Genomic DNA, 56,568 nt, shown 5'->3' with positions numbered 1-56,568 from the left:
GGACGCCTATACACTTGAGGTTTCCAGCCCCGGCATCGATCGACCCCTGACGCGTCTGAAGGACTTTGAGATGTTCGAAGGGTATGAGGCCAAGGTCGAAACTGCCGAACTGATCGACGGTCGCCGCAGATTCAAAGGGGAACTGGCCGGTATCGAAGGGAATGAGGTTCTGATCAACATCCCCGAAGGGAGTGAGACGATAACCATCGGTCTGCAATTTGACTGGCTGAGCGACGCCAAACTGGTCCTGACCGATGACCTGATCAAGGAAATGCTGCGCCAGCGCAAAGATGCGGGTGCCCTGAACGAAAACGCTTTCGACGAGATTGAGACCGAAGGGTCCGAAGAGGAGACGAACTGATGGCAATCACCTCAGCCAACCAGCTGGAGCTGTTGCAGACCGCCGAGGCCGTGGCCCGCGAAAAGATGATCGACCCCGGATTGGTCGTCGAAGCGATGGAGGAATCGCTCGCCCGCGCCGCCAAGAGCCGCTACGGCGCGGAAATGGACATCCGCGTGTCGATCGACCGCAAGACCGGCAAAGCGACCTTCACCCGCGTTCGTACCGTGGTCGAGGATGAGGAGCTTGAGAACTACCAGGCCGAGATGACCGTCGAGCAGGCGCGCCAGTACATGGAAGCGCCCGAGGTTGGTGATGTCTTCGTCGAAGAGGTTCCGCCGGTTGAAATGGGCCGGATTGCTGCTCAGTCGGCCAAGCAGGTGATTCTGCAGAAGGTTCGCGAAGCGGAACGTGACCGCCAGTACGAAGAATTCAAAGACCGCGCTGGTACGATCATCAACGGTGCTGTCAAACGCGAAGAGTTTGGCAATGTTATCGTCGATCTGGGCGGGGCCGAAGCTGTTCTGCGTCGCAACGACAAGATCGGTCGCGAAAGCTATCGCCCGAATGATCGTGTGCGGGCGTATATCAAGGAAGTCCGCCGCGAGGTTCGTGGCCATCAGATCTTCCTGTCGCGCACCGCGCCCGAATTCATGGCCGAGCTGTTCAAGATGGAAGTGCCGGAAATCTATGACGGCATCATCGAGGTCAAGGCCGTGGCGCGTGACCCCGGTTCGCGCGCCAAGATTGCCGTGATTTCTTATGACGGCTCAATCGATCCCGTCGGTGCCTGCGTTGGTATGCGCGGCAGTCGTGTGCAGGCCGTTGTGAACGAGCTGCAAGGCGAGAAAATCGACATTATCCCGTGGAACGAGGATCAGCCGACATTCCTTGTGAACGCGCTGCAGCCTGCCGAGGTTTCCAAGGTGGTTTTGGACGAAGAAGCCGGCAAGATCGAAGTCGTGGTACCTGAGGAGCAGCTGAGCCTTGCCATCGGTCGCCGCGGTCAGAACGTACGTTTGGCCAGCCAGTTGACCGGTCTGGACATCGACATCATGACCGAAGCCGAAGAATCGGCGCGTCGTCAGAAAGAATTCGAGGCGCGCACCAAGCTGTTTATGGATAGCCTCGATCTGGACGAATTCTTCGCTCAGCTTTTGGTCTCTGAAGGCTTCACCAACCTCGAAGAGGTTGCCTATGTCGAAATCGACGAACTGCTGGTCATTGACGGTGTTGACGAAGGCACCGCGCAGGAGCTGCAGACCCGCGCCCGTGAATTCCTGGAAGCGCAGGCCAAGGCTGCTCTGGATGCGGCCCGTGCCCTGGGTGCAGAAGACAGCCTTATTGAATTCGAAGGCCTAACACCCCAGATGGTAGAAGCGCTGGCCAAAGACGACGTGAAGACGTTGGAAGACTTCGCAACCTGCGCCGACTGGGAACTGGCTGGCGGCTGGACGACCGTCGACGGTGAGCGGGTCAAAGATGACGGCGTTCTTGAAACTTTCGGTGTTTCTTTGGAAGAAGCGCAGGATTTGGTCATGACCGCACGCATCATGCTAGGCTGGGTTGACCCGGCCGAGTTGGCGCAGACCGAAGAAGATGGCGAGTCCGTAGATGAGGAGGCCGAGGCCTGATCTCAGGTCTCGGGGTAGGCGCATGGGTCGCGGTGGCGTCCATAAAGATCGGTCCGGAGGACCTGAGCGTAAGTGCATCGCCACGGGCGAGGTGCAACCCAAATACGGGTTGATCCGCTTTGTGACGGGGCCGGACGGTCAGGTCTATCCGGATGTCGCGGCGAAGTTGCCGGGGCGCGGGGTCTATGTGTCGGCAGATCGAACGGCCTTGGACAAGGCGGTGGGCAAAAAACTGTTCGCGCGCGGGTTCAAGTCTCAGGTAAATGTGCCTCAGGACTTGGTGGATGAGGTCGAAAAGCAGGTCTCACGCCGTGTGATCGAGTTGTTGAGCCTGGCACGCAAGTCCGGCGATGCGGTCGCCGGATACGAAAAAGTCAAGACGTGGCTGGACCGGGAAGAGGCCCAGGTACTGATTCAGGCCGCTGATGGGTCGGGGCGCGGAAAGTCGAAACTCAGCACGCCGCACTTCGGAAAATACATCGGCTGGCTGACGGCGGACGAGTTAGGACAGGCTTTTGGGCGCCAAACGGTGATTCATGCGGCCTTGGCCTCTGGTGGACTCGCCAAACGTGTTGTAGAGGAAGCGCAGCGCCTGCGTGGCTTGCGCGAAACGGATGACGGCGGCAGGGGCCGCGCGGAAGGGTAAGAAGCTTTATGAGCGATAATGACGGCAAAAAGACATTGGGTCTTCGTGGCGGGGCACGCCCCGGAAATGTGAAACAGAGTTTCAGCCACGGACGCACTAAGAATGTCGTGGTGGAAACCAAACGCAAACGCGTGGTGGTCCCCAAGCCGGGTGCTGGAAAGCCGGGCGGCGGAGCAACGCCCTCGGGTGATCCGTCGCGCCGCCCTGCCGGGATTTCCGACGCAGAGATGGCCCGTCGGATGAAGGCGTTGCAGGCTGCCAAAGCGCGCGAGGCTGAAGAAGCCGCCGAGCGTGAAGCGGCAGAGAAAGCGCGTGAAGAAGAACGCGCCCGTCGGCGTGCGGAACAGGAAGCCAAGGAACGCGAACAGCGTGAGGCCGAAGAACGCGCACGCCAAAAGGCCGAAGATGAAGAGCGCAAGCGCAAGGAAGCGGAAGAAGCTGCCCAACGCGCTGCTGCTGCCCCGGCTCCGGAAGAGCCCAAGGCCGCACGCGCGCCAGCCAGCAAACCCGCGCCTGCTGCGGCTCCGCGCAAACAGGACCGCGAACGTGAACAGCGTGGCCGCGGCAAAGGGCGCGATGACAACCGTCGCTCCGGTAAGCTGACACTGGGTCAGGCCACTGGTGGCGAAGGGAACCGCCAGCGTTCGATGGCGTCAATGAAGCGCAAGCAGGAGCGTGCGCGCCAGAAAGCCATGGGCGGCCCGGTTGAGCGGGAAAAGGTGATCCGTGACGTTCAGTTGCCTGAGGCGATCATGGTTTCGGAACTGGCCAACCGTATGGCCGAGCGTGTGGCAGACGTGGTCAAGTCGCTGATGCAGATGGGTATGATGGTCACGCAGAACCAGACCATCGACGCCGATACCGCCGAACTGATCATCGAGGAATTCGGTCACAAGGTGACGCGCGTTTCCGATTCAGATGTCGAAGATGTCATCAAAGAGATCGAAGACGACGAAAAAGATCTGCAGCCGCGTCCGCCGGTCATTACCATCATGGGTCACGTGGACCACGGTAAGACCTCGTTGTTGGACGCGATCCGCGATGCACGTGTTGTGGCGGGTGAGGCCGGAGGTATTACCCAGCATATCGGTGCCTATCAGGTGAAAACCGATGGTGGTACGACGCTGACTTTCCTGGACACCCCTGGCCACGCGGCCTTTACGTCGATGCGGTCGCGCGGGGCTCAGGTCACGGATATCGTGGTACTTGTTGTGGCCGCGGACGATGCGGTGATGCCGCAGACGATCGAGGCGATCAACCACGCTAAAGCGGCCGAAGTGCCCATGATCGTGGCGATCAACAAGGTCGACAAACCCGATGCCAACCCGGACAAGGTGCGCACTGATCTGCTGCAGCACGAAGTGATCGTCGAGAAAATGTCGGGTGAGGTTCAGGACGTCGAAGTGTCCGCCATAACCGGTCAGGGTCTGGATGAGCTGCTGGAAGCCATTGCGCTGCAGGCCGAGATTCTGGAACTTAAAGCCAACCCCGATCGCGCCGCCCAAGGCGCAGTGATCGAGGCGCAGTTGGATGTGGGCCGTGGTCCCGTGGCCACCGTTCTGGTTCAGAACGGCACGCTGCATCAGGGCGACATCTTCGTTGTGGGTGAGCAATACGGTAAGGTTCGTGCGCTGATCAACGACAAGGGTGAACGCGTCAACGAAGCTGGCCCCTCGGTTCCAGTCGAGGTTCTGGGTCTGAACGGTACGCCCGAAGCGGGTGACGTTCTGAACGTCACCGAAACCGAGGCACAGGCCCGTGAAATCGCCGCCTACCGTGAGCAAGCCGCCAAGGACAAGCGCGCCGCAGCCGGGGCCGCGACCACGCTTGAGCAGCTGATGCAGAAGGCCAAGGAAGACGAAAACGTCACCGAGCTGCCGATTCTGATGAAAGCGGACGTACAAGGTTCGGCCGAAGCCATCGTTCAGGCGATGGAAAAGATCGGCAACGACGAAGTGCGTGTACGTGTCCTGCACTCGGGTGTTGGTGCGATCACCGAGACGGATGTCGGCCTGGCCGAAGCCTCCGGCGCGCCGATCTTCGGGTTCAACGTCCGTGCCAACGCATCGGCGCGGAACACCGCGAACCAGAAGGGCGTGGAAATCCGGTATTACTCGGTTATCTATGACCTCGTGGATGACGTGAAAGCAGCCGCTTCTGGCCTGCTGAGCGCCGAGATCCGCGAAAAGTTCATCGGTTACGCCGAGATTCGCGAAGTCTTCAAAGTTACCGGCGTCGGCAAGGTTGCTGGCTGTCTGGTCACCGAAGGCGTTGCCCGCCGCTCGGCTGGCGTCCGCCTGCTGCGCGACAACGTGGTGATCCACGAAGGCACTCTGAAGACACTCAAGCGCTTCAAGGACGAAGTGACTGAGGTTCAGTCAGGTCAGGAATGCGGTATGGCATTCGAAAATTACGACGATATCCGCGCAGGTGACGTGATCGAAATCTTCGAGCGCGAAGAAGTCACCCGTACGCTGGACTGATCCGAATTTACAAAGAAACAGAAAACAGCGGCTCAATCGAGCCGCTGTTTTTCTTTGGTGCTAGTGTCCTGCGGGCAAAAACGTTTCGGGATGCATGATGATATCGAAATGCTGCATCCCTTTTTTCAGATCGAAACTGACCGAATGGCCACCCTTCCTTAACAGTTCGGCATAGTCACGACTTTGACGGATGAATTCGGGGGTGTCCCGTTCGGCCACTGTTACGTGATAGCGCGGACCGGGGGCGGGCAGGTGCAGGATGGGGGACAGGTCATGCACCTCGACCGGGGTCAGTTGTAGCGGGTCGTTGATCGGGGTCAGGCTGATCGGCTCAAGATCATAAACACCGCTGATCAGAATCACATCGCGCACACGCAAACCGGCCCGGGCGAGCGCATCGGCAGAGGTTGCCATGACCATGGTCGCCAGTTGCGCGCCAGCGCTGTGCCCCGACAGTGTGATTCTGGATGGATCAAACCCCAAAGCACCCGCGTGTGAGGCCAGCCAAAGAAGGGCATCGCGACACTCGGCAATCATCTGATCCAGCCGTGCATCCGGGGCGAGCGTGTAATTCAGAGTGGCAAAAGACTGTTCGGCTTCGACCAGAGCCGGGGCCATCATGGCCGATTCACGCTGGCTGAGCGCCTGCCAATAGCCGCCGTGGATAAAGACATGCAGCGGCGCGCCGGTGCCTTTGGCTGGAAAGAAATCCAGAACCTGCGTTGGCGTATCGCCATAGGCCAGGTTCTCTTTCACCTCCATCTGCGCACGATGACGGGCGCTGAGCGCGGCGTAACTGTCCAGATATGGCGTCAGGTCCCCACCGATCATCGAACGGGGTGAATATTCCTGATCCAGTTCTTCCTGAGAGAACCCGCGGTACAGCATTACTTACTCCTGCTTGGTGTACATCAGTTCGGTGCGCATGTCGTAGAGATCATGGAAAAAGCGCAAATCCAAGGCCTTACGCAGGAACGAAACGCCGCTGGACCCGCCCGTGCCGGGTTGATTGCCGATCACGCGCTCGACCGCTGTCACGTGATCGAACCGCCATCGTTGGAATAGGGATTCCACATCCATCAGTTTTTCGGCAAGCGCATACAGGTCCCAATACTGCTTCGTATCGCGGAACACCTGCACCCATATTTTCACAACGCGCGGATCGCCGGAATAGGGTTGCGCATAATCGCGTTCCAGAACGTCCCTGGGTACGTCAAACCCTTGGCGGGCCAACATGAACAGCACCTCGTCGTAAAGCGACGGTTTGGTCAAGGCGTCGTTCAGCAACCTCATAACCTCGGCGTCATGCTTGTGAACTTTCAGGGTCGACGGGTCCTTATTGCCCAGAATGAATTCGATCTGACGATAGCCATAGCTTTGAAAACCGGATGAATTCCCCAAGGCGTGCCGAAAGGTCATGTAGTCTGCGGGCGTCATGGTCAATAGTGTTTCCCACGCCGCGATCAGCTGCCGCTGTATCGCCTTGACCCGGTCGAGATTCTTCATCGCGGGACCAAAATCGTCCTGTTGCAGGAACCTGCGCACCTCGACCAATTGATGATGCATCAGCTTCAACCAGAGCTCGCTGACCTGGTGGATGATGATGAACAGCATCTCATCTGGCTGTGCGGGGTCCTGAAAGGTTTTTTGAAGGTTCAGCAGCGTCTTGAGTTGCAGGAAATCGCCGTAACTCTTGCGATGGGTCTCAGTGAAATCAGTGACCAGAGTATCCTCGATCCCGCGTTCAAGAAAACGGTCATCCTTGTCGCTCATGTGGCCCTCCAAACGGCTGTGTCACCCATGTTTAGGGTCTGATTCTGCACAGCGCCAGAGGCTTAGGTCCAGTCCAAAACCACCTTGCCCGACCGGCCCGATTTCATCGCGGCAAAACCTTCGGCAAAATCGTCGACCTTCATCTGGTGGGTAATGACCCGGCTGACGTCCAGACCATTTTGCAACATGGCAATCATCTTGTACCAAGTCTCAAACATTTCACGGCCATAGACGCCCTTGATCGTGATTGCCTTGAACACGATACGGGACCAGTCCACCGGCGATTTTCCGGGCGGTATTCCCAGCAGAGCGATCTTTCCGCCCATGACCATCGCCTCGACCATCTGGTCCAGCGCGACCTGCGCGCCCGACATCTCAAGCCCGACATCGAACCCTTGTTTCATACCCAGTTCAGCGATGACGTCCTTCAGGTCTTCTTTGGACACGTCAACGGCGCGCACAGTGGGCACCACGTGTTCAGCCAGTTTCAGGCGATCGGGGTTGATATCGGTGATCACCACATGTCGCGCACCGGCGTGGCGCGCAACGGCGGCGGCCATGATACCGATAGGGCCCGCGCCGGTGATCAGGACATCCTCGCCAAGTAAATCAAAGCTGAGCGCGGTGTGAACAGCATTGCCAAGCGGGTCGAGGATTGCGCCTATTTCATCCGGTATGTCGTCCGGCAAGGGCACAACGTTGAAAGCAGGCAGTTTCAGATATTGCGCAAACGCGCCCTGTTCGTTCACCCCAATACCCCGCGTTCCGGGATCAAGGTGAAATTTGCCCGAACGGCTCTGGCGGCTGTCTTTACCGATCAGGTGCCCCTCGCCCGAGCAGCGTTGACCGATCTCAAGCCCGGTTACGTTGCGGCCCATTTCGACGATCTCACCGGCGAATTCGTGGCCGGTAATCATCGGGATGGGTACGGTGGCCGCGGCCCATTCATCCCAATTCCAAATGTGAATGTCGGTCCCGCAGATGCCTGTCTTGTTGATGCGGATCAGAACCTCGTCCGGGCCGATCTCAGGCACTGGGGTTTGCACCATCCAAAGGCCTTCTTCGGGCTTGGTCTTTTCCAAGGCTTTCATTGTGTTGGGTCGCATCAGATCACTCGCAAGTCCTTGCCGACCTTGCCGAACGCGACAAGTGCCCGGTCCAATTCGTCCTTTGTCAGAGCCGCATTCATCTGGGTTCTGATCCGCGCCTGACCCCGCGGAACGACGGGGAAGAAGAAGCCCGAGACATAGACCCCTTCATCAAACAACCTGGCGGCCATCTCTTGCGCCAGTGTCGCCTCACCCAGCATGACCGGGATGATCGGATGTTCGCCGGGCAGCAGGTCAAAGCCCAGCTTTTCCAGCCCCGCGCGCCAGTACTTGGCATTGCCGAACAATTGGGCGCGCAGCATTTCACCTTCTTCGACCAGTCGGATGGCTTCTAAACCCGCGGCAACGATGGCAGGCGGCAGGGAGTTTGAGAATAGATAGGGCCGCGCCCGCTGTCGCAGCAGGTCGATCACTGGTTGCGGTCCGGCGATATAGCCGCCAATAGCCCCCCCAAGCGCCTTGCCCAAGGTTCCTGTCAGAATGTCCACTTTTACGCCGAAGTGATCCGGTGTGCCAGCGCCGTTTGGTCCCATGAAGCCGGTGGCGTGGCAGTCGTCGACCATGACGATGGCGTCATATATGTCGGCCAACGCACGGATCTTCGGCAGGTTAGCCAGGTATCCGTCCATCGAAAACACGCCATCGGTGGCGATCATGATATGCCGCGCCCCGTCCTCGCGCGCCTGTTTCAACGACGCTTCAAGATCATTCATGTCGTTGTTCTGATAACGATAGCGTTTGGCCTTGCACAACCGCACCCCATCTATGATCGAGGCATGATTCAGACTGTCCGACACGATGGCATCTTCAGGCCCTAACAAAGGTTCAAAGAGCCCGCCGTTTGCATCGAAACAAGCGGCAAACAGGATCGCATCGTCCTGTTTCAGGAACTGCGCCAGCTTTTGCTCCAACTCGCGGTGGATGTCCTGCGTGCCGCAGATAAACCTGACCGAGGCCATGCCGAATCCTCTGGGTTCCATCGCGCCCTTCGCGGCGTCGATAAGGGCGGGGTGATCGGCCAGACCAAGGTAGTTATTGGCGCACAGGTTGATCACATTTTTCTCACCCACCGTAATTTCACCGCTTTGCGGCGAAGAGATCATCCGCTCGCGTTTGTAAAGCCCCTCGGATTCGATCTGTGCGAGTGTGTCCGTGATGTGGGACAAGAATGCATCTGCCATGGCGGTCTCCGTCTATATGAGTCGCATGTCTAACATAACGGATTTAATTCCCAAATGGGGGAATTCAGTATAAGGGAAAAAAATCCACTAAAACGGAATGTGACGGCTGTCAGGCGTTTTTTACAATCAGGAACACCCGGGCCGGCCCCTCGGCGACAATCGAATGCGTCACATCCGCAGCATACCGCGCCGTATCGCCCCTTTGAAGGTCGCGGGACGCGCTGCCAGAGGACACACGAACCGAACCCTCCAGAACTGTCAGTTGTTCCCTTGCGCCGCGCGCATGAGGTTGGCTTAACAAGGCACCATCCGCGTCAAATTGGATATCGTAAACCTCATGCCCACCGGCCTCTTCGGGTGGAGAGAGGATACGTATTCGGCAATTCCGACCCATGTTGTCGATGCTGGGCACTTCGGCGTTGCGCAGCACTTCGACCTGATCGGTGGTGTTGGCCTCGTCCAGCAGGCCCGCGAAATCCACCTGCAAGGCACGAGTCAGGTTCCACAGGGTCGAAATGGTCGGGCTGCTTTCGCCGCGTTCGATTTGGCTGACCATCGAGCGGGACACCCCGCTCAGGTTTGCTACGGCCTCAAGCGACAGGCCTTTTGACCGGCGTGCCTCTTTCAGGCGGGCAGGAAGGCGTGTCAGGATATCGTCGGTATTGTCCGTCATGACGGAATTTCTTGCGTCTTAAGCGGGTGAATGTCAATTCTGTGTGTTACGACACGTTTTGCGCGACAGCCCAATGCTGCAAGTGCATAATCCCGCCGAATCGACAAGGAGTGATCCATGAAAGACATCGTAATTCTAGATGGTGCCCGCACCGCGATTGGAACCTTTGGCGGGGCGTTGTCCTCGACCGCTCCCATCGACCTGGCGACGGTTGCGACCGAAGCCGCGCTGGAGCGTTCGGGCGTCGAAGGTGCCCAGATCGGACACGTCGTGTTCGGACATGTGATCAACACCGAACCGCGCGATATGTATCTATCCCGCGTTGCTGCAATGCAGGCGGGCATTCCCAACGGTACCCCTGCGATGAACGTGAACCGGCTATGTGGGTCGGGCGCACAGGCGATTGTCTCGGCGACACAGGCCCTGATGCTTGGGGACGCGGAATTTGCCGTTGCCGGTGGTGCGGAAAGCATGTCGCGCAGCCCGTATATCATGCCACAGGCACGGTGGGGGGCGAAAATGGGCGATGTCACCTCGCTCGACATGATGCTGGGCGCGCTGAGCTGTCCGTTTGGCACCGGTCATATGGGTGTTACAGCTGAAAACGTTGCGGACGAACATCAAATCAACCGCGAGCAGATGGATGAGTTCGCCCTGACCAGCCAAACCCGCGCGGCAGCGGCAATCGACGCCGGATATTTCGACAGCCAGATCACACCTGTTCAGGTAAAGGTCAAACGCGACATGGTCGACTTCAAGGTCGATGAACACCCCAAGGCTACCACGGTCGAAGCGCTCGCCGGCTTGCGTCCGGTCTTTAAAAAAGACGGCCGCGTCACTGCCGGGAACGCATCGGGCATCAACGACGGTGCTGCCGCGATGGTTCTTGCAACTGCGGAAGCCGCCGAAAAGGCAGGACTGAAAGCCAAGGCGCGTATTCTGGGATATGCGCATGCTGGCGTGCGCCCCGAAGTGATGGGCATCGGCCCGGTTCCGGCCGTGCGGAACCTGATGGACAGAACTGGATTGTCGGTAAGCGATTTTGATGTGATTGAAAGCAACGAAGCTTTTGCAGCACAGGCCCTGGCGGTGAACCAGGAGCTTGGGTTGGATGCAGCCAAGGTGAACCCCAATGGTGGTGCGATTGCCTTGGGTCACCCTGTGGGCGCAACTGGGGCGATCATCACGCTGAAGGCCCTTTACGAACTGGAGCGTACAGGTGGATCCAAGGGCTTGGTGACCATGTGTATTGGCGGCGGTCAGGGCATTGCCATCGCGATTGAGCGGCTCTGATCAGATACTGATCAAGGGGGCCGTTTGGCCCCCTTTTTTCGCGCAACGATTGCGCCGCGCCCAAAGTCACTGCAAGCTTGGTTGATCTTAGCTGAGCGCGTTCAGCAATAGGACCAGTGCTGCACCCGCCGCAGCACCGACAGCGGCTGGAAACACGGTGGACCAGAAGGCAGACTTCTGGGGTTGATCGTTTTGTGTCTGCGCGATCAGGGCGTTTTCGACCAGACCGGGCAGGCGCGGGCCGAACCGGGCAAGAACCCTTGCGGTTTTACCCAAGTCCTTCAGTGCCGCGCGGGGGCCGATGGATTGCTTGATGTAATCCTCGACCACCGGACGGGCGACCTCCCAGATGTTCATGCGTGGATCCAACGAACGCGCGACACCTTCGACCACAACCATTGTGCGTTGTAGCAGGATCAACTCGGTCCGGGTTTCCATGCCAAAGCGCTCAGTCACCTCGAACAGGTAGTTCAGCAGGCGTCCCATCGAGATATGAGAGGCATCCATGCCAAAGATCGGCTCGCCCACCGCGCGCAGGGCACGGGCAAATTCGTCGACATCCTGATTTGCGGGGACGTATCCGGCCTCAAAATGCACCTCGGCCACACGCTTATAGTCGCGGCGGATAAAGCCAAACAATATCTCGGCATAGACCCGACGCGTATATTCATCGATATGGCCCATGATGCCATAGTCATAAGCGATGATGTCGCCATTCGCGGCGACCTTCAGATTGCCCTGGTGCATGTCTGCATGGAAAAAGCCATCACGCAGCGCGTGCAGCAGGAACAGACGCAGGACGCGTTCAGCAAGATCGCGGCGATTGTGACCTGCGGCGTCCAGCGCGGCGTTGTCACCCAGCGGAATGCCGTCCGCCCAACTCAGCGTCATGACCCGTCGCGCCGAAAGCGACCACACGATCGGCGGAAGCCAGAACCCGGCATCGTCCTTGGTGTTGGCGGCATATTCCGAAGCGGCAGCGCTTTCCAGGCGAAGGTCAAGCTCGCCCCGCACCACGCCATCAAAATGCTCGATCACGTCCATGGGGCGCAAACGGCGGGCACCGGGCGCAAAAAGCTCGATGATCCGGGCAGCCAGGTAATAGGCGTCGACATCTTTTTTAAAAGCGCGCTCGATCCCGGGGCGCAGCACTTTGACGGCGACATATTCCCCGGTGCTGACCAGCCGCGCCTTATGGACCTGCGCAATCGAGGCCGCCGCGATTGGGTCGCTGAATTCTTCAAACATACTTTCGACAGGCTGGCCAAGTTCCTTTTGCACCTCGGCCATGGCTTCGGCGCGCGAAAAGGGCGGCAGTTTGTCCTGCAAAACGCGCAATTGCGCTGCCAGTTCCGCACCAACTACGTCGGGGCGGGTCGAAAGAATCTGGCCGAATTTGATGTATGCCGGGCCAAGTGCGGTCAGCGCCCGCGTGGCGGGCGGCATTTTCGGATCGCCTTTGTAGCCCAGAAATTGAAAGGGTTTGCCCAGTGCATGCGCCACAATGCGCAAGGCGCGCGGGGCTTCGAAAGCATCCAGAACCACATTCATCGCGCCTGTGCGCTCTAACGTGGCGCCTGTCCGGATCAGGCGGATAATGTTGTGGGGGCCGCGCATGCGTCAGATCTTCCAGGCGGAATGCAGCGCGGCGATACCCATGCTGAGGTTGCGGTATTTGGCGTTTTCGAAACCAGCGGTGCGGACCATATCCAGAAACGTCTCCTGATCCGGGAACTTGCGGATCGACTCAACAAGATATTGATAACTGTCGTAGTCATTGGCGATCAGCTTGCCCATCCGGGGGATGACGTTGAAACTGTAAAGATCATAGAGCTTTTGCAGCCCGTCATTCGGCAACTGGCTGAACTCGAGCACCATCAGGCGACCACCGGGTTTAAGAACACGGAACGCTTCGTTCAGCGCCTCTTGCGGGCGGGTTACATTCCGAATGCCGAAAGAGATCGTGTAGACGTCAAAGCTGTTGTCATCAAACGGCAACGCCATGGCATCGCCAACCACCCAGTTCAGGCTGTCGGCCATCTGATCCGCCTCGGCGCGCTGTCGGCCTTCGACCAGCATCGGTTCGGTCAGGTCCAGCACTGTTGCATGCCCATATCCCGCACGTTTCAGGAAGCGGAACGAGATATCGCCAGTGCCACCCGCCACATCCAAAAGCCGTTGACCGGGGCGCGGAGCCAGCCAATCCATCATCGCGTCTTTCCAGACGCGATGAATGCCCATCGACATGACATCGTTCATCACGTCGTATTTCGAGGCGACCGAGTTGAAAACGCCCTGTACGCGCCCGGCTTTTTCAGCCTCACGCACGGTTTCGAACCCGAAATGAGTGGTCTTGTCGCTGTTGTCGGACATTTGCCTTGCCGTTTGTCGAATTTCGCCTCTGTTATAGGGCCATACGAACCGGGCACAATGCGGCCCTTTGGATTAGGAGCCATCTAATGCCCGAATTGCCCGAGGTCGAGACAGTAAGACGCGGCCTGAGCCCTGCAATGGAGGGTGTGGTGATCGAACGCGCGGATGTGAATCGCCCAGACCTGCGCTGGCCTTTCCCGCACCGGATGGCCGAGCGGCTGACCGGGCAGCGCGTAGACCGCTTGCGGCGGCGGTCCAAGTACATTCTCGCGGATCTCAGCAGCGGTGAAACCCTGCTGATACATTTGGGCATGTCTGGAAGAATGACGGTATCGGGCGACCCGCTTGGGCAGTTTGCTTTGAAACATCCGATGGCGCAAAAGCATGATCACGTCGTGTTTCACATGGCCAATGGCGCCCGCGTGACCTTTAATGATCCGCGCCGGTTCGGAGCGATGGACCTGCTGCCGACGGCCACTTCCGACGAACACAAACTGCTGTCGGTTCTGGGACCCGAGCCATTGGGCAATGATTTTCACGAACAACACCTGATCGAGTCGTTCAAGGGAAAGAACGCTCCGGTCAAATCTGCACTGCTGGATCAGGGAATCGTTGCCGGATTGGGCAATATCTACGTTTGCGAGGCGCTTTATCGCGCCGGTGTGTCGCCACGTCGCAAAGCTGGTCAGATTTCTGCAGCCCGCGTGGCATCGCTGGTTCCGATCATCCGTCAGGTCTTGCAGGACGCCATCGAGGCGGGGGGCTCATCCCTGCGTGATTTCCGTCAAGCTGATGGAGAGCTTGGATATTTTCAACACCGCTTTGACGTCTACGGGCGCGAAGGCCAGCCGTGCCGAACCGACGGTTGCGATGCGGTAATCAGAAGAATCACCCAGTCCGGTCGCTCATCCTTCTATTGCGCGCAATGCCAAAGATAGCTTGATCCAGCGAAATCGCGTGATAAGGAATTGTATCTGAACAGAACAACCGGAAGCTTACATCTCATGGCTTTTGAGACGATCATCGTCGAAATCGAAGACCACGTCGCCCTTATCAAGCTCAACCGCCCAGACGCGCTGAATGCGCTGAACACCCAGCTATTGGCTGAGTTGTGCGATGCGCTTGAAGACGCCGACAAGAACGACAAGGTGCGCTGCATCGTAATCACTGGCTCGGAAAAGGCATTTGCCGCCGGTGCGGACATCAAAGAGATGTCCGAAATGAGCTTTGTTGATGTTTTCAACATCAATTTGTTTGCTGACGCCAATGACCGTGTGTCCGCGATCCGCAAGCCGATTATTGCTGCAGTAGCAGGGTATGCCCTGGGTGGCGGGTGCGAGTTGGCCATGCTGTGTGACTTTATCATCGCGGCCGATACCGCCAAGTTCGGGCAGCCCGAGATCAATCTGGGCGTTATTGCCGGGCTGGGCGGATCGCAACGCCTGACGCGCTTTGTCGGCAAATCCAAATCGATGGACATGAACCTGACCGGCCGTTTCATGGATGCCGAAGAAGCCGAACGCGCCGGACTTGTCAGCCGTGTCGTTCCTGCAAAAAAGCTGATGGAAGAGGCTATCGGCGCCGCGCAGAAAATCGCGGAGAAATCGCAGCTAAGCACCATGGCCGCGAAAGAGGCCGTGAACCGCAGCTACGAAGTGACGCTAAGCGAAGGTCTGCTGTTTGAACGCCGTGTTTTCCATTCGATGTTCGCGACAGAAGATCAGAAAGAAGGCATGGCCGCGTTCCTGGAAAAACGCGCGGCACAGTTCCGCGATAAGTAAACGCGCAACGGATTAATCCAAGGCGGGTCTGACCCGCCTTTTTTCTTGGCTGCTATTCGCAAAAGAAGAATCGGCTTGGCAAAGCCAGAAAACTTGAGTAGTTAGCGCCGCTATACATGCGCGTGCGGCCCGCTTGGCCCGACTCACACTCGTGATTTCTGATCCGGTGCGGATATTCCGTGGCGCGCAACCCTAGATAACCGTACCGAACGAAGGTCAGAAACACATGGCAAACTCACCTCAGGCCAAAAAGCGCGCTCGTCAGAACGAGAAGCGTTTTGCAATCAACAAAGCACGCCGGTCGCGCATCCGCACCTACTTGCGCAAGGTCGAAGAAGCGATTGCATCCGGCGACAAAGAGGCCGCAACCGCAGCCCTGCGCGCAGCCCAGCCCGAACTGATGCGAGGCGTCACCAAAGGCGTGTTCCACAAGAACACCGCGTCGCGAAAAATGTCGCGCCTGTCTGCCCGCGTCAAAGCGCTCGGCTGAAGTCTTAGGTTGACCCTAGGTCAACAAAACAAGGCTATACTTCTATAAAAGGCGTCACTTCGCGTGGCGCCTTTTCGCTGCTGTTGCCGGAAAGTCGCGTCTTCACCAAGCCGAGAGATTCGTTAAGCCAAACTTTCGAGTCAATATCAGAGTTTCGTTGCCGCGCACCGCGACCTGTTGTTACCACTGTTACAGCGACTCACTCGCTTGGGGGGACAGGCTGTTTCACTGATCATACTGACGGGCATCAGGATGGTCGTGAAGCAATTATCGGCTAACGATCAAGATCGTTTTGCCGATCTGCTAATGGTCTTGGGATTTCCAAAGACTTGAGCCCTGTCGACAAAATTGATTGCTATGCGCACCCTTGTCAGGGGGCGACCCGGTTTTATTGGGTGCCTGTGTACCAGGCCTTGCAGGGATCAAGGGGCAAACCCGCCAAATCCATGTGTTTTGGCGAAGGGTATCCCTATTGCGAGTGGCAGCTAAAGAACCGGGTACCCGGGATTTAGAAATAAGGCCGACAGGCCAATAAAGAATGGGATGCGTGAGGCGCGTAATGACACAAGAGAAATGGGGACAACTGCGTAGCAAGCTGCTCAAGGCGATCGGAAAGAACAACTATACCACCTGGATTGAACCTCTTGAATTTCAAGAGCTTGAGGATGGTGTTGCGACTTTCTCGGTACCGACAAACTTCATGGGCAATTACGTCAGTCAGAATTTCGCGGACTTGATTCTGTATGAAATGAACACTGCGGGGGAATCGGTTCAGCGCCTCGCGTTTCGTGTGGCGGCAAACTCACCGGTGCGGCCGTCCAACGAACACGAGGGCGACTCTGCTGACGTCCGGAAAACGCCGCAGAGCCAACCCCTGTCGCAGCAGGCCGAGCCTGCGCAGGATGCGTTGGAATCGCTTCAGGCCGCGCCGCTGGACGCCCGTTTCACATTTGATAGTTTCGTGGTGGGCAAACCCAACGAACTTGCGCATGCAGCCGCGCGCCGTGTTTCAGAAGGTGGCCCTGTTACATTTAACCCATTGGTTCTTTATGGCGGTGTCGGTCTTGGTAAAACGCACCTGATGCACGCCATCGCGTGGGAACTGAAGAACAAACACCCCGAGTTGAATGTCCTCTACCTGTCGGCAGAGCAGTTCATGTACCGTTTTGTGCAGGCCCTGCGCGAACGCCGGATGATGGATTTCAAACATCTGTTCCGTTCGGTCGACGTACTTATGGTCGATGATGTGCAATTCATCGCCGGCAAGGATTCGACCCAGGAAGAGTTCTTCCACACCTTTAATGCTCTGGTGGATCAGAACAAGCAGATCATCATCTCGGCTGACCGCGCTCCGGGTGAGATCAAGGATCTGGAAGAGCGTGTAAAATCGCGTCTGCAATGTGGTCTTGTCGTTGACCTTCACCCTACGGATTACGAACTGCGCCTGGGCATTCTGCAAAACAAGGTGCAGCAATACAGCAGCACCTATCCTGACCTGACCATTGCCGATGGTGTGCTGGAATTTCTTGCGCATCGTATTTCGACCAATGTTCGTGTGCTGGAAGGTGCGCTGACCCGGCTGTTCGCTTTTGCCTCGCTTGTGGGGCGCGAGATCGATATGGAATTGACGCAGGATTGTCTGGCGGATGTGCTGCGTGCCTCGGAGCGTAAAATCACGGTTGAAGAGATTCAGCGCAAAGTGTCGGACTACTACAACATCCGCCTGTCCGATATTATCGGGCCGAAACGCCTGCGGTCGTACGCGCGCCCGCGTCAGGTGGCGATGTATCTGTGCAAGCAGTTGACGAGCCGGTCCCTGCCCGAGATCGGCCGTCGCTTTGGCGGACGCGATCACACAACCGTCATGCACGGCGTCAAACGCATTGAAGAGCTGAAAGTCACCGATGGCCAGATCGCCGAAGACGTGGAAATGCTCCGTCGCGCGCTGGAAGCCTGAGGTTTTTCTAACCGCTTGAGAAGCGCCCCGGACCCTTGTGCCCGGGGTGTTTTCTTGTGCGCTTTTATCCACGGTTGCCAAGGAACTGTGCCCGCAGGGCAACGCGCCTCTTGACGCTTTGGATGTTCCGACCCAGAAAACCGTAAAAAATCCTTGTGCCTCAGGGCGGAACCGCTAACGTGCCAGTCCCGCCTGTTTCGGCACGCAAGTCAGAGGAATTGAGGGTATGAAGATCAGCATCGAACGCGGCACCCTTCTCAAGGCCGTTTCGCAGGCCCAATCCGTTGTGGAACGTCGCAACACCATTCCGATCCTTGCCAATGTGTTGATTGAGGCGGAAGGCGACCAAGTCCAGTTCCGTGCCACCGACTTGGATATCGAAGTGGTCGACAAGGCCCCGGCACAGGTTGAAAAGGCCGGTGCGACAACTGTGGCCGCGACAACCCTGCACGAAATTGTGCGCAAACTTCCCGATGGGGCGCTGGTCACGCTGACAGCCGACAGCGCCGCAGGACGTCTGACGGTTGAGGCGGGGCGATCAAACTTCTCGCTGGCGACGCTGCCGAAAGAAGATTTCCCGGTGATGGCGTCCTCGGAATACCAATCGAACTTTACCGCACCGGCAGCTTTGCTGCGTCGTCTGTTCGACAAATCGAAATTTGCTATCTCGACCGAAGAGACCCGGTATTATCTGAATGGCGTTTATATGCATGTGGCTGACGGGTCGGATGGTGGCAAAGTGCTGCGATGCGTGGCCACTGACGGCCACCGGCTTGCTCGCATTGACGCGGATCTGCCCGATGGCGCGGCGGGTATGCCCGGTGTGATCGTGCCCCGTAAAACAGTGGGCGAGCTGCGCAAGCTGTTGGACGATGATGAAATGGATATCGCCGTTTCGGTCAGCGAAACAAAGGTACGGTTTGCAACGCCCGATATTACCCTGACCTCGAAAGTGATCGACGGAACATTCCCGGACTATACCCGCGTGATTCCACAGGGGAACACGCGTCAGTTAGAGGTGGATGCCGCCGAATTCGCCCAAGCGGTGGATCGCGTCGCGACTGTTTCGTCCGAGCGGTCCCGCGCTGTAAAGCTACAATTGGATGCAGACAAACTGGTGTTGTCGGTCAACGCCCCCGACAGCGGTGCGGCCGAGGAAGAACTGGCTGTAGCTTACGGCGATGAGCGGTTGGAAATCGGGTTTAACGCGAAATACCTGCTTGAAATCGCATCGCAGGTTGACCGTGAGAACGCGGTGTTCCTGTTTAACTCAGCGGGCGATCCAACACTGATGCGTGAAGGCAATGATCAAAGCGCGGTCTACGTTGTCATGCCGATGCGCGTCTGATTGACCCTTCGGAGTGGTCTTTAATGAAGGGGAGGGGTCATGACTTTGGCCCTGACCGAACTTACGGTCTCGCATTTTCGGTCGCATAAGCTGGCGCGATTGTCTCTGGATGGGCGCCCCGTTGCGATTCATGGACCGAACGGAGCCGGAAAGACAAATATTCTTGAAGCGGTGTCGCTGTTTTCACCCGGTCGCGGCATGCGGCGGGCAAGCGCGGCTGAGATGACGCGCAGGCCCGAAGCGCTGGGGTGGAAACTAACCGGGCTGCTGCAAGTGCAAGGGCGGAGCTACGAGGTCGAAACCTGGTCCGAGGGTGGAGCCGCCCGACAGGTTCGGATTGATGGCAAGACTTCAAGTCAGATCGATCTGGGGAAACTGGCCCGAATTGTCTGGCTTATCCCCTCAATGGATCGGTTGTGGATCGAAGGGGCCGAAGGGCGGCGTCGGTTTCTGGATCGCATGGCGTTGAGTTTTGATCCCGCGCATGCCGAGGCGTCTTTGACGTATGAAAAAGCCATGCGGGAACGCAACCGTTTGCTGAAAGAGCAGGTACGCGACGCCCATTGGTACGCGGCGTTGGAAGGCCAGATGGCCGAGACAGGACACCGGATTCACACCGCCCGTATGGCGGCGCTGGATCATCTGCGCACGGCTCAGGAACAGGCTGAGACTGCATTCCCTTCGGCGGATTTGGAATTGGTGCAGACAGAGGGTGCGATGCCAGAGAGCGCTGACGACTTGCGCGAGGCGCTGAACGAAAGCAGATTTCGCGATTTGGCAGTGGGTCGCACGCTGGTCGGGCCACATCGGTCCGACCTGTACGGGGTGTTTGCGGCCAAAGGTGTGCCCGCCAAGGATTGCTCGACCGGAGAGCAAAAGGCGCTGCTTGTTTCACTGATCCTGTCTAATGCGCGGGCGCTGGCCGGAATGGTTGGGTCGCCCCCGATCGTTTTGTTGGACGAAGTCGCTGCCCATCTGGATGCGGGGCGGCGGGCGGCGCTATATGATGAGATCTGCGCGCTGGGTGCTCAGGCCTGGATGACGGGCACCGGGCCTGAACTGTTCGCGGAATTGGGCGACAGGGCCCAATCGCTGGTTGTGACCGAAGGCACAGGCGGCTCGGTCGTGACCGCTTAGGCAGGTTCGTTGACTTTACGTTCCCACAGGAAGCCGCGCATGACTTCGTCAACCGGTGTTTTTGCCATGTGGTTGACGTAGTTCGACATGGTTTTCTGCGCCAGACCCAGAACCACGTCCAGAACCGCGCGGTGCGAGTAACCGGCGTCAAAGAATGCTTGCAGCTGTTCTTCGCTGGGGTTGCCGCGGGAGTCCATCACTTGCAGGGTGAAGGTGCGCAGCGCCTCAAGCTTGGCTGTTGGCAGCGGGGTTTCGTTGCGCAGCGCTTCGGTGATGTCGTCCGAGATCTTCATCATTTTGGCGATGCCCGTGTGCGCGGGCACGCAGTAGTGGCATTCGTTCTCGACGTTGATGGTCTGCCAGACAACGGTTTTTTCATCGTTGTCGAAATCCGTTTGCAGGAACAGGTGGTGCAGCACCTGGTAGCCTTCCAGATGCTGGGGGCTTTCGGCCATCACTTTGTGCAGGCCGGGAAGGCGGCCAAAAGCGGCTTGGGACTTTTCCAGTAAAGGTTTGGACCCTTCCGGGGCGGTTTCGAGGTCATGCGAGGGGAAATCAGCCATGTCGGAACTCCTTTTTTTGGCGTATGGCGCATAAATAGGGTTTCTTGAGCGATCACTCAAGTATATATTTGAGCAAACGTTCAAGAATTGTAATAGACGATGCCTCGCAAACCGACCTATGACCGAGACGCGCTGATCGCCAAAGCCCGTGACATTTTCTGGCGTCATGGCTGGGCGGGTACATCGTTGAAAGACCTGGAGCGTGAGCTGAAGCTGAATCCAGGTAGCATTTATGCCGCCTTCGGATCGAAGGATGCGCTTTATGCGTTGGCCTTGAAACGCTACGCGCAGGATGGGGTTGCGAACATGAAGGCCTTGTCGCAGGAGCTTGGCCCTTTGGGGGCGCTCAAAGCGCAGCCGCGTTTGGTGGTTGAGGCGTCGGGCCTGCCGACCAAAGCCTGCATGCTGTCCAAGACCTATGCCGAGTTACAGGCCAGAAATCACGATCTGGCAGACCTAGCGCGCGCGCACATGGTCGAAATGAAGTCTTGTTTTGCGGACCTGTTTCGCAGCGCGCAAGCGGCCGGAGAAATCAGCCCGGAACATGACCCAGATCGCCTTGCAGCCCGATACCAATCCGACCTTTTGGGCCTGCGATTGTCTGCCGAGCGTGATGATGTGAACGCGTCAGAAATCGCCGTTGATATTGCGGATGACCTTGACCGGCTATGATCCGCAAGGGTCACCAATCCAGACCACAAAATATTGGGGGAGCGCGTGACAATCCCCACCAGAAAACGTATAAGTTACCAAAATAATATAGGTACTAACGGCATGTCCGAAGACGCACAGGCACCACAAGAATACGGCGCAGATTCTATCAAAGTTCTCAAAGGCTTAGAGGCGGTCCGCAAGCGCCCCGGTATGTATATCGGCGACACCGATGACGGGTCGGGCCTGCACCACATGGTGTACGAGGTCGTCGACAACGGAATTGACGAGGCTCTGGCCGGTCACGCCGACCATGTGACCGTAAAAATTCATGCCGATTCCAGCGTTTCGGTCAGCGATAACGGGCGCGGAATTCCAGTTGATATTCACCCCGAAGAAGGGGTCTCGGCCGCCGAGGTCATCATGACCCAATTGCACGCGGGCGGTAAATTCGACAGCAACTCGTACAAGGTATCGGGCGGCTTGCACGGTGTGGGTGTATCGGTGGTGAACGCGCTGTCCGACTGGCTTGAGCTGCGCATCTGGCGCAACGGCAAGGAACATGTCGCGCGTTTTGAAGGTGGCGAAACGGCAGAGCATCTGAAGGTCGTGGGTGAATGCGGCGACCGCACGGGGACCGAGGTGCGCTTTTTGGCCTCGACCAACACGTTCTCGAACCTTGAGTATTCGTTTGAAACGCTGGAAAAGCGCCTGCGTGAGCTGGCTTTTCTGAATTCAGGCGTCCGCATAATCCTGATCGACGAACGCCCGGCGGAACGGCTGGAGACCGAGCTGTTTTATGAGGGCGGCGTCAAGGAGTTTGTGAAGTATCTCGACCGATCCAAAACTGCTGCAATGCCCGAGCCGATCTATATCCAGGGTGAGCGGGACGATATCGGGGTTGAAATCGCCATGTGGTGGAACGACAGCTATCATGAAACGGTTCTGCCCTTCACAAACAATATCCCGCAGCGTGACGGTGGTACGCATGTGGCTGGATTCCGTGGCGCGCTGACACGGACGATCAACAACTACGCGCAGTCCAGCGGGATCGCGAAAAAGGAAAAGGTCAGCTTCACTGGTGATGATGCGCGCGAAGGTCTGACCTGTGTGTTGTCGGTCAAAGTACCCGACCCGAAGTTTTCGTCACAAACGAAGGACAAGCTGGTTTCGTCCGAAGTCCGCCCTGCGGTCGAAGGATTGATGAACGAAAAACTGGCCGAATGGTTTGAAGAAAACCCCAACGAGGCCAAGGTCATTGTCGGCAAGATCATCGAGGCCGCGCTGGCACGTGAGGCTGCACGAAAGGCCCGCGAACTGACCCGCCGCAAAACGGCGATGGATGTGAACTATCTGGCGGGTAAGTTGAAAGATTGCTCAGAGAAAGATCCGTCCAAGACCGAAGTTTTTCTCGTCGAGGGGGACTCGGCCGGTGGCTCAGCGCAGACAGGGCGGGATCGTCTGACTCAGGCCGTTTTGCCGCTGCGCGGGAAAATCCTGAATGTCGAGCGCGCACGCTTTGACCGGATGTTGTCGTCGCAGGAAATCGGCAACCTCGTGATGGCGTTGGGCACAGGCATTGGCCGCGATGAGTTCAACATCGAAAAGCTGCGCTACCACAAGATTGTCATCATGACCGATGCGGATGTGGATGGAGCGCATATCCGGACGCTGCTGCTGACCTTCTTCTACCGGCAGATGCCGGAGCTGATTGAGGGCGGGTACCTCTATATTGCTCAGCCGCCGCTCTACAAGGTTTCGCGCGGAAAGTCAGAGGTTTACCTTAAGGATCAAGCGGCACTGGATGACTACCTCATCAATCAGGGCGTCGAGGGTGCAGTGCTGAAACTCGGCTCGGGCGAAGAGATCATCGGGCAGGACCTGACCCGCGTGGTCGACGAAGCACGCCAGCTGAAACGTGTGCTGGACGCGTTCCCGACCCACTACCCCCGTCACATTCTGGAACAGGCCGCCGTTGCCGGAGCCTTTGTGCCGGGCGCGGTGGATGCTGACCTGCAGGGCGTGGCCGATAAGGTTGCCGCCCGTCTGGATCTGATTGCGCTGGAATATGAGCGCGGCTGGCAAGGGCGTATCACTCAGGATCACGGTATCCGACTGGCGCGTATCCTCCGCGGCGTTGAAGAAGTTCGTACGCTGGACGGCCCGATGCTGCGCTCGGGTGAGGCGCGTAAAACCGGCAGTTTCACGCAAAACTTGCAAGAGGTCTACAATACCCCTGCAACCTTGGTGCGCCGCGACCGGTCTCAGGTCATCCACGGTCCGCTGGACCTGCTGCGCGCAATCCTGGAAGAAGGCGAAAAGGGCCTTTCACTGCAACGCTACAAGGGTTTGGGTGAGATGAATCCCGACCAGCTTTGGGAAACCACGCTCGACCCGGACGCGCGCACTCTATTGCAAGTGCGCGTGAATGACATGGTCGAGGCGGATGACCTGTTCACCAAGCTGATGGGCGATGTGGTCGAACCGCGCCGGGAGTTCATCCAACAAAACGCGCTGAGCGTTGAGAACTTGGACTTCTGAATCTGTGTCGAATGCTGCGTCCCATAATGCTGACAGCAAAATTCCGTTGTGGACGTCCAACCGCTCAGCATCAGTTTCGCGGTCTTTCCACGGCTTAATGTGTGAGGCTCTAAGGAGTTCAGTGTCAGAAATGTCCGAAATCGGGCAGCGATCCTGCAAATAAGAGATCAAACGATTTCTAAGAACATCCTGACCAATGCGCTGCTTGACCAATCGCTCTGCTTCGGTTTTTTCCGGCAAACCATCGGTTGCGCCTGAAGCTCCTCCAGAGGGCCGTCTGAAAAGCGCACTGACAGCTCATCGATGCGTTCCGGCGCCGGATACAGCTCTGACACCTGAGAGGCGCTGTAGGCGGCTATGCCTCGAGGGTTAACTTCGGATTTCGGTAGAGGTAACTCTGCCGCGACGTCAGCGTGGTCCATGGCAACAAAACATGGGCCTAGTTCATTCTCGGCTGCTACAAAGACGGCTCCCTTGGCTGTCGTGGAACCAAATATCGCCCAACAATTTTAAGGCCGAGCTTCTTACTGAAACCGTTCTTCCAGGCGGCTTGTCACACTCGGAGTAAAAAACGAAACTCTGCTTTACTTAAATTAAACAAGGCCTTGTATTTCTAATTGCCAGTGGCGCATCAAAAAAGAGAAAAGATTTGATATTGTTGAGAACATCAATCAACTTTGAGCTCTCTATTCTCGATCCGTAGCTTCCGGGCAGATAGGCCTATCGCGGTTTCTACGGCATTTGCCGTTCGCGTCACCGCGCAGAGGTTCGGATCTTCGAATGCCCCTTTGTAATTTGACAGGTAGCTCTCGCTCTATGGCTTGAGCCCGTTTCGCATCACCACCAAATAGGCTGCCAATTTGGCCTGAATCCCCTTCAACTCGTGCGGTGTGTCGCTCCGGTTCGGAACGCGGCGCCCGTTGTCCGCACCAAGGTGGCCGAGAAAAAGATGCGCCACCTCGTGGGCGACCGTCACAAGACACGTCGGTGTTGGATGGTTTCGGTTGTAGGCTAACTGGTAAAAGTTCTTTCCCTTATCGCTCCTCGAGCGGCCCAACAGCCGGATCCAGCCTGCCTGACCATCTTCGGCGTCCAGCTGGACGAGATCAATCAATTCCTTCCAGACGGCGCGCACTAACTCTGCGAAGCGGATGTCGCTTAGATTACCATAGGTGAGGAAGAGGAACGTATCGACCGGCAGTTGCTTGCCTTCGATATCCTGCGCGTTGAATACGAATTCGACCGGCCCTTTTATTCGTGGAACCAGGAGCGGTCGTGCGCCCTTCTTCGGCACCCGGCCGAACCGTTGCCACCAATCATGCGCTGTAACCGCGTGCTTGCGGACGGGCTACTGTATGTGCAGCAGCATCGCGTTGACCGTCACCATGGCGGGAATGGGTAGAAAAAGGCTGCCTTTGAACTAAGTCGACCTGCAAGATGTTAAGACGCAACCAAACCGCACACGCACTACGCAGCAGTTTTGTCTTAAAGGCAACCAGTCAAAAGGCAGACAGTGCCCGAACAGACATCGGCGTGCCTGACGTCATCGCCGCTGAGACAGTTCAGGGTGACTCAATAAGAGAGGTTGTCTGGCACATTGTAGCCGCCAGGGAATCGAGATCGGACAGAAACTCGGAACTCGAAAGAGCCGCGGCGAGCTTCGGCGAGCGTTTCGTGAAAACAAAGCCCGCCAGGGCTGGCTTCGCCCAACTGAGACAAAACGATCAACAAACACCTGATGGACCAAGGACGCGAACTCATGAATGAAATGTCAATGATCTTAGCTGGTGCAGTTATCACTGTTGTACTGGCAACCCTGCATCACGACAGACGCGCAAAGCGCCAACGCGACGCGATGCCCGTACGTGTGAAACGCAACCAGCGTCGCCGATCCCATTGGTTCTAAAGGGAAGCAGACCAAGGCACAGGTAAACTGCGTAAAGGTCTCAGCGTAAGGCGTTTGTCATCGCCGCTGCAGCGGTGGTCTTGGCAGCGTTCACTGTTCGCGTGAGCCCGGTTTTATAAGTAGCCACTGTGTTTCATCAGATTTTGAACTGTTTTGAAAAACCAAGACACCGGTCTCTTCAAGTTCCAGAGGAACAAACACCAGGGGGAGTCCTCAGCTTGCAGCAAGAAGGGTTAGCAAACATATGTATCAAGTTCTCGCCAATCGATCTTTGCGCAGGTGCATGTTCTTCTTGCTGCTGGGCGCGGTTGGTCTTTGTATGGCGTCCAGTGCCGCGGCGCATGTGCGCTGGTTCGTGGACCAATCGGCCACGGTAGAGGCTTTTGATCCCTATCGCATCACTGACATTGAGGTCCTAATCTGGATCGCCATTGCACTGCTTCTGATCGGTACATCTGTGTTTCTGGATGCGCGCCTTCCCAACGTCCGAGTCGTCGGCAGCAAGACGAGACATGACTTCATCGAACTTCTTCGTGTCTTCACCGGCATGTCGATGCTGCTTACCGCGTATGAAGGGGCGATTGTCGCGCCGCATCTTATTGCGTTCGGCACCTTTGGAATGGTCTTGCTTTTTGCGCAAGCTGGCATCGGAATATTGCTGATTTCGAACCGTTTCGTGCGCCACGCAGCCATCCTGATGATCCTTCTACACCTTGGTCTGGCAATAAAATTCGGAGTTCTTGCAGCATTCGAGTACCTGATCATGGTTGCGATTGCGGTATTTCTTTTAATCAACAATCTCCCTACGCAAGAATTGCGCGAGCGTTTCAAACCCTACTCGGTCGACCTTCTGAGGATCCTGACAGGCATTTCTCTCATTACACTCGGCTTCTCCGAGAAGCTGTTCGGCGCGATGATGGCCGAGAGTTTCCTTGCTCAATATCAATGGAACTTCATGCAGACGCTCGGCTTCGACTGGTTTACTGACCGTCTTTTCGCTTTGTCTGCAGGTGTCATCGAAGTCGTATTCGGCGTCATCCTCGTACTTGGGACGACCACCCGCCTCAATATTTTGGCGTTTTCGGTCGTGTTGTTTGCGTCCAACATTCTGTTCCTCATCGAGGGCGAGAACGAGGCTGCGATGGTTGAGTTCATCGGTCACATGCCGGTGATTGGCGTAGCACTTATCCTGCTGCTGCTTGGGTCCGGTCAGCGGCTCAAAATCACGAACTTCTTGCCCAGAAAGCGCGTCAACTCCTCGACAAAAATTGTGAGCATTCCTGCCGATGTCTAACTTTTCGCTAAAGCTACCGTACCTGATCTACCTCAGCATCGGCTCGATGCTGTTCGGTGTCTTGATGGCCCCCTTGTTTCGGGACGTACCATTCACCGATTCACCCAGCGTTCAAGCGACGACAATGCACGATCACATGCACCAGTCCCTCGAAGTCTCTGGCGACAAGGTGCCAGAAATTACGATGACGGTGGAAGAAGACCCATTAGGGGGCTGGAACATCACTCTCACTGTCGAGAACTTCGCGTTCACCCCTGCGGCGGTCAACGGCGAGAATGTTCCGAATACGGGCCATGCGCATCTTTATGTTAACGGGCAGAAAGTGGCGCGCCTTTACAGCACCCACTACCATCTTCCTGCCCTTCCCCCGGGCCAGCACGAAATCATTGTCGCCCTGAACAGCAACGATCACTCCTTCTATGCCGTTGATGGCGTGCAAATAAAAGCTCGGACAATCCTACTGCAAAGCAGCGTCAACAGTTTCGCCGGTTGAACAATCCTTCGCAAAGCACTGGAGAACATCATGGACAAACCGCTTCTTGTGATTGGGGCGACCTCAGGTATTGGCAAGCTTTGCATGGAGACCGCCCTTAGCCGCGGCCATTCTGTGAGGGCGTTTGCCAGATCTGCCGACAGCCTTGCGGAACATCCTCTACTGGATCGCATGGCCGGTGACGCCTTAAAGGCGGAGGATATCGCTTTGGCCTTAAGTGACGTTGGCGCTGTCGTCGTAGCGCTTGGCATCCGGGAACGGCTGGCGATGCTATGGGAACATGAAACGCTCTTCTCACGCAGCACGCGGATATTGCTGGATGAGCTGCAAAAAACCGATGTGTCTCGCTTGCTCGTTGTGACAGGCTTTGGCGCTGGCCGCAGTCAATCTGCGATGAGTTCATTGGAGCGGCTTGGTCACGGAGCGCTTCTGGGGCGCGTATACGCGGATAAGACGAGGCAAGAAGCGATGATCGTCGAAAGTGATGTCGATTGGACTATCGTCCGTCCGGTGATACTTATCAATCGGCCGGCCACTGGCAAGGTTCGCGTGCTCGAGAACCCAGATAAATGGCGAAATGGGCTTGTCGCTCGAGCCGAGGTTGCTTCTTATCTCGTGGACGCTGTGGAGCAGGGATTGCACATTCAAAAAGATGTCGTACTTGCGCGCTGATCCATTGGGCAGAGTCGCTACCATGGGCGAAATTCGGCAAGGAAGCCATGCAAGAATTCGACGGCACAGGGCTTCGGTTTAGCTCACTGTAGAAAGGTCCTGTAAAACATGCACGGTGACGCCGTCGCCGCATTCGGCGCAGCAGCATCAGCATGGACATGTCCGACATGGGCTGATGGCGTCTTACCGAAGTCCTGAGCCTAAAGGTTTGCATCAGTGGCCCCAAACCATTGGCGGTGTTGCCTTCAACTGAATATGAAATTCAAAGCTGATTGCCTGTAAGGCATTCACATCTGTGCCTTTCAGCTTTCGACATACCCGAACAAACGGTCACCGGAGTAACGCTGTTGAATATCCGCTATAGCAAGCCAAAAGACTGTCTAATCAGCCTCGGTCATTCATGTCCAGTGCTCGGTAAGTGCCGTCTGGTAATCCTGCTTCCCGGAAGGCATCAACGTAGGGCGCAATGAGAACGTCAGGACGTTGATAACGCCGATACACCCACACAATATCAGCGATTTTGACGCCGGGACGGGTGGCTTCCAGCCGTCTTCGGGCGCGCTGAAGTTCGTCGGCGCGTCCGAGCTTAGCGAGAGCTGCTACTTCGGGGATCATCGACCACCAATAGTCCAGAAGCACGCCTTTTTGCGCTTCGGCAAGTGCAAGTTCGTATTCACCCTTGTGAAAATGGTACTCTGACAGGGCTTGATGCCAGTCCTTGATTGTCGATCCTGGGTCGAGGTCGATAGCCCGCCGAAGGAGCGCCGCACCCAGGTCAAAACGCCCCGCCCAGATCAGCCAATAGCCAAATTCTGCTTCCACGCTGCGGTCGCCACCGACTGCGAGAGCATCTTCAGCCTCGGCAAAAAAACCGTCGCGATCTCCATTCATGAGCAGAAGAATACCCAGAACAAGTCGGACGCGGGCTGAGTTTGGGTTCAATGCCTTGGCTTCGTTGGCGGCAGCCAAGGCTCGGGTGAGTTTTTCCTCGTACGTGCCGGCATAGCGATTCCCGAAAAAGCTCAGATCTATCCGCAACGCCTCTGCCAGCTGTGCCCAACCGCGCCAATAATCTGGCTCTTCTTTGATGACCCTTTCAATGCAACTGCGGACCCGCTTCTGCACATCCGGCCTGTCGTACAAGTCGTCATAGAACATGGTGCATTCATATGACGACAGACGTTCCGGTGGTTTCGCTCTTGCCCGCCATTAGTCTGTTCGTCTGATGGCACCGCGCGTGTCGCCAATCGCAACTGCAACGCGCTCGGTGATCCGGGATTGCACATCGAAAAGATTGGCAGTCGTGAGTTTCTCATCGAACGCCTCAGACCAAACCTGCGCTCTGCTTTGGGTGTCAATCAGGCGTGCCGTTACCCGCAGGCGATCACCCGCTTGCCGCACAGTCCCTTCAAGCACGAAATCGGCACCCAAGGATTCACCGATTCTGCGGACATCCTGGTGCTGCCCGCGGTACGAGAAGGTGGTGTGCCGGGACAAGACGTTAAGCTCGCGATAACGCCCGAGTTCGATGATCACATCCTCGCTTATGCCGTCGGACAAGTAATCCTTCGACGGGTCTCCACTCAGGTTCTCGAACGCCAAAACTGCTATCGTCGGGCCGGTCGGCCGTGTCACAGCCGTGGACGTGTCAAAAGGAACTGCATCATCGGCCCCTGGGCGATGTAAGGCTTGCCAGACCACAACTACCGCAATTATCAAAAACACTCCGCCTGCTAGCGTTTTTAGGCCCTGGCTCCTGATCCAGCTCCGGCGGCTAATCTCTCGGCTCTGAGGATTCACTTGATAGATCCGTACCGGTTCTGAAATGTTCTTCAAGCGGACTTCACCAAGATACTCGAAGCCGGCATTCGCTTTGCCGGTCGCCTGAGTTGCAACAACTTCAGACACGCAAATGCGACCAGGCTCTGCCAACTGTTCAAGCCGCGCCGCGACATTGACACCGTCGCCATATAGATCGTCGCCGTCGATCATAACGTCGCCAAGGTTTATTCCAATCCGAAGCTCAAGCCGCTCTTCAGGCGGAAGGTGATCATTCCGTTTCGCCAGCTGCGTTTGGATTTCAGTCGCGCAGTTCACTGCATCAACAACCGAGGCAAACTCCACGAGTGTTCCGTCCCCCATGAGTTTGACGATGCGCCCGTGATGTTTCTCGACTTGCGGATCGAACAGCTCTGACCGGAATGCTTTGAGTGCGTTCAAAACGCCGATCTCGTCTGCGCCCATCAAGCGGGAGTAGCCCACTACATCAGCGGCCAAAATCGCGGCAAGTCTACGTTCCATTGCTAAAGTCTACGCCAGAAGGCTTCGTTACTCCAAGAAACGCCGAATCCTGATCTGGCAGGCAATTTGTTGGGGGTGCCATGGTCGCGAACGAAAGGCTTTGCTCGTTGGAACATCGGCACATACGGGCGCGCTTGGCCTTTGGTCGCCACTCGTTCTTGAATCAACGACCGGGTGCAGGTGCCAAGCGAACATACTTGAGACTGCTTAGTGAAAACACCTCAGACACGACTTAGTCGCGTTCACTGTCCAAGGCTTCTCGTATGCGGGCCAGATCGTTGAGTGAACTGGCAAATGGGCCGCGTCCGAGATCGGATATGACGGGGCGGAGAGCGTCCGACACTTGTTTCATGCAAGTGTCCAAAAAATCCTGACCCTTGCTCGTGGATCGGGCTATTTTTGAACGCTTGTCTTCGAGATTGGTTTCAAGGGTGATCAGCCCATGATTTTCCAAGCTCGCAAGCATGTGGGTCATTGACGTTTTGGGAACCTGAAAGGCGTTGGCGAGTTGCAGCGGTGTTTCGCCCGCGGGACGACGGGCAAGATGGCCAAGTATGCCGAATTGAGTGGCGGTCATCCGACCCGGCAAAAATGATTCCAACTTGGTCGAGATCAACTGATTGATAATCCCGACCTCGGTGAAAAACCGGTAGACTTCGTTGGTCTCATTTTCAGGCTTCATTCAGAATTCGTGTCTCCAGCGGCCAGCGGGGTGTGGCAATTGGCTCGGGTCCATACCCCAAGCGCAGCAACATTTGCACTGTGTGACCCGGTGAAGCAAGAAGCTCATGGGTCAAAGCATATTCCTCGGCCATTTCCGGATATTCCTGAAGCGCCTGACTGACCGGATGAACGCCGAGGCCCATTTCAGTTGTCTTCAGGTAAAACCGCATCAATTGACGTCCGGCATCAAGCTGATCCTTTCGTGTATTGGTGGCCGTCGTGATGACCGCGTATTGCGGCGTCGCATCCAACATCTCAAAGTAAGCCCGCATATGTGCTTGCGTGCCGGGGTGATCCACATTCATCAGAGTTTCACTATCCAAAAGACCCGCAAGTCTCAGGGTTTCCAGTAGGGGATCACGTAATTCAATTCCGTCCGGGTTGGCGTTTATTTCTGCCTTACCAATACGCATTAAGTCGACGGATTCCCTGAGCGTTTGCGGTGTTCGCATTTCGATTTCAAATGCGCGTTTTGTGATTTCACGAATACGGGCCACCAAATCGTCATCAGTGACCAGATTGGCGTAATTGCTAAGTTCGGTCATTTCAGGACCGGAGAGACGCTGCTCACTGTAAGGTTCTTTGTTCGAATGCCGGTTGAGAATCTGGTCCGATAACTTGTCAGGTGTCCCACCGGGTGAAAACACTGCCTCGGCGACGGGCCCGCCAGGTCCCTCCGGTAGGAGTGTTACTTCAGCATGAACTCCCTTGGCACCGGCTGCTAAAATCATTGTTTCAACAAACGCACCGAGGCCAATATAGAGTTGACGGTTGAAAGGGTCGGTTTCTGGAAGCTCTCGATCTTTGTCACGATGGATACGAACTGTGTCTGTTCCGACCAACTCGATCAGCCAAGGTTGCAGGTTGTGTGCATTGGGGGCGAGAATAGCGTATGACAGGGCCGCTTTGCGGGGGTCATCATAAGGTGTCGGTTCCCACGGAGCCAGTGCCTTATGCGGTGTGCGCGTGTTCAGGAATCCGACAACGCCCACCGCTGCAACAACTGTCCCACCGCCAAGAATCTTGAGAAAACGTCTTCTATTTGGCATCTCGCATCTCCTCTAGTACGATATCGTACTAAATAATACGAAATCGTATTAATGCAACCCTATATTGACGTTGACCCTGACTTGACGAAATCAACGGGTAAAAAAGTTTTGCCGGGCTTTAGATGTCGGTTAACAGTTTCTGTTCAATGGTGAAGACGGTGCAACCAATAACAAGTTTGCGCTATGGCGCGGCACTTGAACCACAAACAGACTCCCATGGGTTTGTGACGACGAGAGGGGGAGATCTGTGGATAATTTCAGCCAAGGTCGGATAACGCTCAAGCGAGACGCATTGGCATTCAGTGCCATCACTTACGGCTGGGTTGAAAACCCTGACGGTCCGTTGGTGATGTGTCTGCATGGATTTCCGGACAATGCGCGGTCGTTTCGGTTTCAGTGGCCTGCGCTCGCCGAAGCCGGATACCGGGTCATAAGCCCTACACTGCGCGGCTATGAAGCAAGCTCTGTCCCTGCTGATCGGGATTTTGATCTTTACACGCTCGGCCAAGATGTTGTCGCTTGGGTGGACCAGTTGGAAGAGCAAACTGTACATTTTGTTGGGCATGATTGGGGTGCCGTGATCGCTTATGTGGTTGGCGCACTGGCACCAGAGAGGTTTGCGTCCCTTACGACGATCGCCGTGCCAAACGCAGCCCGTTTTGGTCGGGCGGTTCCGCGCGTTCCGCGCCAGCTATTGATGTCTTGGTATATGAACGTTTTCCAGATACGGGGTGTGTCCGAATACATGGTTGCGCGAAATGGCTGGGCTTTTGTTAAAAGGCTATGGCGCAGTTGGTCGCCCGATTTCACCTTACCCGATGAAGAATGGAGCAGTTTGCGCGCGACATTCGAACAGCAGGGTGTCAAGACATCAATGCTTGCGTACTATCGACAAAACGCTACCCCACCAAAGCTGCTTGGTTTGCAGAAAACCCGGACCGGCACCCTGACCACAGTTCCTGTACGGACACTTGCGATAACCGGTTCCAATGACGGCTGTATTCATACCCGACTATACGACCACGCAATGCTGGAAGAGGATTTTCCTGAAGGACTTCGTATTGAACGTATAAATAATGCTGGACATTTTGCGCATCAGGAAGCGCCGGAGGTAATCAATCCACTATTGCTTGATTGGCTAGAGTCGCGCGAATAGGTTCGCGTGTTGACATCAGATTGCAGGACACTCCATGCCAGTTATGACCCTTTCTCCCATTTTTTTCCAAGCAAGATGCAAGGGAGCGGCGCCACACCAGGGGCTGTCCAGCCGCAAAAACCTTTGGCAGGCTGCCGGTCCGAGCCCGTGCCCCATGCGGAACTGAATTGATTGCTGGGAATGAACGGGTTTAGCAGGGGCTCGTTCTTGTCGCGTATCGCATCCAGCTTGGTAAGCCTGCTGCACTTGGCTCCTTGTCCTTTCGGACCAACGCTGCGCAGTGCCTCAACCGGACAGCATATCCGAAATCTGCACGGCATATCTGTCAGTCATACCTGAAACGAAATCTGTCAGGGAATGCAACGCGGTGTAGGCATCGGTGACGTCACGCAGATCAAGCTGCACCGCGTTGACGAGCTGTTTTTCATAGTCGGGCAACGCGTTCTCATCCCAATTGTTCACCGCTAGCGCCTCGTAAACAGGGCATAGACCATCCAGCACCTTTCGGATCACGTTGCGCCCTTTGACCTCAAGCCGGGTTTTGCGCGGAGCGGTGAAGAGTTGCTGTTGCGCCAGGTTCTTAATTGCGGAAAAATCTTTGGCCTTGCTTGAGACATCAATCAACGAGTCTGAAAATTCGCCTGCCAGAATTTCATCATGGTTGTCTTTGAAGGCCTGGACGCAAGCCGCTATCGCTCCGCCAATAGCACGGGCACGTAAATAACTGATCCGTTCAAAATCAGTGTATCCATCCTGATTTCGTTTCGTTGGAATGGCTACGGCAGACAAAAGGTCTTCAACCTTCTCAAGGGGTAGATCACCCGCCGTGTAGCCGTCTTCCAGGTCAACAATATTGTAGCAAATATCATCCGCTGCCTCGACGAGATATACTAAAGGATGCCGACGCCACCATTTCTGATTGTCTGGCCCTCTTGCCTCAATCAAGTGCATGGCATGGGCGGCCGCTTCGAAATAACCTCGTTCAGATTCAAAGAAGCCGAACTTCTTAGCCCCTACATACAGATCATTTTTGGCCTTGCTCTGCTTGAGGCGCTTGGATGTCTCTGCCCCCATCGGGTATTTCATGAACGCACCCAAAACGGCATTGGGCATGCACATGCCGCCTTCATTCCGGTACATCTCCAGCCGCGTCAGGATGCGGAAACCCTGCGCGTTGCCTTCGAATTTCTCGAACTCCGGCCAGCGATCACCCGATATACCCTGAAAGGCTGATGCGCCTCCCCTCAGTTTTTCAGAGCACCACTTGCCAATGGCTTCTTCGCCGGAGTGCCCGAAGGGCGGGTTGCCGACATCATGCGCAAGACAGGCCGCCTGTACGACGCCAGCCACTTTATGAGCATCCTCAGGCGGGATAAGCCTTTCTTCGGCCAGCCAAACCCCAATCTGCATCCCAATGGACCGGCCAACACTTGCCACTTCTTCGGAATGGATCAGGCGATGGCGCAGATGGTCATTGTCATAGAGCGGATGGACCTGCGTCTTGTTCGCCAATCGGCGAAACGGGGCCGAAAAGGTGATCCTGTCTGCGGCAATGACATATGATGGGCGCTCGGCGTGTTCTTGTTTGTTGTCGTAGGTATCCGTATTCAACAACTGCGCCCAATTCATTTTCACCATGCAGAAGACTTCCTTTCCAACAATTTCAGAGGGTTCGTGACAGAAAAACCCGCCCTGGGAAAGGGCGGGCTTCACGTTCATTGCTGTACTGCTCAATGCACCACAGCATCATCCGGTCGCGGGCGTTCTGACGTACCCAAACGGTCGCCGATGATCAAACCGTCAGCCCCGGCACTGACCGGGACGGTCTCACCATCCTTGATCTCGCCAGCCAGCAGCGCCTCGGCCAGCGGGTTCTGCAAGGCGCGTTGGATTACACGTTTTAACGGACGCGCGCCGAAGACCGGATCATAGCCTTCGTTCGCCAACCATTCCTTTGCGCTATCATCCAGGGCCAGTTCGATCTTGCGGGCCGCCAGACGCTTTTGCAGACGCGCCATCTGAATATCGACGATGCCATCCATATCGGCCCGCTTGAGCCGGTCAAAGATGATGGTCTCGTCCAGACGGTTCAGGAATTCGGGCCGGAAATGTGCCCGGACCGCGTCCATCACATCCCGCCGCGCCTGCGCACTGTCCGCACCTTCGGGCAACTGGCTGAGCGCCTGAGAGCCGAGATTCGACGTCAGGATGATCAGCGTCTGCTTGAAATCCACGGTGCGACCCTGACCATCGGTCAGAACACCATCATCCAGAACCTGCAACAGCACGTTGAACACATCCGGATGCGCCTTTTCGACCTCGTCAAACAGCACGACCTGATAGGGCCTGCGCCGCACAGCTTCGGTCAGCACACCACCTTCGTCATAACCAACATAGCCCGGAGGAGCACCGATCAGACGGGCGACCGCGTGTTTCTCCATGAACTCGGACATGTCGATGCGAACCATCGCGTTGTCGTCGTCGAACAGGAAGTTCGCCACGGCCTTGGTCAGTTCGGTTTTACCCACACCAGTCGGCCCGAGGAACAGGAACGAACCCAACGGGCGGTTCTCGTCGTTCAAACCCGCCCGCGCACGGCGCACCGCATTGGCCACGGCGGTTACCGCCGCATCCTGACCGATCACGCGAGAATGCAGATCATCTTCCATCCGCAGCAGCTTCTCACGCTCACCTTCCAGCATTTTCGAGGTCGGGATACCGGTCCAGCGTTCGACCACCGAAGCGATCTGTTCCGGACGCACGGTTTCCTCGGCCATCATGGCATTGCTTTCCTGACTTTCGGCTTCGGTCAGCTTTTTCTCAAGCTCAGGGATGACGCCATAAGACAGCTCACCGGCCTTGGCGAGGTTGCCTTCCCGCTTGGCGATCTCCAGATCGGCCCGCGCTTTGTCGAGCTGCTCTTTCAGATCCCGCGCACCGGCAAGCTTGTCGCGTTCAGCCTGCCACTGAGCAGTCATCTCGGCGGATTTCTCCTGCAGATCGGCCAGATCCTTTTGCAAGGTTTCCAGACGATCCTTGGATGCCGCGTCATCTTCCAGCTTCAGCGCCTCTTCCTCGATCTGCATCTGCAGGATCTGGCGATCCAACTGATCGAGTTCTTCTGGTTTGGAGTCCACCTCCATCCGCAGACGCGACGCCGCTTCATCAACAAGGTCGATGGCTTTGTCAGGCAGAAAACGGTCGGTGATATAGCGATGTGACAGGGTCGCCGCCGAGACCAACGCCGAGTCCGAGATGCGCACACCATGGTGCAGCTCATACTTCTCCTTGATGCCGCGCAGGATGCTGATCGTGTCTTCGACCGTCGGCTCCTGCACCATCACAGGCTGGAACCGGCGCGCAAGGGCTGCGTCTTTTTCAACGTATTTGCGGTACTCATCCAAAGTGGTCGCGCCGATACAATGCAGCTCACCTCGGGCAAGCGCGGGCTTGATCAGGTTGGCGGCATCCATCGCGCCGTCGGATTTGCCGGCCCCGACCAGCGTGTGCATCTCGTCGATGAACAGGATGATCTCACCAGCGGCCTCGGTCACCTCTGTCAGAACGGCCTTGAGGCGTTCTTCGAACTCACCGCGGTATTTCGCACCGGCGATCAGCGCACCCATGTCGAGCGCCAGCAGCTTCTTGTCCTTCAGCGACTCCGGCACGTCGCCGTTTATGATGCGCAGGGCCATGCCCTCGGCAATTGCGGTTTTACCAACGCCGGGTTCACCGATCAGAACCGGGTTGTTCTTTGTGCGGCGCGACAAAACCTGCATCGAGCGGCGGATTTCCTCATCCCGCCCGATGATCGGGTCAATCTTGCCCTCAGCTGCAGCCTCAGTCAGATCGCGCGCATATTTCTTGAGCGCATCATAGCCTTCTTCCGCAGACGCGCTGTCAGCGGTGCGACCCTTACGGATATCGTTGATCGCTTCGTTCAGCTTTTGCGCGGATACGGCACCGGCTTCCAACGCCTCCTTGGCTTTGGATTTTACCATGCACAGCGCCATCAGAACCCGCTCGACTGGCACAAAGCTATCGCCTGCTTTGGTGGCGATCTTCTGCGCCTCGTCCAGTACCTTGGCGGTCTGGCCGTCCATGTAGATCTGACCGGAGTCACCGCTGACCTTCGGAATCTTGCCCATCGCGGCGTCCAATGATTCAACCACACGGGTGGGTGCGCCGCCTGCGCGTGTGATCAGATTGCTTGCCAACCCCTGATCGTCATCCATCAAAGCCTTGAGTATATGTGTGGGCTCCAGCCTCTGGTGCCCCTCGCGCAAAGCAATTGTTTGCGCGGCCTGCACGAACCCCCGTGCCCGCTCGGTGAACTTGTTCAAGTCCATTGTATTCTCCTTTTCAAAGCGCCCTAGGTGTGACGCGCCCGCTTGGCGGCACGCGTCGATCTGGGCCTCAATTCCAATCTGGGAAATATCTTCGTTCGTTCAAGTGTCTAAATCTCAGATTCGCGCCCAAACGGCCTATCGGCGCGGGATCGAGTAAACCGTGTATCCGCCGGTTTGCGCCACTTCGCGCGCAGGGTACAATTCGACCAATGACCGGTCTGCATCACTGCCCGTCGGACAGGAAACCAAGTCTGCAGCATCATCCAGAAAATTGACCGTAAACGCCGTTTCTCCGGTTAACTGACAGTCGTCATCGCCAGATCGATACCCGCGTACGAAGCGCAAGTCATCGTTGGGTGGCGGTCTGTCGACCGTGTTCGACTCCCCGCTTTGCGGTGATGTGTCCTGACATCCCGCCAGAGCCATCAGGAGTCCTGCTATCAACACTTGTCTCATGCTCTCCCCATCCGTTAACCACGTTTATGCAACCGGCAGCATAACATAATCTCGTCCTGTCTGCCTGATCTTGATCGCAGGACTGTCTTGCATGGACAGCGGGCGCGGAACCCGATAGGACGCAGGCGTTTGCCAAAAAGGAGCCTGCCCGATGTCCGATGACCGCCTGATCGTTGCCCTAGATGTTCCGAACGCCCTGCAGGGATTGGCCATGGCTGAGCGTCTGGGGGATACCGTGTCCTTCTACAAAATCGGGCTGGGCATGCTGACCGGCGGCGGATTGGCGTTGGCGAACGAACTCAAGCAGGATTACGGCAAGCGCATCTTTCTGGATATGAAACTGTTCGATATCGGCAATACGGTAGAGAGTGCGGTGCGCGGGTTGGCGCAGTTCGATCTGGATTTCCTGACTGTTCACGGTGACCCCCATGTGGTGCGCGCCGCGAAAGAGGGCGCTTCGGGTAAGGACTTGAAGATTTTGGCCGTCACCATCCTTACCTCGCTAAATCGCGATGACCTGGATGCCTGCCTGATGAAAGACGGCGACGTGCAAGAACTGGTGGTTGAACGCGCAGCCCGCGCGCTTGAGGCCGGGGCCGATGGCGTCATCGCCAGCCCCCACGAAGCTGCCTTGATCCGCGCCTTGCCTCAAGCCGAAGGCCGTCTGATCGTGACGCCCGGTGTGCGCCCGGCGGGTGCGGCATTAGGCGATCAGAAACGCGTCGCAACACCCGCCAGTGCAATCGGCGATGGCGCCGACCACATCGTTGTCGGGCGTCCGATCTATCAAGCAGTGAATCCAAAGGCCGCGGCAGAGGCGGTTCTTGCTGAGTTAAATTCCTTGACACGGCACTGAAACGCCCAATGAAACCAGCAGGATTCCGCGCTGAATCACCCTGCAACCAGTTGACCTTGCGTCACTTTTGTGGGGGCTGCCTACAATTCGTCCCTGTGCCCCAAAACACACAGGCAAAACACTAGTTTTCGAAGTGTGACCTAGGCGCTATCGAAACCCCCGTTTTTTAGCGATTCTGGATTGGTAATACTCCCCGCGGACCGTTTCTTCCTGTGGTCCGTTACCTCCCCCCGCCACTTCGCGGGGGGTCTTCTTCTGGACAAAGACTATGATGTCGATGCGCGCCAATGCTTTGCGCATCCGCGGCGGTTGGTATATGCAAACTGCTGACGGGATCGCACGGAAGGCGGGAAAATTTCATGCCCGGTCTCTGCCGAGATTGCTTGACCACATTGACGGATGAACGGCGCTGCCCTGCTTGCGGCAGCCCGCGCGTCAAGATGCACCCCGAGCTTTTTGACCTGTCCATCGCGCATATGGATTGCGATGCGTTTTATGCCTCGGTCGAGAAACGCGACAATCCGGAACTGGCTGACAAACCCGTAATTATCGGTGGCGGCCGCCGCGGCGTGGTTTCCACCGCCTGCTACGTTGCGCGAATCCGTGGGGTACGGTCGGCCATGCCAATGTTCAAAGCCCTCCAGCTTTGCCCAGATGCAGTGGTTATCAAGCCGCGCATGTCTGTCTATGCCGAGGTCTCACGCGAGATTCGTAAAATGATGGACGAGCTGACCCCTGTCGTTGAACCCCTGTCGCTGGACGAAGCTTTCATGGACCTGTCCGGCACCCAACGCCTGCACGGTGCCCCGCCCGCAGTGATGCTGGCGCGACTGGTAAAGCGGATGAAAGATGAACTGGGTGTGACCGGCTCGATTGGGTTGTCACATAACAAGTTCCTGGCCAAGGTCGCCTCGGACCTCGACAAGCCGCGCGGGTTTTCAGTGATCGGCAAGGCCGAAACCGCCGAGTTTCTGCATGACAAACCCGTTCGACTGATCTGGGGTATCGGCCCCGCTGCGCAGGCGTCTCTTGATCGTGCGGGTATCCGCAGCTTCTCTGATCTGCTGCGCTGGGACCAAGAGGCGCTGACAGCTCGCTTCGGCTCCATGGGCTATCGGCTGTGGCACTTGGCGCGCGGGCAGGACAAGAGGCGTGTCTCGGCCCATGAGCCGATGAAATCCATCAGCAACGAGACCACTTTTTTCGAGGATACCGCCAGTCTCGACATTCTGGACGGTCATCTTTGGCGCATGGCGGAAAAGGTTGCCGATCGCGCCAAGGCCAAAGGATTGGCTGGCCGGGTGGTCACATTGAAGCTCAAGAGATCAAACCACAAGATCATCACACGACGTGTCTCATTACATGACCCCACGCAGATCGCAGACCGTCTGTATCGCACCGCCCGCGGGCTGTTTGATCAGGTCGGGGATCAAGGGCCATATCGCCTGTTGGGGGTTGGCCTGTCAGACTTGTGTCCTGAGTCGCAGGCCGACATCTCCGGCGATTTGCTGGACCCTGCAGCAACCCAGCGGTCGCAGGCTGAACGCGCCACCGACGAAATCCGACGCCGCTTTGGCAGCGACGCAATTGTGAAAGGTCGTGCCCTGCGCTGAGTCTACTCGGCCGCCAGACGCAGCGATTCATTTCCAATGCTGGCGATATCCCGGATGATATCGCGCAGTGTTTCCTGAAATGCTGCGAAGTTCTCATTCGGTTCTATTTTGACTTCATCCATGTACAGCGCCCGATCAACTTCGATCTGAACCGCATGCTGATGGCGGGCGGGACGGCCGTAGGTCTGGGTGACATAGGCCCCGGCAAAGGGCGCGTTGCGTGCGACATTCAAACCGGCGGCGACGCAGGCTGCTTCGATTCTGTCCACAACCTCGGCCGAGGCTGAAGCGCCGAACCGGTCCCCTAAAACCACATCAGGGCGGCTGGTTTTTGAACTGCCGACCATCGCAACAGCTTCATGCGGCATCGAGTGGCAATCAACCAGGATCGCCTGCCCGAATGCGTCATGGGATTCCTTCAGCAAGGATTTGACGCGCGCATGATAGGGTCGCCAACAGGTATCGATGCGCAGACGCGCCTCATCCATGGTCAGTTTGCCGCGATAAATCGCACGCCCATTCGCCACGACGCGCGGAATCACCCCAAGCCCTGAGGCCACGCGCGGATTGTGCCCAGACCGGCGCGCACCTTGTATCAATGCCGGGTCCAGCTCATCCGCGCTGCGGTTCAGGTCCAGATATGCGCGTGGCATTACTGCCGATATCATCGGCGCACCAAACAAGGTGGCGGCAGAAAACAACTGATCTACAAAGGCATCTTCCGACGAACGAATCATGCTTTCGTTCAAAACCGTCCGCTTCAGAAGCGATTGAGGGTAGTTTCGACCACTGTGAGGAGACGAAAAAACAACGCAAGATGTGCGGCTGGTCGGCATATCCAGTACGTAGGGGATATTCTGCATGGTGACTCCTTGTTCAGATCGAACATAGACCGGAAAATAGTTCTGCCAAACCCCTTGAACCCCTTGGCGAGTCCTTTTATAGACCCCGCTACCGGCGCGGGTCTCTGCGCCCCATTTCGTTTTGGGGCAGGGTAACGCAAAGGTTCGTGGGCGGTTAGCTCAGCGGTAGAGCACTTCGTTGACATCGAAGGGGTCACAAGTTCGATCCTTGTACCGCCCACCATCGTTTCACTGTTCCGGGTATCCGGGGCACCCGCTAACCCAGGCGCTGGCCACGTCTTTGATGAAGGCGCCGCAGATTGGAGACAGACCCATGAAGGTCAGGAACTCGCTCCGCTCGCTCAAGAACCGGCACCGTGATTGCCGGATTGTGCGTCGCAAAGGCCGCGTCTACGTGATCAACAAGACGCAGCGCAAGTTCAAAGCACGTCAAGGCTGAGACTTACGCACTAACTCAAAAAAAGACCGCGCCCTTGGGTGCGGTTTTTTTATGGGCGTAACGGGGCTTACATGCCCGACGTCATTGCTTCAGCGAATGACAGTTTTCAGAACAAGCAGCAGTCATATAATCTGTTGCCGCGCTGTTCCGGGCCAATAATGTAGTCCGAATACTCGTTGAGATACACGAACATGTAAATTTAGAATATCAGTGGATTGCAGCTAAACGGGTGAGGTCGCTTTGCAAAACGGTGTGACGTACAGACTTCTAACGATTGCTTCGATTTACTTTCTTACCGTGTGTTCAGCGCAGGCACATTCCGACGAAGGTTATGGCGGTGGGTTTGTGGCAGGGTTTACGCACCCAATCCTTGGCTGGGATCACGCCGCGGCCATGGTCGCCGTTGGCCTTTGGGGGGCATTTCTTGGTGCGCCGGCACTTTTGGTCCTGCCGATAATATTTCCGTTGATCATGGCATTTGGAGCAGTTGCCGGCATCATTGGCATTTCCATTCCCGCCATCGAAACAGGGATCGCGCTCTCGGCGGTTGTGCTGGGTACACTGATTGCCTTTGCGACAAAACTTAACATTTGGTTGTGTGTAGGGATTGTTGGTGTCTTTGCAATTTTTCACGGCTACGCTCATGGCGCGAAACTGCCAGCAGTGTCGGGCGCATTCCCTTATGTCGTGGGGTTCATAGTTTCGACCGGCATTCTGCATCTTATCGGAATTTCGTTTGGGTCGGTCGTACGCTGGCCTTATGGCGAGGCTATAGTGCGTGGCGTTGGTGGGTTGATAGGTCTAGCGGGCATCGTTTTTCTCACTGGTGTGGCCCAGGGATGAGAAGACAGACTTACCTAGCTTGCCTGCCTTTTTTGATTTCTGCCGGTCCGGCTGCGGCACATGGGGCTTTGCCGGGCGTCGAGGGGTTTTACGCCGGATTGCTCCACCCCTTTTCGACACCGGCCCAGGCGCTGCTTTTACTCGGCCTGGCTTTGGTTGTCAGTGGCTTCAAACCAGAAGGCACAAAATTTTTGTTCGCCGGTTTTCTTCTTGCCAGCGTGTTGGGTCTGACAGTTCCCTATCCTTTTGAGACCATTGACGCGATGCTGTTTGCGGCGGCTTTTCTCGTTTGCTCGCTGGCAGCACTGCGACCGGGCAAATCAATTCTGTTTTCTCTGGTTGTCGTGGCCCTTGGTGCAGGTCTGATCGGAGTTGCTTCTGTTCCGGACGACGGTCCGATCCCTGACGCGCTGCCAACCATGGCTGGATCTTTGATCGGCGCAAACCTTGGTTTGTTTTATCTTGCCGGTGTTTTTCTTCTGGCCCGAAACCGCTTTACCAATCCCTGGGTCGACGTTGCCTTTCGCGTCGCGGCCGCGTGGCTTGGGGCCATCTCGCTTTTGATGTTGGCACTGGGTTTTGCCGACCCGGTCTTGGCGGTTTAAGTGACATAGAACAGCCGAACTCAAGTGGTCTGGGTTACCTGTAAGTGCAGGGCCGTTGCTGCGACCCCAATTCTGTTGTTCTGCAAGCAATGTGTGAACAACTGCCGCCGTGTATCCTGAAATTATTAGCCAACTGCCCGTTTTATTTTCAGAGATTTGCTTGCATTTGCAAAGGAATCGTATCATTGACTATTTCACTCAGGAATAAACGCAACGATTCACAAAGTTGAGAGATACGATGCTGAAACCCTCTACCTGCGCCACCGCTGCCCTGGTGGCGTTGATGTCAACCTCTGTCGCCGCCGAAGGCGAATTGAACCTGTATTCCTCGCGCCATTACGATACCGACGAACGCCTCTATAGCGATTTTGAAGAGGCGACCGGGATCACGATCAACCGCATCGAAGGCAAAGCCGATGAGCTTATTGCACGGATGGAAGCTGAGGGCGCGAATTCGCCTGCGGATGTATTGCTGACCGTGGACACCTCGCGCCTCGAACGTGCCAAAGACGCGGGCGTTCTGCAATCAATCGATAGTGCCGTTCTGGAAGAGCGTATCCCTTCGAACCTGCAAGATAGCGACAATCAGTGGTTCGGCTTCTCGCAGCGCGCGCGCATTCTGTTTTATGATAAGAATGACGTAAGCGAACCACCGCAGACATACGCCGACCTCGCTGACCCAAAGTACAAAGGACAGGTCTGCATCCGCTCTGGCGGTAACGTCTACAGCCAAACCATTCTGGCGGCGATTATTGAACATGCAGGCGCAGACGCAGCTAAAGACTGGGCTGAAGGCGTTGTCGCAAACTTTGCTCGTGAACCGCAGGGTGGTGACACAGACCAACTGCGTGGCATTGTTTCAGGTGAGTGCGATATCGCGATGTCGAACACCTACTATTTCGCCCGTGCAATCCGCAAAGATGTTGACGGCGTATCCGCCGACCGCGATATGATCGGTTGGGTCTTCCCAGATCAGGACGGCAATGGGGCGCATGTAAACCTGTCAGGTGGCGGCGTTGCTGCAAACGCGCCAAACAAGGAAAACGCAATCAAGTTCCTTGAGTATCTGGCGAGCGATCAAGCGCAGCAGTATTTCTCGGCCGGCAACGATGAATACCCCGCGGTCGAGGGTGTCGCCATTTCAGACTCGGTCTCAGAATTGGGTGACTTCAAAGCTGACGCCGTGGACCTGTCGGCTGTCGCAAAAAATGTACCCGAAGCACAAAAAATCTATAACGAGGTCGGCTGGAAGTAATCCAGGGCAAAAACCCGAGCTACTGGAAGGGCGCAAAGATTTCTTTGCGCCCTTTCTTATTGACGAGGATTTGTTTTCTTAATATTTTCTCATATATGATCTCTATTCCCGTATATGAACGATGCTGGACAACCTCTCAAACCGCCTTGCCAACCGTCTAAAGGAATTGCGCCAAAGCCACGGATGGTCCCTTGATCAAATGGCAGACCAAAGCGGGGTTAGTCGTGCGACGCTGTCTCGTTTAGAGAAAGGCAATGTCAGTCCAACGGCGGAAACTCTGGGTAGGCTTTGCGCTGCTTATGGTCTTCCGATGTCTCGACTTCTTATGATGGTCGAAGACAGTTTTGATCCGCGTGTCCCGTTCGAGCGACAGCCTGAATGGAGTGACCCGGAAACCGGATTCACCCGCCGCTCGGTATCCCCGCCAGCCAACGGCCTCAGCGCAGAGGTAATTGAGGGTCACTTGCCGCCGGGTACGGTGATCTCGTACGACGTGCCGCCAAAACCGGGGCAGGAGCATCATTTGGTCATGTTGGATGGGGCTTTGACGTTGACAGTAGATGGCATTCCGCACGATCTGAATGGCGGGGATTGCCTGCGTTATCATCTTTCGGGTCCAACCCGATTTGAAACGTCGCTTGAGCGTGGGGCTCGATATCTGCTGGTTCTGATATGATTTCGCGTCTCGACGTAGAGGGCTTTGACGCGGCAGTGAGTGACCTTGCCGATATCCTGCACGCCTGTGTGCAGGATGGGGCAAGTGTTGGATTTATCTTGCCCTTTACGCTGGAACAGTCACACACATATTGGCAGACCAAAGTACGGCCAAACCTGGACAGCGGCGCACTGGAGATTTTTGCGGCCCATGACAAGGGACGCGTTTTGGGCACGGTGCAGCTGATCCCGGCGGCGATGCCGAATCAACCGCATCGCGCCGATGTTGCCAAGCTACTGGTTCATCCACATGCCAGACGCCAAGGGCTGGCACGAACCCTTATGGCCGCGCTTGAGGATCGTGCCGTCGCTCTGGGTCGTACCTTGCTGGTGCTGGACACCCGCAGCACAGATCCATCACGTCTACTGTACCAAAACATGGGGTATCAGATCGCCGGAGAGATACCGAACTTTTGCCGCAACCCGTTCGAAGACCGGCTGGAGCCCACGACCTACATGTACAAACGCCTTGGGTATTCTTAGCCCTAAGGTTGTGTCGACGATACTTCTCATAGAGCAGTTCACACGATTGCAGCGCGTATGTGAGGGCTGGACAGAGAAGGACGCAGGTGAAATTGAATTCGTGAGAGCTGTGGCACAAGCGGTGTCTTTAGGCGCAAGAAATAAACGCTGTCGATGACCTCTGCTTTCCAATGCAAGTGAATTTTCGTTTTTTGTCACGCCGAAAATGCCCACTTTTGAGTGTCACGGCGCAATGAAGAATCTAATGGCCCAAGGGGATTCTCGAGTGCTCGAAAAACAAGTCGATACCGTATTTTGAAGTCGCAGCCCACCGGTTGGCCGCGATTGGGCTGGCGGCATAAACAAACGCCTTACGGGTGCCGGATCAGTTCCTGCCGAATGTCGCCTTGAGTTCTGCGACCTGCTCTGAATCCAGCATCCGTGTTGGCATGCCCCGCAGGGCCAACACCAACTTGGCTGTTTCTTCCAACTCCTCCGCTGCGCAGACAGCCGCGAACAGATCTGTTCCTGAAACGACGGGGCCGTGATTGGCTAGCAAGACGGCTCCATAATTTCCACCCAACGCGCGGATAAGATCGCCGGATTTGGGATCGCCCGGCTTGACATAGGGTATCATTTTGACAGTACCGACCCGCATCACCACATATGGGGTCAGTGGCGGGATACAGTCATTTGGGTCTGTTTCCTCGAGGCAGGACAATGCGGTTGCTGAGGTTGAATGCAAATGCACCACCGCGCCCGCCTCTGGCCTTGTCTCATAGAAGGCTTGATGCAGAAAGACCTCTTTGGTCGGTGCGTCACCGGATACGTGATTGCCATCCAAATCAAGTTTTGCAATGCGTGCCGGGTCGATATTGCCGAGTGAAGAATTGGTTGGCGTCATAAGTACGCCATCCTGCACGCGTGCCGAGACATTGCCCGCAGTTCCAACCGAATACCCACGCGCAAACAAGGATGCGCAGAGATCCGACATCTGCTGCCGGAGCACCAGCTCATCAGAGGTCATCGCCCTGTCTCCATCTTCTTGAGGGCTTTCGCAAAAAAGTCAGGTGAACCGAAGTTTCCGGATTTCAATGCCAGCCCAATGGGTTCAGTTCTTCCAACACTCAGGACTGGCACCCCCGGATCAATCTCAGGTCCGATCGACATCGCCGGTGCATCAAGAATTTTCGATACGGCTTGAGACACGGCACCAGACGTCTCCCCTCCTGCCACGACCAGGCGTTTATAGCCGATTTGAACAAGAACGCGCGCCGTGCTTGCAAACAGATCGTCCAGCTTTGTCGCCACGGCGTCCGGGCCGAATTGATCCTGGATCGCGCGCACTTCATTCGGGCTTCCGGAAGAAAAGGCCAATGGCGCCTGACCAGGATGCGCGTTGAAAAAATCAACAAGTGTCTGTGTGTTTATGTCACCGGCCATCACGCCCGGAACATCGATGGCCAATGTCGGATGCGACATCGAATGCGTTTCGATTTGCCTGCGGGTTGCGCCGGAACAAGACCCCGCAAGGATCGCTTCCGGGCCGGAGATTCCTGTGAACGCGATACCAGACCTTTTTGATGATGTTTGCCTGATAATGTTTCTGGCTAGCCCCAGCGCTATGCCCGATCCCCCTGTAATCAGCTTGGCGTTTTGCAAAGCGTCACCCCAAGCCAACAGGTCTGCGTCCGATATTGCATCGCCAATAACAAATCGCTCCTCCGCGTTTTGCAGCGCGTCAGAAATTGCCCTTGCACCTTGCATGACGGTGTCTATTGAAACCAACCCGACAGAGTGTCTGGTCTGATGGCTTAACCATCGCCTGATATCCGCATCTGTCATCGGCGTAAGCGGGTGATCTTCCATCCCGGACTCAGGCAAAAGCTTGCCCTGCACAAATAGATGACCTTGGTATACCGTACGCCCTGTTGTCGGAAAAGCCGGACAGAAAACGACCTTTGTCGCGCCGAGTTCATCGGCGAGCGCTTCGGCAACTGGGCCGATATTTCCCTGTCTCGTGGAGTCAAAGGTCGAGCAGTATTTGAAGATGAACTGATGGCACCCCTGATCCACCAGCCACTGCAACGCGCGCAGGCTGTCCGAGATAGCCTTGTCGCGCGGTGCGGTGCGGCTTTTGAGCGAGATCACACCCGCTTCGATCTCTTTATCCGCCGAAGACGTCGGAATGCCGGGAAACTGCGCTGTACGCAATCCACCTTCCGGCTCAACACCCTTTGCCAAGGTGTTCGCGATATCACTTGCACCGGTGAAGTCATCAGCGATCACACCTATTTTCATAGATCGATATCCCTCGTCGGCCCGCGGTCCAATCTGTGAATATGCGGTGCCGCGCCAACGGGGAAAACCTCGCGCACAAGCGGATCGTGTCCGGGTACAATCAGCCGTGGGTGCGACGCCAGCCTCTCAAGCGTGTCGAACCCGTCCATCATGTCTTGTAGGTCGACCACTATGGGAAAAGCTTTGCGTGCCATGAAATTTTCATAGTAGTGCGACGCATCCGAGGCCAGAACCATCCATCCAGCGGCCGTTCGCACACGCACGCATTGTAACCCGCGAGAATGGCCTCCGACGCAGTGTACCGTGACCCCATCGGAAATTTCGGCATCGCCTTCGTGGAAAATAACCTTTCCTGAATAAAGGCGTTTTACGGCCTCGCACACATGGTCTGCCGTAAAGGGTGCCTTTAAGTTGCCGTCGCACATGCATGGGCCGGTTGCGAAGGCCATTTCAGCAGTTTGAATGTGCAATGTCGCATTCGGGAACAGATGCAGCCCGCCGGCATGATCGTAGTGCAGGTGCGTCACGATAATTTGGCTAACGGCTTCAGGTGTAATCCCAAGTGGGCGCAAGGCCTCACGCGGGTCCATTGCGATGGGGCGACCACGCGCCGCTGCTTCTCCAGCATCATAACCGGTATCGACCAGAATGACTTCGTTGCCGCGCGTGAGCACCCAAATGAAATAATCCATCGCATGAGTTGCATCGTGATCGTCGTCAATGATGAAACTGTCGGCGCGAGTCCGAGCGTTGCGATCTGCGTATTTAACGGCGTGAATTTCCCAATCATTCATCGGAAGACCTCGGAATACTGGTGAACAACCTTGGCGGCAATCATAGCGGTCACAGCTGCATCAAACGACTTGAAATGCGCGCTTTCGAGGTGGGCAGCAAACGCAACCTTGTCGTCATAAACCTCATAAAGGAACACCGTATCGGGATCGTCTCCCATGCACACATCGAACTGCTGGCATCCTGGTTCATCGCGCACAGAGGTTGAGGCGTTTTCGACCATCAACGGCAAAAAAGCATCGTTCGAACCGGGTTTTAGGGTGAAGGTTACAGTAACCACAAACATCAAACAGATTGTCCTTTCAGACGTGAGAAGGCGCGCTTGGCGACAGGCAATTGACTGAGGATTACAGCAATATTCAGCACGAGCAGGATGGCAGCACCAGGTCGGGATAAAAAGACCGACACGTCCCCATCTGACAGAAACAGCGATCGGCGGAAGGTTTCGTCAAAAAGGCCTCCCAGAATAACCCCTATGACCAGCGGGGCGATTGGGTATTTCATGAGGTTCATGAAATAAGCCACGGCGCCGACGCCAAGCATCAGATAGAGGTCATTGATTCCACCTCCGACGCTGAAAGACCCGATCGTTGTCAAAACCATAACAACCGGCAAGAAGATCGTCTGCGGTATAGCGAGTATCCTGATAAAAACGCGCGCCGTGAACAGCCCCATCAGGAACATTGTCAGGGATGCCAGCACAAGAATCGCAACCACGCGCAGGATGATCTCGGGATCTATCGTCGGGCCCGGGATCACGTTGTTGATCTTGAATGCCCCCATCAAGGCCGCTGCGGGTGGTGACCCGGGAATGCCCAGCACCAAAAGCGGGATCAATGCGCCACCGATACAGGCGTTGTTGGCCGTCTCGGAACATAGCAGACCTTCCAATGACCCTTTACCAAACTTGTCGCCCTCGGACGATACGGTTTTGCCGACGCCGTAGCTGACCCATCCGGCAACATCTTCGCCGACGCCCGGTAGCGCACCAACACCGGTTCCGATCACGCCCGACCGGCCAATAGTTGGCAGATACCGACGAACCGAGTGAAGGTTCGGAAGGATGCGACCTTTAAGGGCTAGCACTTTCCCTGCCTCAACATGACGTAAACCGTCGATGATCTGAGGAATGGCAAAAGCTCCCATAAGCACGGGCACAACCAGAAAACCACTCATTAGGTAAGACCAGCCGAAGGTATAGCGCGGCTCGGACAGTAACGGGTCAAGCCCAACCATGGACATCGCAAGCCCGATCAGACCCGCGATCCATCCCTTAATGACAAGGTCTTCGCTCATCAAAGTGCCGGAAAGAAGAATGCCGAAAAGCGCAAGCAGGGCCTTTTCGGGGCTGGCAATGTTCTTTGAGACCAAAAGCAGCGCCCAGACAAAAATCAAAAGCGTTATGGTCCCGATCACCGTGCCAATAAAACTGGCTGTGGTGGTCAGCCCAAGTGCTTCGCCGCCGCGCCCCGCCTTGGCCAAAGGATAGCCATCCATTGCGGTTGCGGCGCTGGCTGCTGTGCCGGGAATGTTCAACAGTATTGAGGGGTAAGAACCACCGTAAATCGCGCCGACATAAGCCCCTAGCAATGCGATCAGTGAATAGTCCAGCGGTATTTTGTTGCCGAAAAAACCGGTCAAGATCGTCACCGCCAACGTCGCCGTGAGGCCTGGCAATGCGCCGAATGTGATGCCTAGGAACACGGATGCGATCAGATACAGATAGGTCAGCGGGTCTACGGCCAGGCCCACGAAGGCGGTCCCAAATCCAGCCAATTGCGAAAGGATAAAGTCCATCCGGTCAGTCTTTCCATAACGGACGAAGCGTCACGTAGTAGTGGTATTCGATTTGCTTGAACATCGGCCCGCCGCGTGCCGGAACGTTCTGGCGGAACACAAAGGCCATCGCGCAAACAAGGATGAGCGGAGCCAGAATCGCGACCAATGGAACGAACCGCAGAATACGCTCGGACTTAGCTTTGCTGAGTACCAACAGGGTCAGTACAAACCATATGGTCAGCGTTACCCAATCATCGCCATGCGCATTCCATTCTGCCTGTTCGCGAAACATGATGACCGCAAATAGTCCGGCTGCGGCAACTGCAATGCAGGCCACCAAGGCACGCCGTGCGTGGCCGCCGTAGAAGCCGAAAGTCAAAGCTGTAATCAACAGCCCTGAACACAGAATAAAGTCCACCCTTGGAACCAGCCCAACAACATATGCAAAGAGTATCAGGCTGATCGTGGAGGTTCGGTAGGTTTCGGTTTTGTCCCACCCGATCCCAATTGCACTCAGCGCGTTTTGAGCACCACCCGACCTGATCGAAATGGTCAGCAAAACAATAGAAAGGGCAAGCAATCCGCCAAAGATGAACAAAGGTACGATTGCCGCTGAATTGTACCAATCCGACCCGCTCACGCCCGCGCGGTTCTCTCCCCACAGCGGAATATCTGACGTCTTCCACAGAAAGAAAACTGAAACGGCAATTAGGACAATGGATGCCCAGAAATCGCGCGTCCGCATGACCAGCGTTTCGTTGGTATTTTTCATATCCTGCCTCTCATAAGAAAAGAGCGCGGCGTATCGCGCTCTTTTACGAACTTTGCGAGTTAGGGCTTTTCGATACCCAACGAGGCGGGATCGACCGTAGCAGCGCCCAGATCTTTCAGGGTATAGGCAAAAGTGGCCTCAAGGTTCGCAAACAGTGCTTGCGCCTCTTCGCCATGTTGACCACCGACATCATAGTTGTTCGCTGCGGCCCACGTCGCGACGGTTTCGGATGCAATCGCCTGTTCGAACGCCTCGCCCAAAGCTGATTTTACGTCTTCCCCAGCCGAATTGTGTACAGCAAATCCGATCGCTTGTTTCAGTGGCAGATACTGGTCTAGACCGTCGTAGACATCAAACGCCGAAGGCACCGTAGTTCCTGCAATCTGCGCATCTTCTGGTGTCAACATCGCAAGGGGTCTAAGTTGACCGCCCTCAATCAGCGGGGCCTGTTCCGCCAATGAGGTCACAACCAGCGCTACCTCGCCTGCAATGGCTGCTTCCTGACCGGGTGCCGATCCTTTGTAGGGAACAAACTTGAACTCAGCCCCGGACCCTTTCTCGATCGCGAGAAGGTTCAGATGGTGGATGGAGCCTGCCCCGGACGCGGCGGCTGGAATTGTGCCAGGAGCAGCCTTGGCAGCGTCGACCAATTCTTCCAGCGTGTTGTAAGGACTGTCCGCAGGAACTGAGATCAGATCGGGCGATCCGCCAACGATGAACGGATACCAGAAGTCAAACTTCTTGTCCCAACCGCCCTGCACGGCTGCGGTGACGTTCGACTCGGACAGACCAACCAGCGTATATCCATCGTCGGGCTGGTTCATTACATAGACCATGCCGTTAGAGCCAGCGACCCCACCCGTCTGATTGATCACATTGATAGAGACCGGCAGGTGCTTTTCCATCTCGGCCATGATCATGCGGTTGATCGTGTCGGTGCCGCCTCCGGCCCCCCAGACCACGGCAGTGGTGATATCCCGATAGGGGTAGTCCTGCGCGGCGGCAATCCCTGCAATCCCGGTCGCCATCACGGCTGCGGCCGCCAACCGCCCTAGCTTAAGTTTCATTTCCAAGTCCTCCCATAACAACTTCGCGTTTATTGTTGCATTTATTTGCGTATACATTAAAGAATGCATTGTCAACGGAGAGTGATGAAAGCCGAAATTGCGATGAGACGGCGAAACGGGAAGGACGCAGGCCAAGATGAAAAAGACGTATGATGTTGCAGTGTTTCACGGGGACGGTATCGGTCCTGAAATCATGGCGCCCACACTAGACATTCTGCGTCATCTCTCAGTCAGCAATCCAAGTTACGATTTGGCGTTCACGGATGCGCCCGCAGGCGCATCCCACTACGCAGCAACCGGCGAGTCTTTTCCAAAGCGGTCGCTGGAAATGGCCCGTAAGGCGGACGCGATTCTGTTGTCTGCGATGGGCTTGCCGGATGTGCGCTACGCAGACGGAACCGAGATTTCACCGCAGATTGACCTGCGCAAGCAGCTTGGCCTTTTTGCTGGTGTGCGTCCGGTAAAGGTAAGCAGCGGACAAACGACTCCCTTGTCGCTGCCCAATGGAAAAGAGATCGACTTTGTATTGATCCGTGAAAGCACCGAAGGGCTGTTTTTCACCCAAGGCGCAGGTGAAATTACAGATGATGAGGCGCGTGAAACCCTTTTGATCACCCGTGAGGTTTCCGAAAAGCTTTTTCGTTTCGCGTTTGAGCTAGCCAAGAACCGCAAGGCGTCCGGGCGCGGCCGGGGGCGGGTGACATGCGTTGACAAAGCAAATGTTTTCCGCGCCTTTGCATTCTTCAGATCCTTGTTCGACGCAGAAGCAATGCTGCATCCCGATTTACAGGCAGACCATGCCTATGTTGATGCGACCGCGCTGTGGATGGTTCAAAAGCCCTGGGAATTCGATGTTCTGGTAACCGAAAACATGTTTGGCGATATCCTTTCTGACCTAGGCGCGGGTCTTATGGGAGGTCTTGGCCTAGCACCTTCCGCGGATATTGGCCTGAGTCACGCTGTATTCCAACCTTGCCATGGTTCTGCACCGGATATTGCCGGACAGGGCATTGCCAACCCATTTGCGATGATACTGTCCGCGGCAATGATGCTGGAATGGCTAGGTTTGACAAATGATCACCCAGAGCTGTCCAACGACGGCGCGCGGTTGCGCGAGGCCGTGGAAAAGGTAACGGCAAATGGTTACAACCTGACGCGGGATTTGGGCGGTACCGCTGGCACGCAGGACGCCGCGTTATCGGTTTTGGAAGCATTGAAGACATGAATACTCAACAGGTTATCAAAGTCGCCTGTGTCGGGGCGGGATATTTCAGCAAGTTCCACTACGAAAGCTGGTCACGCATGCCCGGCGCTGTTCCGGTTGCATCGTGCAACCGGGATATCGACAAGGCCAAAGCCACGGGTCTGCCAGCCTACAACGACCTTTCGCTGATGCTTGAGGTTGAAAAGCCGGACCTTGTTGACATTATCCTTCCGCCCGTGGCGCAGGCCGACGCCATTCGAACCGCACTGCGCTTGGGTATTAAATGGCTGATCTGTCAAAAGCCTTTTTGCAAATCTCTGAGTGAAGCAAAAGAAGTCGTTTCAGAGGCCGAGGCGGTTGGAGCCACTCTTGTTGTACATGAGAATTTTCGCTTTCAGCCTTGGTACCGTGCAATCAAGGCGGCGATGGAAAAGGGTAGCATCGGCACGCCTTTACAAGCAACTTTCCGGCTTCGGCCCGGTGACGGGCAGGGGCCGCGTGCCTATCTTGACCGGCAACCCTACTTTCAGGACATGCCGCGCTTCCTGGTGCATGAAACAGCGGTTCATTGGGTCGATACATTCCGGTTTTTGTTCGATGCGCCTTTGGCCGTTTACGCGGATCTACGTCAAGTAAACCCGGCAATCGCTGGTGAGGACGCGGGTTACATCCTGTTCGACCATCCAAACGGGATGAAAGCTCTGTTCGATGGGAACAGGTGCCTTGACCACAGTGCTGATAACCTGCGTCAGACCATGGGCGAAGCGCTAGTTGAAGGCACCGAAGGTTCGCTGGGACTGAACGGTGATGGCTCCGTAGAGCTTCGCGCATTTGGAGATCAGAGGAAGCAGCAGATTCTACCCCCAGCCGATCGCAATGGATTTGGCGGCGACTGCGTGCACGCCTTGCAAAGTCACGTCGTTTCAGGCCTTCTAACGGGCACGCCGCTGGAGAATGCAGCCCGCGACTATCTGGATGTAATTCGCATCGAAGAAATGATCTATCTTTCGGCTGCGAAAGGCCGAAAGATCAACCTGGAGACGCCGTGAACCAACAGGACAACAAAACGCTTTCCAATACGCAACGCGCGGTTCGGGATTTGCGCCGGATGATCCTGTCTGGCGAGCTTGCTGCGGGGACTGATCATCTGGAATCGGAGTTGGCCGAGGCACTGGGCATGTCCCGCACCCCGATACGAGAAGCTGCATTGATGTTGGAAAGCAAGGGGCTGCTGGAGATGCGGCCGCGCAAAGGGGTGCGCATCCTGCCTGTTTCGTCCGAAGACATGCGCGAAATCTATGACGTCCTGACGGAACTCGAAAGTCTCGCAGCGCAGCGCGCTGCGGAGGCGGGTTATTCCAAGCAAGACTTAGCTGTTCTTGCTGGATCGATCGCACAAATGGATCAAGCGATCGAAGCCGGAGATCTGGAAGCCTGGGCGGAAGCTGATGAGCTCTTTCACCAGGAACTTGTGCGACTAGGTGGCAACAAACGGATCGAAGCGATTGTGGCGATGATGAGCGATCAGGTTCGCCGCGCACGCGCGACGACGCTGTTTATCCGGCCTTTACCGGTCAAGTCCAACGAAGATCACCGGATCGTTTTTCAAGCGATTAGCGAAGGCCGGCCGGATGTGGCGCGTGAACGCCATCGGGAACATCGTTTGCAAGCCAAGGCTATGCTGTGCGGGATCCTGGAAAAGCATCGGCTGAACAGCCTCTGATCAGGGTGAATAGCATCCTGAAACAAAAAGTCCCTGAAGCTGCCTGTGGCATAGCTGCCAAGGGTTCCGATCCGGCAGGTTCGGCAACCTGATTAGCTGGCTACTGGTTCTGCGGTGGGTGGTAAAACCTTCATTGTTGCTGTCATGCCCGGCCGCGCAAGGGAAAAAGACAAGTTACTTGTCACACCGTTATTCATTTGCTTGAGATTCCAGCGTCGCCATGAGCCGTTTGCCGAGCGAAAAGACGTGGTGGCAGGCGTATGCGTTACAATCTCGTCTCTGAATCGTTACGCCCGTTTTCTTGGCGCTGTGCTATCAGCGGACTAGCTTAGGAAATAACAAGCTCGACGACGGAGACAAATATGGCGCATCGCTGGACCAACACATTGACTCATGCAGACGTAACCCCTCGGGCGGCGTTTCTGAACCGGCGTCAGGTCATGGCGGGGCTGGCGGGTGTCGGGCTGGCTCATTTGGCAAAAGGCGCCTCGGCGCAAGAGGCATTGGAGCCCAACGCCTGGGAAGAGATCACTTCGTACAATAACTACTACGAATTTGGCACCGGAAAAGACGATCCGGTCAGATACGCGCATGCGCTGACCACTGAGCCATGGAGCGTCAAGATTGACGGACTGGTCGACAATCCGGGCGACTATGACTTCAAAGACATCATGTCCGAGATGACGGTCGAAGAACGCATCTACCGTTTCCGATGCGTCGAGGCGTGGTCGATGGTGATTCCGTGGAATGGGTTCGAACTGGCCGACCTGCTGAACATGGCGGGTGTGCAGGAAGGCGCCAAATACGTGGCCTTCGAAACTGCCCTGGTCCCTGATGAGATGCCCGGAGTTCGCTATCCGGTTCTGGACTGGCCCTATCGCGAAGGTCTGCGCTTGGACGAGGCGATG

General features: G+C 56.3%; 54 protein-coding genes, 1 tRNA gene and 1 pseudogene (2 of these 56 cut by a window edge). 31 read left to right on the top strand and 25 right to left on the bottom strand.

Features of this window, described 5'->3' with window-relative positions:
• The 4 genes in view from rimP to infB are tightly spaced (at most 22 nt apart) and all read left to right on the top strand, a layout consistent with a single transcriptional unit that may run on beyond the window.
• Positions 1–361, top strand: partial view of a ribosome maturation factor RimP gene (gene rimP, locus ACXAET_RS11950; RefSeq protein WP_475185107.1) — the 3' portion only. It extends 230 nt beyond the left edge of the window; 361 of the gene's 591 nt are visible here — the last part of the coding sequence; its start codon lies off the left edge, out of view; its stop codon occupies positions 359–361.
• Positions 361–1,974, top strand: coding sequence for a transcription termination factor NusA (nusA, locus tag ACXAET_RS11945; protein ID WP_475185105.1), 1,614 nt, complete (start codon positions 361–363; stop codon positions 1,972–1,974). Before rimP ends, nusA begins: the two co-directional genes overlap by 1 nt.
• Positions 1,975–1,996: 22 nt before the next feature.
• Positions 1,997–2,620, top strand: coding sequence for an RNA-binding protein (locus ACXAET_RS11940; protein WP_475185101.1), 624 nt, complete (start codon positions 1,997–1,999; stop codon positions 2,618–2,620).
• A gap of 8 nt (positions 2,621–2,628) precedes the next feature.
• On the top strand, positions 2,629–5,103 hold the full coding sequence (gene infB, locus ACXAET_RS11935) for a translation initiation factor IF-2 (RefSeq protein WP_475185097.1): 2,475 nt from the start codon (positions 2,629–2,631) through the stop codon (positions 5,101–5,103).
• 60 nt (positions 5,104–5,163) lie between these two features.
• Here the strand turns inward: infB and ACXAET_RS11930 are convergent, their stop codons facing one another.
• The 5 genes from ACXAET_RS11930 to ACXAET_RS11910 all read right to left on the bottom strand — a co-directional run bounded on the left by ACXAET_RS11930 (position 5,164) and on the right by ACXAET_RS11910 (position 9,839).
• Entirely contained in the window at positions 5,164–5,991 is an 828-nt protein-coding gene (locus ACXAET_RS11930) for an alpha/beta hydrolase (protein ID WP_475185095.1), read from the bottom strand.
• 3 nt (positions 5,992–5,994) lie between these two features.
• Complete coding sequence (locus ACXAET_RS11925; protein ID WP_475185093.1) at positions 5,995–6,876, bottom strand: tryptophan 2,3-dioxygenase; 882 nt, start codon at positions 6,874–6,876, stop codon at positions 5,995–5,997.
• 62 nt (positions 6,877–6,938) lie between these two features.
• Positions 6,939–7,967 carry an L-threonine 3-dehydrogenase gene (gene tdh, locus ACXAET_RS11920; RefSeq protein WP_475187198.1) on the bottom strand — a complete coding sequence of 343 codons (1,029 nt, stop codon included), beginning with the start codon at positions 7,965–7,967 and terminating at the stop codon, positions 6,939–6,941.
• 14 nt (positions 7,968–7,981) lie between these two features.
• Positions 7,982–9,166 carry a glycine C-acetyltransferase gene (locus ACXAET_RS11915; RefSeq protein ID WP_475185090.1) on the bottom strand — a complete coding sequence of 395 codons (1,185 nt, stop codon included), beginning with the start codon at positions 9,164–9,166 and terminating at the stop codon, positions 7,982–7,984.
• Between the two features lie 109 nt (positions 9,167–9,275).
• A complete protein-coding gene (locus tag ACXAET_RS11910; RefSeq protein WP_068338600.1) occupies positions 9,276–9,839 on the bottom strand; it encodes a helix-turn-helix domain-containing protein in 564 nt (187 codons plus the stop codon).
• Positions 9,840–9,956: 117 nt separating this feature from the next.
• Between ACXAET_RS11910 and ACXAET_RS11905 the strand changes: the two genes are divergently transcribed.
• The gene (locus tag ACXAET_RS11905) at positions 9,957–11,132 is read left to right on the top strand and encodes an acetyl-CoA C-acyltransferase family protein (protein WP_475185088.1); all 1,176 of its coding nucleotides are present in this window, start codon (positions 9,957–9,959) and stop codon (positions 11,130–11,132) included.
• An 87-nt stretch (positions 11,133–11,219) separates the two neighbouring features.
• Here the strand turns inward: ACXAET_RS11905 and ubiB are convergent, their stop codons facing one another.
• The gene (gene ubiB, locus ACXAET_RS11900; RefSeq protein ID WP_475185086.1) at positions 11,220–12,749 is read right to left on the bottom strand and encodes a 2-polyprenylphenol 6-hydroxylase; all 1,530 of its coding nucleotides are present in this window, start codon (positions 12,747–12,749) and stop codon (positions 11,220–11,222) included.
• 3 nt (positions 12,750–12,752) lie between these two features.
• Positions 12,753–13,505: a bifunctional demethylmenaquinone methyltransferase/2-methoxy-6-polyprenyl-1,4-benzoquinol methylase UbiE gene (gene ubiE, locus ACXAET_RS11895; RefSeq protein WP_475185084.1), complete on the bottom strand. Its 753-nt coding sequence runs from the start codon at positions 13,503–13,505 to the stop codon at positions 12,753–12,755.
• 86 nt (positions 13,506–13,591) lie between these two features.
• Between ubiE and mutM the strand changes: the two genes are divergently transcribed.
• The 6 genes from mutM to recF all read left to right on the top strand — a co-directional run bounded on the left by mutM (position 13,592) and on the right by recF (position 20,218).
• On the top strand, positions 13,592–14,443 hold the full coding sequence (gene mutM, locus ACXAET_RS11890; protein WP_475185082.1) for a bifunctional DNA-formamidopyrimidine glycosylase/DNA-(apurinic or apyrimidinic site) lyase: 852 nt from the start codon (positions 13,592–13,594) through the stop codon (positions 14,441–14,443).
• 66 nt (positions 14,444–14,509) lie between these two features.
• On the top strand, positions 14,510–15,286 hold the full coding sequence (locus ACXAET_RS11885) for an enoyl-CoA hydratase (protein WP_224892052.1): 777 nt from the start codon (positions 14,510–14,512) through the stop codon (positions 15,284–15,286).
• 226 nt (positions 15,287–15,512) lie between these two features.
• A complete protein-coding gene (gene rpsT / locus ACXAET_RS11880) occupies positions 15,513–15,776 on the top strand; it encodes a 30S ribosomal protein S20 (RefSeq protein ID WP_068338617.1) in 264 nt (87 codons plus the stop codon).
• Positions 15,777–16,335: 559 nt separating this feature from the next.
• Entirely contained in the window at positions 16,336–17,733 is a 1,398-nt protein-coding gene (gene dnaA, locus ACXAET_RS11875) for a chromosomal replication initiator protein DnaA (protein WP_475185078.1), read from the top strand.
• Between the two features lie 226 nt (positions 17,734–17,959).
• On the top strand, positions 17,960–19,081 hold the full coding sequence (dnaN, locus tag ACXAET_RS11870; RefSeq protein WP_068338623.1) for a DNA polymerase III subunit beta: 1,122 nt from the start codon (positions 17,960–17,962) through the stop codon (positions 19,079–19,081).
• A 39-nt stretch (positions 19,082–19,120) separates the two neighbouring features.
• On the top strand, positions 19,121–20,218 hold the full coding sequence (gene recF / locus ACXAET_RS11865) for a DNA replication/repair protein RecF (RefSeq protein WP_475185077.1): 1,098 nt from the start codon (positions 19,121–19,123) through the stop codon (positions 20,216–20,218).
• Here the strand turns inward: recF and ACXAET_RS11860 are convergent.
• A complete protein-coding gene (locus ACXAET_RS11860; protein WP_475185075.1) occupies positions 20,215–20,781 on the bottom strand; it encodes a carboxymuconolactone decarboxylase family protein in 567 nt (188 codons plus the stop codon). The two genes, recF and ACXAET_RS11860, sit on opposite strands and share 4 nt — an antisense overlap.
• 99 nt (positions 20,782–20,880) lie before the next feature.
• Between ACXAET_RS11860 and ACXAET_RS11855 the strand changes: the two genes are divergently transcribed.
• Complete coding sequence (locus ACXAET_RS11855; protein WP_475185073.1) at positions 20,881–21,453, top strand: TetR/AcrR family transcriptional regulator; 573 nt, start codon at positions 20,881–20,883, stop codon at positions 21,451–21,453.
• A 102-nt stretch (positions 21,454–21,555) separates the two neighbouring features.
• Entirely contained in the window at positions 21,556–23,973 is a 2,418-nt protein-coding gene (gene gyrB / locus ACXAET_RS11850; protein WP_475185069.1) for a DNA topoisomerase (ATP-hydrolyzing) subunit B, read from the top strand.
• Between the two features lie 18 nt (positions 23,974–23,991).
• On the opposite strand, the pseudogene ACXAET_RS11845 reads toward gyrB, so the two are convergent.
• Together ACXAET_RS11845 and ACXAET_RS11840 are read right to left on the bottom strand one after the other, a co-directional pair.
• A pseudogene (locus ACXAET_RS11845) lies at positions 23,992–24,132 on the bottom strand (HNH endonuclease); the annotation flags it as partial.
• Positions 24,133–24,787: 655 nt separating this feature from the next.
• Positions 24,788–25,267, bottom strand: coding sequence for a M78 family metallopeptidase domain-containing protein (locus tag ACXAET_RS11840; protein ID WP_475185065.1), 480 nt, complete (start codon positions 25,265–25,267; stop codon positions 24,788–24,790).
• 465 nt (positions 25,268–25,732) lie between these two features.
• On the opposite strand from ACXAET_RS11840, the gene ACXAET_RS11835 reads away from it, so the two are divergent.
• The 4 genes from ACXAET_RS11835 (at position 25,733) to ACXAET_RS11820 (ending at position 28,338) form a co-directional block, all read left to right on the top strand.
• Positions 25,733–25,879 carry a hypothetical protein gene (locus ACXAET_RS11835; RefSeq protein WP_475185061.1) on the top strand — a complete coding sequence of 49 codons (147 nt, stop codon included), beginning with the start codon at positions 25,733–25,735 and terminating at the stop codon, positions 25,877–25,879.
• Positions 25,880–26,162: 283 nt separating this feature from the next.
• The gene (locus ACXAET_RS11830) at positions 26,163–27,173 is read left to right on the top strand and encodes a hypothetical protein (RefSeq protein ID WP_475185057.1); all 1,011 of its coding nucleotides are present in this window, start codon (positions 26,163–26,165) and stop codon (positions 27,171–27,173) included.
• Positions 27,166–27,666, top strand: coding sequence for a hypothetical protein (locus ACXAET_RS11825; RefSeq protein ID WP_475185054.1), 501 nt, complete (start codon positions 27,166–27,168; stop codon positions 27,664–27,666). Before ACXAET_RS11830 ends, ACXAET_RS11825 begins: the two co-directional genes overlap by 8 nt.
• A 30-nt stretch (positions 27,667–27,696) precedes the next feature.
• A complete protein-coding gene (locus ACXAET_RS11820; RefSeq protein ID WP_475185051.1) occupies positions 27,697–28,338 on the top strand; it encodes an NAD(P)-dependent oxidoreductase in 642 nt (213 codons plus the stop codon).
• Positions 28,339–28,722: 384 nt separating this feature from the next.
• Here ACXAET_RS11820 and ACXAET_RS11815 read toward each other — a convergent pair whose 3' ends face one another.
• From ACXAET_RS11815 to ACXAET_RS11800, 4 genes are all read right to left on the bottom strand, one after another.
• A complete protein-coding gene (locus tag ACXAET_RS11815) occupies positions 28,723–29,496 on the bottom strand; it encodes a tetratricopeptide repeat protein (RefSeq protein WP_475185048.1) in 774 nt (257 codons plus the stop codon).
• A gap of 51 nt (positions 29,497–29,547) precedes the next feature.
• On the bottom strand, positions 29,548–30,639 hold the full coding sequence (locus tag ACXAET_RS11810; RefSeq protein ID WP_475185045.1) for an adenylate/guanylate cyclase domain-containing protein: 1,092 nt from the start codon (positions 30,637–30,639) through the stop codon (positions 29,548–29,550).
• Positions 30,640–30,871: 232 nt separating this feature from the next.
• Entirely contained in the window at positions 30,872–31,321 is a 450-nt protein-coding gene (locus ACXAET_RS11805; protein WP_475185041.1) for a MarR family winged helix-turn-helix transcriptional regulator, read from the bottom strand.
• Positions 31,311–32,411, bottom strand: coding sequence for an Acg family FMN-binding oxidoreductase (locus ACXAET_RS11800; RefSeq protein ID WP_475185037.1), 1,101 nt, complete (start codon positions 32,409–32,411; stop codon positions 31,311–31,313). Before ACXAET_RS11800 ends, ACXAET_RS11805 begins: the two co-directional genes overlap by 11 nt.
• A gap of 247 nt (positions 32,412–32,658) precedes the next feature.
• Between ACXAET_RS11800 and ACXAET_RS11795 the strand changes: the two genes are divergently transcribed.
• A complete protein-coding gene (locus tag ACXAET_RS11795) occupies positions 32,659–33,567 on the top strand; it encodes an alpha/beta fold hydrolase (RefSeq protein ID WP_475185035.1) in 909 nt (302 codons plus the stop codon).
• A gap of 285 nt (positions 33,568–33,852) precedes the next feature.
• Here ACXAET_RS11795 and dgt read toward each other — a convergent pair whose 3' ends face one another.
• The 3 genes from dgt to ACXAET_RS11780 all read right to left on the bottom strand — a co-directional run bounded on the left by dgt (position 33,853) and on the right by ACXAET_RS11780 (position 38,372).
• Complete coding sequence (gene dgt, locus ACXAET_RS11790; RefSeq protein ID WP_475185032.1) at positions 33,853–35,205, bottom strand: dGTP triphosphohydrolase; 1,353 nt, start codon at positions 35,203–35,205, stop codon at positions 33,853–33,855.
• A gap of 92 nt (positions 35,206–35,297) precedes the next feature.
• A complete protein-coding gene (gene clpB / locus ACXAET_RS11785) occupies positions 35,298–37,916 on the bottom strand; it encodes an ATP-dependent chaperone ClpB (protein WP_475185027.1) in 2,619 nt (872 codons plus the stop codon).
• Positions 37,917–38,051: 135 nt separating this feature from the next.
• Complete coding sequence (locus ACXAET_RS11780) at positions 38,052–38,372, bottom strand: hypothetical protein (RefSeq protein WP_475185025.1); 321 nt, start codon at positions 38,370–38,372, stop codon at positions 38,052–38,054.
• Positions 38,373–38,523: 151 nt separating this feature from the next.
• Here ACXAET_RS11780 and pyrF point away from each other — a divergent pair, with 151 nt between their 5' ends.
• Positions 38,524–39,228 (top strand): orotidine-5'-phosphate decarboxylase, encoded by a 705-nt coding sequence (gene pyrF / locus ACXAET_RS11775; protein ID WP_475185022.1) that lies wholly within the window; start codon positions 38,524–38,526, stop codon positions 39,226–39,228.
• A 359-nt stretch (positions 39,229–39,587) separates the two neighbouring features.
• The gene (locus ACXAET_RS11770) at positions 39,588–40,841 is read left to right on the top strand and encodes a DNA polymerase IV (protein WP_475185021.1); all 1,254 of its coding nucleotides are present in this window, start codon (positions 39,588–39,590) and stop codon (positions 40,839–40,841) included.
• Positions 40,842–40,843: 2 nt separating this feature from the next.
• Here ACXAET_RS11770 and ACXAET_RS11765 read toward each other — a convergent pair whose 3' ends face one another.
• Positions 40,844–41,704, bottom strand: coding sequence for an N-formylglutamate amidohydrolase (locus tag ACXAET_RS11765; RefSeq protein ID WP_475185018.1), 861 nt, complete (start codon positions 41,702–41,704; stop codon positions 40,844–40,846).
• Positions 41,705–41,852: 148 nt separating this feature from the next.
• Between ACXAET_RS11765 and ACXAET_RS11760 the strand changes: the two genes are divergently transcribed.
• The 7 genes from ACXAET_RS11760 (at position 41,853) to ACXAET_RS11730 (ending at position 46,043) form a co-directional block, all read left to right on the top strand.
• Positions 41,853–41,927, top strand: a tRNA-Val gene (locus ACXAET_RS11760).
• Positions 41,928–42,017: 90 nt separating this feature from the next.
• Entirely contained in the window at positions 42,018–42,143 is a 126-nt protein-coding gene (gene ykgO / locus ACXAET_RS11755) for a type B 50S ribosomal protein L36 (RefSeq protein ID WP_085868787.1), read from the top strand.
• A gap of 252 nt (positions 42,144–42,395) precedes the next feature.
• Positions 42,396–42,986, top strand: coding sequence for a HupE/UreJ family protein (locus ACXAET_RS11750; protein ID WP_475185012.1), 591 nt, complete (start codon positions 42,396–42,398; stop codon positions 42,984–42,986).
• Complete coding sequence (locus ACXAET_RS11745) at positions 42,983–43,591, top strand: hypothetical protein (protein WP_475185008.1); 609 nt, start codon at positions 42,983–42,985, stop codon at positions 43,589–43,591. The genes ACXAET_RS11750 and ACXAET_RS11745 overlap by 4 nt, the downstream gene beginning before the upstream one ends.
• Positions 43,592–43,829: 238 nt before the next feature.
• The gene (locus tag ACXAET_RS11740) at positions 43,830–44,846 is read left to right on the top strand and encodes a Fe(3+) ABC transporter substrate-binding protein (protein WP_475185004.1); all 1,017 of its coding nucleotides are present in this window, start codon (positions 43,830–43,832) and stop codon (positions 44,844–44,846) included.
• Positions 44,847–44,967: 121 nt separating this feature from the next.
• Positions 44,968–45,522 carry a helix-turn-helix domain-containing protein gene (locus ACXAET_RS11735; RefSeq protein ID WP_475185003.1) on the top strand — a complete coding sequence of 185 codons (555 nt, stop codon included), beginning with the start codon at positions 44,968–44,970 and terminating at the stop codon, positions 45,520–45,522.
• Positions 45,519–46,043 (top strand): N-acetyltransferase family protein, encoded by a 525-nt coding sequence (locus ACXAET_RS11730; protein ID WP_475184998.1) that lies wholly within the window; start codon positions 45,519–45,521, stop codon positions 46,041–46,043. Before ACXAET_RS11735 ends, ACXAET_RS11730 begins: the two co-directional genes overlap by 4 nt.
• Before the next feature lie 364 nt (positions 46,044–46,407).
• On the opposite strand, the gene otnC is transcribed toward ACXAET_RS11730, so the two are convergent.
• The 7 genes from otnC to ACXAET_RS11695 are packed head-to-tail and all read right to left on the bottom strand — an operon-like array spanning position 46,408 to position 52,733.
• Positions 46,408–47,049, bottom strand: coding sequence for a 3-oxo-tetronate 4-phosphate decarboxylase (otnC, locus tag ACXAET_RS11725; protein WP_475184995.1), 642 nt, complete (start codon positions 47,047–47,049; stop codon positions 46,408–46,410).
• The gene (otnK, locus tag ACXAET_RS11720) at positions 47,046–48,323 is read right to left on the bottom strand and encodes a 3-oxo-tetronate kinase (RefSeq protein ID WP_475184993.1); all 1,278 of its coding nucleotides are present in this window, start codon (positions 48,321–48,323) and stop codon (positions 47,046–47,048) included. The genes otnC and otnK overlap by 4 nt, the downstream gene beginning before the upstream one ends.
• Complete coding sequence (locus ACXAET_RS11715; protein ID WP_475184990.1) at positions 48,320–49,117, bottom strand: N-acyl homoserine lactonase family protein; 798 nt, start codon at positions 49,115–49,117, stop codon at positions 48,320–48,322. The genes otnK and ACXAET_RS11715 overlap by 4 nt, the downstream gene beginning before the upstream one ends.
• Positions 49,114–49,401: a putative quinol monooxygenase gene (locus ACXAET_RS11710; RefSeq protein ID WP_475184989.1), complete on the bottom strand. Its 288-nt coding sequence runs from the start codon at positions 49,399–49,401 to the stop codon at positions 49,114–49,116. The genes ACXAET_RS11715 and ACXAET_RS11710 overlap by 4 nt, the downstream gene beginning before the upstream one ends.
• Positions 49,401–50,912: a tripartite tricarboxylate transporter permease gene (locus tag ACXAET_RS11705; RefSeq protein ID WP_475184986.1), complete on the bottom strand. Its 1,512-nt coding sequence runs from the start codon at positions 50,910–50,912 to the stop codon at positions 49,401–49,403. Before ACXAET_RS11705 ends, ACXAET_RS11710 begins: the two co-directional genes overlap by 1 nt.
• A 4-nt stretch (positions 50,913–50,916) precedes the next feature.
• The gene (locus ACXAET_RS11700; RefSeq protein ID WP_475184983.1) at positions 50,917–51,666 is read right to left on the bottom strand and encodes a hypothetical protein; all 750 of its coding nucleotides are present in this window, start codon (positions 51,664–51,666) and stop codon (positions 50,917–50,919) included.
• A gap of 59 nt (positions 51,667–51,725) precedes the next feature.
• Positions 51,726–52,733, bottom strand: coding sequence for a Bug family tripartite tricarboxylate transporter substrate binding protein (locus ACXAET_RS11695; RefSeq protein ID WP_475184981.1), 1,008 nt, complete (start codon positions 52,731–52,733; stop codon positions 51,726–51,728).
• A 136-nt stretch (positions 52,734–52,869) separates the two neighbouring features.
• Here ACXAET_RS11695 and ACXAET_RS11690 point away from each other — a divergent pair, with 136 nt between their 5' ends.
• The 4 genes from ACXAET_RS11690 to msrP form a co-directional block, all read left to right on the top strand.
• Positions 52,870–53,958, top strand: a complete 1,089-nt coding sequence (locus tag ACXAET_RS11690; protein WP_475184979.1) for an isocitrate/isopropylmalate dehydrogenase family protein — start codon at positions 52,870–52,872, stop codon at positions 53,956–53,958.
• Positions 53,955–54,986: a Gfo/Idh/MocA family protein gene (locus tag ACXAET_RS11685; protein ID WP_475184975.1), complete on the top strand. Its 1,032-nt coding sequence runs from the start codon at positions 53,955–53,957 to the stop codon at positions 54,984–54,986. Before ACXAET_RS11690 ends, ACXAET_RS11685 begins: the two co-directional genes overlap by 4 nt.
• Entirely contained in the window at positions 54,983–55,660 is a 678-nt protein-coding gene (locus ACXAET_RS11680; RefSeq protein ID WP_475184973.1) for a GntR family transcriptional regulator, read from the top strand. Before ACXAET_RS11685 ends, ACXAET_RS11680 begins: the two co-directional genes overlap by 4 nt.
• Before the next feature lie 362 nt (positions 55,661–56,022).
• Positions 56,023–56,568, top strand: partial view of a protein-methionine-sulfoxide reductase catalytic subunit MsrP gene (gene msrP / locus ACXAET_RS11675; RefSeq protein ID WP_475184971.1) — the 5' portion only. The gene runs 357 nt beyond the window's last position; 546 of the gene's 903 nt are visible here — the first part of the coding sequence; its start codon is at positions 56,023–56,025; the stop codon falls past the right edge of the window.

Source organism: Ruegeria sp. AWH4_226 (assembly GCF_056159225.1).
Note: the sequence above shows the minus strand (reverse complement) of the source record. Positions and strands in the feature narration are given on the sequence as shown.

What these genes read in the sequence shown, in the direction of transcription:
- ykgO (WP_085868787.1), top strand. Translation starts at nt 42,018, where the DNA reads ATGAAGGTCAGGAACTCGCTCCGCTCGCTCAAGAACCGGCACCGTGAT.
- ACXAET_RS11780 (WP_475185025.1), bottom strand. Translation starts at nt 38,372, where the DNA reads ATGAGACAAGTGTTGATAGCAGGACTCCTGATGGCTCTGGCGGGATGT.
- ACXAET_RS11770 (WP_475185021.1), top strand. Translation starts at nt 39,588, where the DNA reads ATGCCCGGTCTCTGCCGAGATTGCTTGACCACATTGACGGATGAACGG.
- dgt (WP_475185032.1), bottom strand. Translation starts at nt 35,205, where the DNA reads ATGGTGAAAATGAATTGGGCGCAGTTGTTGAATACGGATACCTACGAC.
- dnaN (WP_068338623.1), top strand. Translation starts at nt 17,960, where the DNA reads ATGAAGATCAGCATCGAACGCGGCACCCTTCTCAAGGCCGTTTCGCAG.
- ACXAET_RS11765 (WP_475185018.1), bottom strand. Translation starts at nt 41,704, where the DNA reads ATGCAGAATATCCCCTACGTACTGGATATGCCGACCAGCCGCACATCT.
- ACXAET_RS11885 (WP_224892052.1), top strand. Translation starts at nt 14,510, where the DNA reads ATGGCTTTTGAGACGATCATCGTCGAAATCGAAGACCACGTCGCCCTT.
- pyrF (WP_475185022.1), top strand. Translation starts at nt 38,524, where the DNA reads ATGTCCGATGACCGCCTGATCGTTGCCCTAGATGTTCCGAACGCCCTG.
- ACXAET_RS11820 (WP_475185051.1), top strand. Translation starts at nt 27,697, where the DNA reads ATGGACAAACCGCTTCTTGTGATTGGGGCGACCTCAGGTATTGGCAAG.
- dnaA (WP_475185078.1), top strand. Translation starts at nt 16,336, where the DNA reads ATGACACAAGAGAAATGGGGACAACTGCGTAGCAAGCTGCTCAAGGCG.
- ACXAET_RS11930 (WP_475185095.1), bottom strand. Translation starts at nt 5,991, where the DNA reads ATGCTGTACCGCGGGTTCTCTCAGGAAGAACTGGATCAGGAATATTCA.
- tdh (WP_475187198.1), bottom strand. Translation starts at nt 7,967, where the DNA reads ATGAAAGCCTTGGAAAAGACCAAGCCCGAAGAAGGCCTTTGGATGGTG.
- ACXAET_RS11805 (WP_475185041.1), bottom strand. Translation starts at nt 31,321, where the DNA reads ATGAAGCCTGAAAATGAGACCAACGAAGTCTACCGGTTTTTCACCGAG.
- ACXAET_RS11715 (WP_475184990.1), bottom strand. Translation starts at nt 49,117, where the DNA reads ATGAATGATTGGGAAATTCACGCCGTTAAATACGCAGATCGCAACGCT.
- ACXAET_RS11835 (WP_475185061.1), top strand. Translation starts at nt 25,733, where the DNA reads ATGAATGAAATGTCAATGATCTTAGCTGGTGCAGTTATCACTGTTGTA.
- ACXAET_RS11740 (WP_475185004.1), top strand. Translation starts at nt 43,830, where the DNA reads ATGCTGAAACCCTCTACCTGCGCCACCGCTGCCCTGGTGGCGTTGATG.
- mutM (WP_475185082.1), top strand. Translation starts at nt 13,592, where the DNA reads ATGCCCGAATTGCCCGAGGTCGAGACAGTAAGACGCGGCCTGAGCCCT.
- nusA (WP_475185105.1), top strand. Translation starts at nt 361, where the DNA reads ATGGCAATCACCTCAGCCAACCAGCTGGAGCTGTTGCAGACCGCCGAG.
- ACXAET_RS11905 (WP_475185088.1), top strand. Translation starts at nt 9,957, where the DNA reads ATGAAAGACATCGTAATTCTAGATGGTGCCCGCACCGCGATTGGAACC.
- ACXAET_RS11735 (WP_475185003.1), top strand. Translation starts at nt 44,968, where the DNA reads ATGCTGGACAACCTCTCAAACCGCCTTGCCAACCGTCTAAAGGAATTG.
- ACXAET_RS11685 (WP_475184975.1), top strand. Translation starts at nt 53,955, where the DNA reads ATGAATACTCAACAGGTTATCAAAGTCGCCTGTGTCGGGGCGGGATAT.
- recF (WP_475185077.1), top strand. Translation starts at nt 19,121, where the DNA reads ATGACTTTGGCCCTGACCGAACTTACGGTCTCGCATTTTCGGTCGCAT.
- clpB (WP_475185027.1), bottom strand. Translation starts at nt 37,916, where the DNA reads ATGGACTTGAACAAGTTCACCGAGCGGGCACGGGGGTTCGTGCAGGCC.
- ACXAET_RS11700 (WP_475184983.1), bottom strand. Translation starts at nt 51,666, where the DNA reads ATGAAAAATACCAACGAAACGCTGGTCATGCGGACGCGCGATTTCTGG.
- ACXAET_RS11745 (WP_475185008.1), top strand. Translation starts at nt 42,983, where the DNA reads ATGAGAAGACAGACTTACCTAGCTTGCCTGCCTTTTTTGATTTCTGCC.
- gyrB (WP_475185069.1), top strand. Translation starts at nt 21,556, where the DNA reads ATGTCCGAAGACGCACAGGCACCACAAGAATACGGCGCAGATTCTATC.
- ACXAET_RS11690 (WP_475184979.1), top strand. Translation starts at nt 52,870, where the DNA reads ATGAAAAAGACGTATGATGTTGCAGTGTTTCACGGGGACGGTATCGGT.
- ACXAET_RS11705 (WP_475184986.1), bottom strand. Translation starts at nt 50,912, where the DNA reads ATGGACTTTATCCTTTCGCAATTGGCTGGATTTGGGACCGCCTTCGTG.
- ACXAET_RS11815 (WP_475185048.1), bottom strand. Translation starts at nt 29,496, where the DNA reads ATGTTCTATGACGACTTGTACGACAGGCCGGATGTGCAGAAGCGGGTC.
- ACXAET_RS11710 (WP_475184989.1), bottom strand. Translation starts at nt 49,401, where the DNA reads ATGTTTGTGGTTACTGTAACCTTCACCCTAAAACCCGGTTCGAACGAT.
- ACXAET_RS11730 (WP_475184998.1), top strand. Translation starts at nt 45,519, where the DNA reads ATGATTTCGCGTCTCGACGTAGAGGGCTTTGACGCGGCAGTGAGTGAC.
- ACXAET_RS11800 (WP_475185037.1), bottom strand. Translation starts at nt 32,411, where the DNA reads ATGCCAAATAGAAGACGTTTTCTCAAGATTCTTGGCGGTGGGACAGTT.
- otnK (WP_475184993.1), bottom strand. Translation starts at nt 48,323, where the DNA reads ATGAAAATAGGTGTGATCGCTGATGACTTCACCGGTGCAAGTGATATC.
- ACXAET_RS11830 (WP_475185057.1), top strand. Translation starts at nt 26,163, where the DNA reads ATGTTCTTCTTGCTGCTGGGCGCGGTTGGTCTTTGTATGGCGTCCAGT.
- ubiB (WP_475185086.1), bottom strand. Translation starts at nt 12,749, where the DNA reads ATGCGCGGCCCCCACAACATTATCCGCCTGATCCGGACAGGCGCCACG.
- ACXAET_RS11855 (WP_475185073.1), top strand. Translation starts at nt 20,881, where the DNA reads ATGCCTCGCAAACCGACCTATGACCGAGACGCGCTGATCGCCAAAGCC.
- rpsT (WP_068338617.1), top strand. Translation starts at nt 15,513, where the DNA reads ATGGCAAACTCACCTCAGGCCAAAAAGCGCGCTCGTCAGAACGAGAAG.
- ACXAET_RS11695 (WP_475184981.1), bottom strand. Translation starts at nt 52,733, where the DNA reads ATGAAACTTAAGCTAGGGCGGTTGGCGGCCGCAGCCGTGATGGCGACC.
- ubiE (WP_475185084.1), bottom strand. Translation starts at nt 13,505, where the DNA reads ATGTCCGACAACAGCGACAAGACCACTCATTTCGGGTTCGAAACCGTG.
- ACXAET_RS11810 (WP_475185045.1), bottom strand. Translation starts at nt 30,639, where the DNA reads ATGGAACGTAGACTTGCCGCGATTTTGGCCGCTGATGTAGTGGGCTAC.
- ACXAET_RS11915 (WP_475185090.1), bottom strand. Translation starts at nt 9,166, where the DNA reads ATGGCAGATGCATTCTTGTCCCACATCACGGACACACTCGCACAGATC.
- ACXAET_RS11825 (WP_475185054.1), top strand. Translation starts at nt 27,166, where the DNA reads ATGTCTAACTTTTCGCTAAAGCTACCGTACCTGATCTACCTCAGCATC.
- ACXAET_RS11940 (WP_475185101.1), top strand. Translation starts at nt 1,997, where the DNA reads ATGGGTCGCGGTGGCGTCCATAAAGATCGGTCCGGAGGACCTGAGCGT.
- ACXAET_RS11860 (WP_475185075.1), bottom strand. Translation starts at nt 20,781, where the DNA reads ATGGCTGATTTCCCCTCGCATGACCTCGAAACCGCCCCGGAAGGGTCC.
- otnC (WP_475184995.1), bottom strand. Translation starts at nt 47,049, where the DNA reads ATGACCTCTGATGAGCTGGTGCTCCGGCAGCAGATGTCGGATCTCTGC.
- ACXAET_RS11925 (WP_475185093.1), bottom strand. Translation starts at nt 6,876, where the DNA reads ATGAGCGACAAGGATGACCGTTTTCTTGAACGCGGGATCGAGGATACT.
- infB (WP_475185097.1), top strand. Translation starts at nt 2,629, where the DNA reads ATGAGCGATAATGACGGCAAAAAGACATTGGGTCTTCGTGGCGGGGCA.
- ACXAET_RS11910 (WP_068338600.1), bottom strand. Translation starts at nt 9,839, where the DNA reads ATGACGGACAATACCGACGATATCCTGACACGCCTTCCTGCCCGCCTG.